This window comes from Acidiphilium sp. C61 (assembly GCF_905116885.1).
Classification (GTDB): Bacteria; Pseudomonadota; Alphaproteobacteria; order Acetobacterales; family Acetobacteraceae; genus Acidiphilium.
The window spans coordinates 115,344-173,014 of record NZ_CAJHNI010000003.1; the positions used below are offsets into that span (position 1 = coordinate 115,344).

48 protein-coding genes and 4 pseudogenes (2 of these 52 cut by a window edge) are annotated in these 57,671 nt (G+C 62.8%); 13 read left to right on the forward strand and 39 right to left on the reverse strand.

Translation table 11 applies throughout. The features are described 5' to 3' along the window. Together HUW10_RS00900 and HUW10_RS00905 are read right to left on the reverse strand one after the other, a co-directional pair. A protein-coding gene (locus tag HUW10_RS00900; protein WP_011930562.1) for an IS256 family transposase crosses the window boundary here: on the reverse strand, positions 1–8 show its 5' end (the start). It extends 1,201 nt beyond the left edge of the window; only the first 8 of its 1,209 coding nucleotides appear in the window; the start codon lies at positions 6–8; its stop codon lies beyond the left edge, outside the window. A 71-nt stretch (positions 9–79) separates the two neighbouring features. Beyond that, a complete protein-coding gene (locus tag HUW10_RS00905; RefSeq protein WP_011930561.1) occupies positions 80–427 on the reverse strand; it encodes an IS5 family transposase in 348 nt (115 codons plus the stop codon). A gap of 268 nt (positions 428–695) precedes the next feature. Here HUW10_RS00905 and tnpC point away from each other — a divergent pair, with 268 nt between their 5' ends. Continuing rightward, positions 696–2,114, forward strand: a complete 1,419-nt coding sequence (gene tnpC / locus HUW10_RS00910) for an IS66 family transposase (protein WP_174501855.1) — start codon at positions 696–698, stop codon at positions 2,112–2,114. A gap of 115 nt (positions 2,115–2,229) precedes the next feature. On the opposite strand, the gene HUW10_RS00915 is transcribed toward tnpC, so the two are convergent. The 8 genes from HUW10_RS00915 to HUW10_RS00950 all read right to left on the reverse strand — a co-directional run bounded on the left by HUW10_RS00915 (position 2,230) and on the right by HUW10_RS00950 (position 11,176). Beyond that, positions 2,230–3,045, reverse strand: coding sequence for a VOC family protein (locus tag HUW10_RS00915; protein WP_043508769.1), 816 nt, complete (start codon positions 3,043–3,045; stop codon positions 2,230–2,232). Further along, positions 3,030–3,488, reverse strand: coding sequence for a cupin (locus tag HUW10_RS00920; protein ID WP_011930559.1), 459 nt, complete (start codon positions 3,486–3,488; stop codon positions 3,030–3,032). The genes HUW10_RS00915 and HUW10_RS00920 overlap by 16 nt, the downstream gene beginning before the upstream one ends. Beyond that, positions 3,485–3,949: a DoxX family protein gene (locus tag HUW10_RS18215; RefSeq protein ID WP_011930558.1), complete on the reverse strand. Its 465-nt coding sequence runs from the start codon at positions 3,947–3,949 to the stop codon at positions 3,485–3,487. Before HUW10_RS18215 ends, HUW10_RS00920 begins: the two co-directional genes overlap by 4 nt. Positions 3,950–4,562: 613 nt before the next feature. Then, complete coding sequence (locus HUW10_RS00930; RefSeq protein WP_011930556.1) at positions 4,563–6,077, reverse strand: mercuric reductase; 1,515 nt, start codon at positions 6,075–6,077, stop codon at positions 4,563–4,565. Positions 6,078–6,079: 2 nt separating this feature from the next. Further along, positions 6,080–7,363, reverse strand: coding sequence for a glucoamylase family protein (locus tag HUW10_RS00935; protein WP_011930555.1), 1,284 nt, complete (start codon positions 7,361–7,363; stop codon positions 6,080–6,082). 5 nt (positions 7,364–7,368) lie between these two features. Next, on the reverse strand, positions 7,369–8,802 hold the full coding sequence (locus HUW10_RS00940; RefSeq protein WP_011930554.1) for a GH39 family glycosyl hydrolase: 1,434 nt from the start codon (positions 8,800–8,802) through the stop codon (positions 7,369–7,371). Continuing rightward, complete coding sequence (locus tag HUW10_RS00945; protein WP_011930553.1) at positions 8,799–10,361, reverse strand: GMC oxidoreductase; 1,563 nt, start codon at positions 10,359–10,361, stop codon at positions 8,799–8,801. The genes HUW10_RS00940 and HUW10_RS00945 overlap by 4 nt, the downstream gene beginning before the upstream one ends. 5 nt (positions 10,362–10,366) lie before the next feature. Next, entirely contained in the window at positions 10,367–11,176 is an 810-nt protein-coding gene (locus HUW10_RS00950; RefSeq protein ID WP_011930552.1) for an SDR family oxidoreductase, read from the reverse strand. A gap of 827 nt (positions 11,177–12,003) precedes the next feature. Here HUW10_RS00950 and HUW10_RS00955 point away from each other — a divergent pair. Both HUW10_RS00955 and HUW10_RS00960 read left to right on the forward strand, forming a co-directional pair. After that, positions 12,004–12,330, forward strand: coding sequence for a hypothetical protein (locus HUW10_RS00955; protein WP_155856274.1), 327 nt, complete (start codon positions 12,004–12,006; stop codon positions 12,328–12,330). Between the two features lie 87 nt (positions 12,331–12,417). Next, positions 12,418–20,946, forward strand: a complete 8,529-nt coding sequence (locus HUW10_RS00960) for a GH36-type glycosyl hydrolase domain-containing protein (protein ID WP_174501856.1) — start codon at positions 12,418–12,420, stop codon at positions 20,944–20,946. A gap of 133 nt (positions 20,947–21,079) precedes the next feature. Here the strand turns inward: HUW10_RS00960 and HUW10_RS00965 are convergent, their stop codons facing one another. From HUW10_RS00965 to HUW10_RS01015, 11 genes are all read right to left on the reverse strand, one after another. Continuing rightward, positions 21,080–21,886, reverse strand: a complete 807-nt coding sequence (locus HUW10_RS00965) for an IS5 family transposase (RefSeq protein WP_011930548.1) — start codon at positions 21,884–21,886, stop codon at positions 21,080–21,082. Positions 21,887–21,952: 66 nt separating this feature from the next. Further along, positions 21,953–22,378: a transposase gene (locus HUW10_RS00970; RefSeq protein WP_307781102.1), complete on the reverse strand. Its 426-nt coding sequence runs from the start codon at positions 22,376–22,378 to the stop codon at positions 21,953–21,955. Between the two features lie 313 nt (positions 22,379–22,691). Next, complete coding sequence (locus tag HUW10_RS00975; RefSeq protein WP_236656144.1) at positions 22,692–23,843, reverse strand: cyclopropane-fatty-acyl-phospholipid synthase family protein; 1,152 nt, start codon at positions 23,841–23,843, stop codon at positions 22,692–22,694. A gap of 176 nt (positions 23,844–24,019) precedes the next feature. Next, positions 24,020–24,394, reverse strand: coding sequence for a transposase (locus tag HUW10_RS18610; RefSeq protein WP_174501857.1), 375 nt, complete (start codon positions 24,392–24,394; stop codon positions 24,020–24,022). A 538-nt stretch (positions 24,395–24,932) separates the two neighbouring features. Continuing rightward, positions 24,933–26,915, reverse strand: a complete 1,983-nt coding sequence (locus tag HUW10_RS00985; RefSeq protein ID WP_011930506.1) for an AI-2E family transporter — start codon at positions 26,913–26,915, stop codon at positions 24,933–24,935. A 44-nt stretch (positions 26,916–26,959) separates the two neighbouring features. Then, positions 26,960–28,033 (reverse strand): PHB depolymerase family esterase, encoded by a 1,074-nt coding sequence (locus HUW10_RS00990; protein WP_050751056.1) that lies wholly within the window; start codon positions 28,031–28,033, stop codon positions 26,960–26,962. 349 nt (positions 28,034–28,382) lie between these two features. Further along, positions 28,383–28,553, reverse strand: coding sequence for a CsbD family protein (locus tag HUW10_RS00995; protein WP_011930545.1), 171 nt, complete (start codon positions 28,551–28,553; stop codon positions 28,383–28,385). Between the two features lie 434 nt (positions 28,554–28,987). After that, complete coding sequence (locus HUW10_RS01000) at positions 28,988–29,545, reverse strand: helix-turn-helix domain-containing protein (protein ID WP_011930509.1); 558 nt, start codon at positions 29,543–29,545, stop codon at positions 28,988–28,990. A 129-nt stretch (positions 29,546–29,674) separates the two neighbouring features. Beyond that, positions 29,675–29,899 carry a hypothetical protein gene (locus tag HUW10_RS01005; protein ID WP_043508772.1) on the reverse strand — a complete coding sequence of 75 codons (225 nt, stop codon included), beginning with the start codon at positions 29,897–29,899 and terminating at the stop codon, positions 29,675–29,677. Between the two features lie 13 nt (positions 29,900–29,912). Then, complete coding sequence (locus HUW10_RS01010) at positions 29,913–30,251, reverse strand: hypothetical protein (protein WP_011930511.1); 339 nt, start codon at positions 30,249–30,251, stop codon at positions 29,913–29,915. A gap of 51 nt (positions 30,252–30,302) precedes the next feature. Beyond that, positions 30,303–30,545 (reverse strand): YMGG-like glycine zipper-containing protein, encoded by a 243-nt coding sequence (locus tag HUW10_RS01015; protein ID WP_043508773.1) that lies wholly within the window; start codon positions 30,543–30,545, stop codon positions 30,303–30,305. Positions 30,546–31,030: 485 nt separating this feature from the next. On the opposite strand from HUW10_RS01015, the pseudogene HUW10_RS18225 reads away from it, so the two are divergent. After that, positions 31,031–31,279 (forward strand): annotated as a pseudogene (locus HUW10_RS18225) (transposase); the annotation flags it as partial. On the opposite strand, the gene HUW10_RS18615 reads toward HUW10_RS18225, so the two are convergent. From HUW10_RS18615 to HUW10_RS01030, 3 genes are all read right to left on the reverse strand, one after another. Continuing rightward, positions 31,256–31,885, reverse strand: a complete 630-nt coding sequence (locus HUW10_RS18615) for an ISAs1 family transposase (protein ID WP_196796256.1) — start codon at positions 31,883–31,885, stop codon at positions 31,256–31,258. The pseudogene HUW10_RS18225 and the gene HUW10_RS18615 sit on opposite strands and share 24 nt — an antisense overlap. Beyond that, on the reverse strand, positions 31,804–32,427 hold the full coding sequence (locus HUW10_RS01025) for an ISAs1 family transposase (RefSeq protein ID WP_011930514.1): 624 nt from the start codon (positions 32,425–32,427) through the stop codon (positions 31,804–31,806). Before HUW10_RS01025 ends, HUW10_RS18615 begins: the two co-directional genes overlap by 82 nt. Positions 32,428–32,871: 444 nt before the next feature. Continuing rightward, positions 32,872–33,144, reverse strand: coding sequence for a hypothetical protein (locus HUW10_RS01030; protein WP_081432806.1), 273 nt, complete (start codon positions 33,142–33,144; stop codon positions 32,872–32,874). Between the two features lie 370 nt (positions 33,145–33,514). Here HUW10_RS01030 and HUW10_RS01035 point away from each other — a divergent pair. Together HUW10_RS01035 and HUW10_RS01040 are read left to right on the forward strand one after the other, a co-directional pair. Beyond that, positions 33,515–33,832: pseudogene (locus HUW10_RS01035) on the forward strand (transposase); the annotation flags it as partial. Positions 33,833–33,949: 117 nt separating this feature from the next. Next, on the forward strand, positions 33,950–35,158 hold the full coding sequence (locus HUW10_RS01040; protein WP_011930484.1) for an IS256 family transposase: 1,209 nt from the start codon (positions 33,950–33,952) through the stop codon (positions 35,156–35,158). Between the two features lie 628 nt (positions 35,159–35,786). Here the strand turns inward: HUW10_RS01040 and HUW10_RS01045 are convergent. The 3 genes from HUW10_RS01045 to HUW10_RS01055 all read right to left on the reverse strand — a co-directional run bounded on the left by HUW10_RS01045 (position 35,787) and on the right by HUW10_RS01055 (position 37,805). After that, a complete protein-coding gene (locus HUW10_RS01045) occupies positions 35,787–36,494 on the reverse strand; it encodes an IS6 family transposase (RefSeq protein WP_371808607.1) in 708 nt (235 codons plus the stop codon). Between the two features lie 856 nt (positions 36,495–37,350). Then, entirely contained in the window at positions 37,351–37,629 is a 279-nt protein-coding gene (locus HUW10_RS01050) for a type II toxin-antitoxin system RelE/ParE family toxin (protein WP_011930526.1), read from the reverse strand. Positions 37,630–37,631: 2 nt separating this feature from the next. Further along, the gene (locus HUW10_RS01055) at positions 37,632–37,805 is read right to left on the reverse strand and encodes a hypothetical protein (RefSeq protein ID WP_155856281.1); all 174 of its coding nucleotides are present in this window, start codon (positions 37,803–37,805) and stop codon (positions 37,632–37,634) included. Positions 37,806–37,951: 146 nt separating this feature from the next. Between HUW10_RS01055 and HUW10_RS01060 the strand changes: the two genes are divergently transcribed. The 4 genes from HUW10_RS01060 (at position 37,952) to HUW10_RS01075 (ending at position 42,389) form a co-directional block, all read left to right on the forward strand. Beyond that, positions 37,952–38,197, forward strand: coding sequence for a hypothetical protein (locus HUW10_RS01060; RefSeq protein ID WP_174501825.1), 246 nt, complete (start codon positions 37,952–37,954; stop codon positions 38,195–38,197). Between the two features lie 133 nt (positions 38,198–38,330). After that, positions 38,331–39,455, forward strand: a complete 1,125-nt coding sequence (locus HUW10_RS01065) for a hypothetical protein (protein ID WP_011930523.1) — start codon at positions 38,331–38,333, stop codon at positions 39,453–39,455. 100 nt (positions 39,456–39,555) lie between these two features. Beyond that, positions 39,556–39,825 carry a WGR domain-containing protein gene (locus HUW10_RS01070; RefSeq protein WP_011930522.1) on the forward strand — a complete coding sequence of 90 codons (270 nt, stop codon included), beginning with the start codon at positions 39,556–39,558 and terminating at the stop codon, positions 39,823–39,825. 275 nt (positions 39,826–40,100) lie between these two features. Further along, entirely contained in the window at positions 40,101–42,389 is a 2,289-nt protein-coding gene (locus HUW10_RS01075; RefSeq protein ID WP_011930521.1) for a 2OG-Fe(II) oxygenase, read from the forward strand. A 336-nt stretch (positions 42,390–42,725) separates the two neighbouring features. Here HUW10_RS01075 and HUW10_RS01080 read toward each other — a convergent pair whose 3' ends face one another. From HUW10_RS01080 to HUW10_RS01100, 6 genes and pseudogenes are all read right to left on the reverse strand, one after another. After that, positions 42,726–43,148, reverse strand: a complete 423-nt coding sequence (locus tag HUW10_RS01080; protein WP_043508780.1) for a type II toxin-antitoxin system VapC family toxin — start codon at positions 43,146–43,148, stop codon at positions 42,726–42,728. Beyond that, positions 43,148–43,396, reverse strand: coding sequence for a FitA-like ribbon-helix-helix domain-containing protein (locus tag HUW10_RS01085; RefSeq protein WP_043508781.1), 249 nt, complete (start codon positions 43,394–43,396; stop codon positions 43,148–43,150). Before HUW10_RS01085 ends, HUW10_RS01080 begins: the two co-directional genes overlap by 1 nt. A gap of 90 nt (positions 43,397–43,486) precedes the next feature. Continuing rightward, on the reverse strand, positions 43,487–43,798 hold the full coding sequence (locus HUW10_RS01090) for a hypothetical protein (protein WP_155856282.1): 312 nt from the start codon (positions 43,796–43,798) through the stop codon (positions 43,487–43,489). A 379-nt stretch (positions 43,799–44,177) separates the two neighbouring features. Further along, positions 44,178–44,297: a hypothetical protein gene (locus HUW10_RS18620; protein ID WP_371808604.1), complete on the reverse strand. Its 120-nt coding sequence runs from the start codon at positions 44,295–44,297 to the stop codon at positions 44,178–44,180. A gap of 106 nt (positions 44,298–44,403) precedes the next feature. Continuing rightward, positions 44,404–44,502, reverse strand: a pseudogene (locus HUW10_RS18580) (type II toxin-antitoxin system PemK/MazF family toxin); the annotation flags it as partial. Then, positions 44,499–44,714, reverse strand: a complete 216-nt coding sequence (locus tag HUW10_RS01100) for an antitoxin MazE family protein (RefSeq protein ID WP_011930518.1) — start codon at positions 44,712–44,714, stop codon at positions 44,499–44,501. The gene HUW10_RS01100 and the pseudogene HUW10_RS18580, both read right to left, overlap by 4 nt. A gap of 142 nt (positions 44,715–44,856) precedes the next feature. Between HUW10_RS01100 and HUW10_RS01105 the strand changes: the two genes are divergently transcribed. Then, entirely contained in the window at positions 44,857–45,612 is a 756-nt protein-coding gene (locus HUW10_RS01105) for a hypothetical protein (protein WP_236656145.1), read from the forward strand. Here the strand turns inward: HUW10_RS01105 and HUW10_RS01110 are convergent. Next, on the reverse strand, positions 45,528–46,736 hold the full coding sequence (locus HUW10_RS01110; RefSeq protein ID WP_011930484.1) for an IS256 family transposase: 1,209 nt from the start codon (positions 46,734–46,736) through the stop codon (positions 45,528–45,530). The two genes, HUW10_RS01105 and HUW10_RS01110, sit on opposite strands and share 85 nt — an antisense overlap. Before the next feature lie 568 nt (positions 46,737–47,304). Here HUW10_RS01110 and HUW10_RS01115 point away from each other — a divergent pair. Beyond that, positions 47,305–48,183, forward strand: a complete 879-nt coding sequence (locus tag HUW10_RS01115; RefSeq protein WP_011930528.1) for a GntR family transcriptional regulator — start codon at positions 47,305–47,307, stop codon at positions 48,181–48,183. On the opposite strand, the gene HUW10_RS01120 is transcribed toward HUW10_RS01115, so the two are convergent. The 5 genes and pseudogenes from HUW10_RS01120 to HUW10_RS01140 form a co-directional block, all read right to left on the reverse strand. Further along, complete coding sequence (locus tag HUW10_RS01120) at positions 48,153–49,199, reverse strand: IS110 family transposase (RefSeq protein ID WP_011930529.1); 1,047 nt, start codon at positions 49,197–49,199, stop codon at positions 48,153–48,155. The genes HUW10_RS01115 and HUW10_RS01120 overlap by 31 nt on opposite strands. A 444-nt stretch (positions 49,200–49,643) precedes the next feature. Then, positions 49,644–53,981, reverse strand: a complete 4,338-nt coding sequence (locus tag HUW10_RS01125; RefSeq protein ID WP_174501858.1) for a chemotaxis protein CheB — start codon at positions 53,979–53,981, stop codon at positions 49,644–49,646. A gap of 277 nt (positions 53,982–54,258) precedes the next feature. Then, positions 54,259–54,640 (reverse strand): annotated as a pseudogene (locus HUW10_RS18625) (hypothetical protein); the annotation flags it as partial. A gap of 973 nt (positions 54,641–55,613) precedes the next feature. Then, on the reverse strand, positions 55,614–55,946 hold the full coding sequence (locus tag HUW10_RS01135; RefSeq protein ID WP_155856279.1) for a hypothetical protein: 333 nt from the start codon (positions 55,944–55,946) through the stop codon (positions 55,614–55,616). A gap of 99 nt (positions 55,947–56,045) precedes the next feature. After that, a complete protein-coding gene (locus tag HUW10_RS01140; RefSeq protein ID WP_043508777.1) occupies positions 56,046–56,237 on the reverse strand; it encodes a hypothetical protein in 192 nt (63 codons plus the stop codon). 191 nt (positions 56,238–56,428) lie between these two features. Between HUW10_RS01140 and istA the strand changes: the two genes are divergently transcribed. Then, positions 56,429–57,671: the 5' portion of an IS21 family transposase gene (gene istA, locus HUW10_RS01145; protein ID WP_011930483.1), read on the forward strand. Its footprint extends 287 nt past the window's final position; 1,243 of the gene's 1,530 nt are visible here — the first part of the coding sequence; its start codon is at positions 56,429–56,431; the stop codon falls past the right edge of the window.

Sequence of the window (57,671 nt, forward strand, 5' to 3'; positions counted from 1 at the left end):
TCGGTCATCGGGTTCTCCAGGCTTCAGGTTGAAGTCTCGCAACTCCACCATAGCCGACTGATCCGATGGCCACCTCAAACTACACCGTTACACGGCCCAAAAGTCCACCACGACCCCGGACACTACCCTGGAAATGCGTCTCGCCGCAGAATGCCTGGACATACGGACTATCGAGATAGCGCGCGCAGATCGCTTCGTCGGACAGCCCATCCATGTGCTTGAGAAGATGCAGCGCCACCATCAGGCGGGTCGGCAGTGCCGGACGTCCCGCCGCCTCGGCGTAGAGTGAGCCAAAGCGTTCCTCGAAGACCCGCCAGTCGATCAGCCGGACCAGCCGCACCAGGGGATGCCGCTGGTCGATGATGTTCTCCAGCCGCGAGCGGAACAGTTCGAGATCATCCTGCGAGGCATTCAGCTTCGGCGGCATTCTTTCCTCCACGTCAAACGCATGATGTTCGGCATCAACGGGAGAGAATCACGATCGCGACCACCGCGCAACGCTCCAACGGTTTTGCAAGGTTTTTCCCCTCAGGCCACACAGACCTTGCAAATCCCAATATTGCCCGCCGCTAAAAAGTCATGACTAGATCAGCAAAGTTCGATTTTTCACAGGTGTAGATGCTCATCCCCGCTGGGCGTCGTGTTGAATCGATTGTGAATTGACGTGACGACGTCGGATGCGATTCGACGGAGGCGTGACCGAGCTTCCTGATTTATCCCTTCTGACGCACGCTGAGAAAGATGCGCTGATCCGCGCTCTGTGGGAAGCATTGCAAGCTTCGGAGCGGCGCAACGCGGAACTGACGGTCCGGCTGGCCGCTGCCGAGCGCCGGATTGCAGAGTTGGAGGCGCGGCTGAACGAACCGGCGAAGCGGCCGGATAATTCGAGCCTGCCGCCATCGCGCGGGCAGAAGCCAAACCGGCCCGAGAAAGCTCCGCGCAAGGGACCACGCAAAGGCAGTCTCGGCCGTGAGGGTGGCGGTCGCTTGCTTGCCGAGAACCCCGACCAGACGGTGATCGCGAAGGCAGCGCATTGCCGGCACTGCCGTGCCGGGTTGACGGACGCGGATCAGCGCCTCGCGCAGCGCTACGACAAGATCGATCTGCCGCCGATCAAGCCGATTGTCACCCGCGTCGAACGCTATGCCGGCCATTGTCGGTGCTGTGGGGTGACCACGCTGGCCGCCGTCCCGGAAGGCTTGGAAGCCGGCACGCCATTCAGCCTCAACCTCGTGGCGCTCGCGATCTACCTGCGCGTCATCCATGCGGTCAGCTACCGGCGGCTGTCGCGCCTGTTCATCGAGTTGTTCGGCCTGGCGATCAGCGAAGGCGCGCTCGATGCCGCATTCCGCCGCGCCAAGCCGGGCTTCGATGCCGATATCGGCACCATCCTCGCCCGACTGCGCCGCGCGCGGGTCGTCTGTTCCGACGAAACCTCGGTGCGGATCAACGGCCGGACCCATTGGAACTGGGTCTTTCAGAACGACGACGTCGTCATCCATGTGATCCGGCCAAGCCGGGGCGCCAACGTCGTCGCGGAGGTAATGGACGGCCATCGCCCCGCGATCTGGGTCTCCGATCTCTATGGCGCCCAGCGCGGCCATGCCGATCACTGGCAGATTTGCCTCGCCCACCAACTCCGCGACTGCAAATTCGCGATCGAAGCCGGCGATGAGATCTTCGCACCCCGAATGAAGGCCCTGCTGCTCCGCGCCGTCGTGCTGGCGCGGCGCCATCGCACCCTCGCAGACGCCACAAGGCGTGCCTGGCGGCGGCGCCTCGACCATGACCTCGACGCCGTCATGGCGCTCGCCCCGATCAACCGTCACGGCAGACGATTACGCCGACGATACGGCAAGCTTCGTGATCATCTGTTCACCTTTCTCGACCACCCCGAGGTCGCTGCCGACAACAACGGATCCGAACGCGAACTTCGGCCCATCGCGACATATCGCAAGGTCACCGGTGGGTTCCGGTCCAACTGGGGTGCCGATTTCTTCGCCAACGTCCGATCCGTCGTCGGCACCGCCGCACGCCACGGTGTTGATGCCTATACCGCCATCAAAAACGCCGTCACAGGAACATCTATGCCGATCAACCACATGCAGGGTTGAGCAGATACTCACAGGTGACTACCAACACCGGCGGTCGCCTCGAACTGCACGTTTGGCGGCGCGGACGGACGGCGGCTGTTCATCACAGCAACACAATATCTGCTCGCGATCGATCTTATCGGCTGAGCTGATGAAGATGCCCGTCGGGATCGCGGATCAGTGCGTCGGCATTTGATCGCCAAACGATACGCGTGGCGGCGAGATCATTTGCGAAGAGAGGGTGAAGCGCACGGCCGACGGGATGGCGATAGCCCAGCAGTTCAACGTGCGGCGGCTTACCCGTGGGGTTCATCGGCACCACATCGACTTCGGCGCCGTCAAGCCCGTCGAGCGCATCCTGCGTCGGGCCATAATTTACCGTAGCGCCTGCCTCGCCCAGCCCGTGACGCGCATAGAAGCGTCGGCTGGCTACGACATCGCTGACCGAGATCGCGCTATGGTCGATCCCCATGATGCCGGTACCCTTCCAGCCCGAATTGGCACCCGGCGCGAATTGGAGCAATTCGAGCGGATGACCTTCAGGATCGCGGAACTTGATCGCGGTTACCCCGCCAGCGGACTTGGGAAGCGTTACTGGGCGCGCTCGGCTGATCGGCGTGGCGCCGGCGTCGCGCGCGCGACGCCATGCGGCCTCCGCATCGTCGGTGACGAGCGCGAGGTGCTGGATGACGAGATCGCAAGCAGTCGTGTCAACCGGATAGGGGCGTCCCGGATGGTCGAAACTTTCGAGCTCCACGCGGCTTGGGCCGAGCAACATTGCGATGCGCGAACCGGCGCCTGAGAGGCCGAGGCGTGTGATTTCCTCGGCGGAAATGGGCGCAGCCTCGGCGACGTCGAAACCGATCTCGCGATAAAAGACAGCCAACCGCGCTGGCTCAGCAGTAACGAGCCGAAAGCCTGCTATCCCCTCGAAAATCATGTCAGGTGACATGACCCGCGTCTCGGTTTGACATGAAGTTGGACGGTCATCAGGCAGCACGGTTGATCACCAATCGTTCCGGATCTATGGCCTTTCTTACCGTTCACCTCGGTGCAGCCCTGATCCTCTCCGAACGAGAAGTCACCCGGTCCCTGCTCGATGCGCGTACCGTCCATGCTTTCGATCCACCAACGGCCAGATAGCACGATGATCCATTGCGGCGCCGGATTCTCGTGCCAGTCGCCCACCCAGCCGACCGGTTGGACGGTGAAGACAACGGTCGCCTCGCTGCGTTCCATCTTGTCATTCCACTGCGGATCGGCCGGGCCTACGGCCTTGAGTTGATAATCGGTGAGCGCGCATTGCGATTGATGACTGGTGCCATCGCCATCGACATAAAGATGCCAATAGGGAACCGAGGGCCTTGGGCCTGCCGCGTCGGTTTGATCGCTCATGGGTGAGTTCCATAAGGATGGCTGGAGGCGAAGGGTGCATGAATGAAGGGTGCCAACCCCATCCCGTCCGTGCCGATAACGATCAGCAGGAAACCGGCGCCGAGCGATAGGTTTTTCAGAAAATCCCACAGGAGCGTACGGCCTTTGCCGTCGGGATCAGACCAGAAATCGCCCTGTGCCCAGAATTGTTTATATAGAACCGCCGTCGCCGCGCAGTAGCCGGCAATGACGAAGGCACTCGCCCGATCGGCTATGCCAGTGACGACGCCAAGGCTGCAAATCACCTCCACGAAGAGGCCGATCAGGATCATCGCCATCGCGATTGGGCGCGGCTTGAACATGCTCTGCGCCTGTTTGACCGCGTGATTGAAGCCGAAAAACTTGTCGAGTGCGCTGAACGGGAGGAATAACAGCACGAGGCCATAGCGGACCACGAGCACAACGATTGCTGCTGTCGTCATAGCTGGTCCCTGATGTTATCGACCACGCGCTCCACATCGTCGATCGCAATTGTCGAATTTACCGCTCCGATATCCGCTGCGGGTCGGATAGATGAACAGCCATTTCCAGTCGAGCCCCACCGCCAGAACTTCGAGGGCCGGCTGGTTGGACGCAATACGTCGATAGGGATCAAGCGTGTGAGTATAGTGCCAGAGCAAGAAGCCGAGACCGATGACGATGCCGATCGGCGGGACCAGATAAAGCCTTCGATAGTCCAGGAAAAATCCCGCTTCGGCCTGAACGCGCTATGCTTGTTGGACAGTCGATAATGCCAAGCGATGAGTGGAGTGAGCAGCAGCACCGGACAGCAACGAAGACCAGCACGATGCCGACGATGACGTAGAGGTGCCATTGGCTCGCAGCGATCGGACCCCGCATGATTCATCACATCGAACTTCAGCGCGTCGCATCCGGTGAGCAGGAACGGGGACAGTATCGCGAAAAGCAAAGGCTGCCCCTTCGATACCTTGATCCGGAAGCTCGTTGATTCACAAGCCGGGATCAGAACGAGCCAGCGTTTATCAGACCCAGATTGGTAAAGGCCTGAAGAATTTTTCCGGTCAACCTGCGGCCTCATTTTCCATTGTCCGCGTTTCCAGATGCAGCCCTTTTTGCCGCCTCATCGAAATTGCGCGTATAGGCTTGTGCCGCAAGCAGGATTGCCTCGGATTGCGCCGGATAGGTGTGTGCCACCTCTGCCAGCGCCTTCATGCCGATGCCGGCGCTCATTATGACGGCCATCTCGTTAATCAACTCGCTCGCCCGCGAGGAGACGATGGTCGCGCCTAAAATCCTGTCGGACCCTTCCGATATGTGGATCTTGACGAAGCCCGTGTCCCGTCCATCGGTGATCGCGCGATCGACGTCGTGCATCATCACGGTGAAACTCTTGATGGGAATCGATTGCTGGCGCGCTTCCCAGACGTGCAGACCGATATGCGCGATTTCGGGATCGCAATAGGTGCACCAGGGTATGACCAAGCTGCTTTGTCGCTGTTGTGCCTGCATCAGCGCATTCCGAACCGCCATGCGCGCTGAGGACTGTGCGGCGTTGGTGAATTTAAGCGCCAAGCAGACGTCACCTGCGGCGTACACATTTGGATTTGTGCTGCGCAGAAAATCATCAACTTTGATTCCATGGTCCTCGTCAAAAGTGACGCCGGCGGCTGCAAGATTGAGCTTTTCGACATTTGGAACCCGGCCGATGCTCAACAGGATTTCGTCGGCTTGAATGTCGCCCTTTACATCGTTATTGACGGTCTCCAGAATCTTGATGCCGTTCACGCGCCGCGCCCCGACCACCGTGGTGTTCAGACGGATATCGACTCCATCGCGCGCCATGGAGCGGGATAGGATTTCCGCGGCGTCACGTTCCTCGCGAGGCAGGAATTTCGGATCGTTCTGCACGATGGTTACGTGCGATCCCAGCCCGCAAAAGGCTTGCGCCATTTCGCAACCCAGCGGGCCTCCGCCGATGATGGCGAGACGCGTCGGCAGTGCTGCCATCTCGAAGATCGTCGCGCTCGTGCGATAACCCGTCTGATCGAGGCCCGGAATATTGGGCACCCCGGGACGCGCGCCTGTGGCGATGAGCGCCTTTTTGAAATGCACGGGCGCGTCGTCCACAAACAGCGTATCCGCGCTCTCGAACCGGGCAGAACCGAAAAAAATGTCGACACCCGGTTCGGCGAGTTCGTGAACCGAATGATATCCCGATATGCGCGTCCGAATCCGGCGCATGCGCGCCATCACCTTGTCAAAATCGAGAGACGGCGCAGACGGGATCGGCGCTCCGAACGCTTCGGCATCCCGCATCGTGCTACAAACGCGCGCGGTGCAGATGATTGCCTTGGATGGGACCGACCCTGCATTCAGCGAATTTCCGCCCAGGCGATTGCGCTCGATGAGTGCGACGGAGAACCCCAGCCGCGCGGCGTACTCTGCCGCTTCCAGTCCGGCCGGGCCCGCTCCGACAATTGCGATGTCGTAGGGGTTCCGTGGCACCGGGTTTTTCCAATCTGAAGGGCGTACCCTCCGAAGGAAGCGATCCTCGTCGCCAGGTTTCGTTATTGGGACGCCATCTTGCATTGCTAAAGCCACCCGTCTTCAAAACCGGCGCGTTGGAGCCCATCGTGCACGTAACTGCAATGCCGCATGATCTCCCAGATCATATCAGTGCGATGATTTTCAATCATCATCACGAGCAGGCCCTGGTCGAGCCCGTACCATCCTGTGGAAAGCCAGCCGCCGTCGCCATCCGACAGTGTCGGATTGAAGCCGCTTGAAAATCTGTCCTGGTGGCAGACTTTCGGATGCAACTCGAGAAGACCGCGCGTGCCGGCGAGCGCGGCATCGGCCCCAAAGGGCAGTGTTGCAAGCATGGCCCAAGGCGCGATCGTTCCGTCATCGGGACCGTACGGTACGCCGCGCGACATGTAGCCGAAGAAGCGGCAATCCTTACCGTTCTCGAGCATCTCCGGGGCGGTCGGGCCATCTCCTGCCGTTACACCCCAGAAGTCGCGACCATAGGCTTCGAACCCGTATGGATTGCGTTCGGCGTATTCGCGATGAACAGCGATGGCGCTCTTCGTATTCTCAAAATAGTCGCTCGCCTTCTCACGCATGAACTCATCGCGGATACCGCGAAAGTCGATCCACGCATGGGAGAACAGGTGCGTGAAAAGCGGACCGGAATAGAGAACATCGCGGTCCAGCAGATTTTCCCACTGATAGGTCAGCTGCCATGTAACGTATCCGGCTGGCGTGAGCGGAAAGGTCGGCGAGCCAAGACCTAGAACGTAGAGAAGCGCCGCTTCGTTGTATCCTTCCCAGCCATAATGGAGAAACCCACACTCGGGTTTCCATCCTTGCGAAAGGCCTAGTGTGCCGTTCTGGGCCCATCGCCAATCGACGCGGCGATACAACGCGTCGGCCAGTTCGCGAATTTCACGCTCGCCACTGCCGTCGAAGTAGCATGCGGCCACCAGGAAACCGGCGACCAGCAGCGCGGTATCGATCAGCGAGAGTTCGCATTGCCAGACGCGCTTGCCCGTCTGCATGTCAATAAAGTGATAATAGAAGCCCTTGTAGCCGGTTGCGTCGGGTGCATCGCTCTGAGTGCTGCATGAAAAGAATCTGAGAACCTTGAGCGTGCGGGTAGCTGCATCCGTGCGTGACAGCCAACCATTCCGGACCGCAATAGGATAGCAGGACAGCGCAAACCCGACCACGGCAATACTGCACGGCGACCCCTGGCGGGACGTGTCCGCGACAAGGCCGGTATCGGCGTTAGCGTAGTCGATCAGATAGGAAAAAGCCGCCTGCTGCAGGCGGATCGTGAGTGCCTCGTCCGAAAGCTGCGCCAGATCGCCCATCCCGGTCAATTCGAGAAATGGATCGCGGCGACCGATTGTGGCGGCATCGACACTTTAATGTTCAACTTCCCGGAGTCACCATTGACCGGAACCGGTTCGCTCTGGAACTGCGACAGATGCTTGAGTTCTTCAATGGTCGCGGCGTTCAAATATTCAGGCTTGCCCCGTTGCTCCCAATGGGGCTTCGCATTGGCGTGCTCCAGGTCGATCCGCTGAATGGACGCCATCGATTCCGGCTTCGCGGACTTGAGCTCGAAGGAAACCTGCTCTGTCTCGATCGGATGCCGCGGCAGCGCAAAGTTCGTCAATACCAGCGTGGAACGCTGATCGCCGCGCACGAACCAGGCATCGACGGTTGCGTGGCTCCCCTTGACCGGCATCATCTGCGTGCCCAGTTCATGCAGCAACTGGAAGGCTCGATAGGCGGGCTTGGCGATGCCATGAATGTTGAGCAACCCGAATCCGCCGTGGAATGGGATCGAAGGGAAATAGTTTTCCTCGAAAATGTCTGAGAACGTCCAATAGCTGTATCCCTGAACCAGCCCACTGGCTTCGAGGATCGTTTTGACGATAAACGCGGCGGCGTAGGGATCGTCATGCATCGGATCGCGCGGATTGGAGGATGTGCACCACTCCGTGTAGTAGACCGGCAAATCGCCGGCGTTCTTTCGGACGTCGCGGGCCTGTTCGCGCAGGATGCTGCGCGTTGAGGCCGCTAATTGAGCTTCGGTGTCGTCGCCCGGTTTGCCGAATGCATCCGTGGGATAATGATGTGTACTGACGAAATCGGCCGGCAGGTCATTGGCCTTGCAGAATGCCAGAAAATCATCGATCCACGCATTCGCCGCCGTGGCGGGACCGCCGACTTTCAGCATTGCGTCAACGCCCTTGATGGCCTCCACGGTGTAGCGGTACAGCTCGAAATAATCGCTCTGCTGACCGTTTCCGAATGCCGTCAGGTTCGGTTCGTTCCAGACCTCGAAGAACCACTGCCGCACTTCGCCCAATCCGTAACGGTCCACCCAATGACGTACCAGCTTTCTGATCAGCACGGCCCATTGCGCATAGTCCCTGGGACGGCCGACATTGGCTCGGTAGTGAAAAACCGTCTGATCACCGGAGGACAGAGCAGACGGCATGAAACTCAATTCGACAAAAGGCTTCATGCCGATCGACAGCAGGAAATCGAAGATCTGGTCGGTATTGAAAAACGAATAGAAGAACGTGTCGCCCTCACTCACCAGCGTTCCCATGTCATCGCTCAGAATGCCGTGAAACCGGACATGCCGCATGCCAAGTTCGTCATGCGCCTGCTTGAGTTGCGCCTGCCAATCAGCCCGCAAAGCAAGTGTCGCATGGCCGCTGCCGACCGTATGCTCCCAGAAATGCGGAAAGTCTGTGGTGCGTCCGCTCAGGTCGCTTGAGAACATGGCCGTCATTTCAGTCTTTCCTTGATTCGGTCGGCGACACGAAGCGCGTTGGCGATGATTGTCAGCGTCGGATTGACCGCCCCGATCGATGGAAAGAAGCTGGCATCCGCAATGTACAGGTTATCGAGTTGATGGGCCTTGCAGTCGAGGTCCAGCACCGAGTTCGCGGGATCGGTCCCGAAGCGCGCCGTCCCTGCTTGATGCGCCGTGCCGCCGATCGGAATGTCATTGCCCAGATAAAGGCTGCGCTCCAGGAGTACTGGATGAGCGCCCGCGCTGCTCAATATCTGCTCGAGCTTTTTCTTGAGCCGATGATGAGCTTCCATATCACCTTCGGTGATGTCCAGAACGACACGCTCGCCATCGTAGCGAATGCGGTTTTCCGGCCGCGGAATATCCTCGCTCGACAACCAGAAATCCATCGAGTGGCGCGCCATCTCATCGAACGGCATCTTTGGCATCCATTCCAGCCAGCTCGGCAGCGCTTCGCCCCTGATTTGCGCGCCATGCGACGTGGCGCACATCTGTATTAACCCGAGCGGATATTCCCAGTCATCCGATCCGAAGTAGAAATCGGAGATCGCGAGGGTTTTCTGGAATACCGTGTCGTTGGGTTCGCGCATCAGCGCCATCAGAATGGACTGATTGTGACGCATGTAGTTGCGCCCGACCTGGCCGGAACCGTTGGCGAGGCCATCGGGATGATCGTCGTTCGCGGAGCGCAGCAGAAGCAGCGCCGAGGACAGCGCGCCGCACGCGACGACTACGATATCGGCCGAGTAGTGCTCTTCACTGCCATGGCGCGTCACCGCGACGTCTTTCACTTTGCTGCCCTTGGCGTCCGTTCCGAGCCTGGAGACATACCCGTTGGTCAGCAACGTCAGGTTGGGGTGCAACTTAAGTGCCGGATCGACGCACATGACCTGCGCGTCCGCCTTGCCGTTCAGAAGACAGGGAAATCCATCAAACGCGTCGCAGCGGATGCAGATGCTGGTCGGCGTGACTTTTCCATGCTCCTCATCAAGAAGAATACCAAGAGGGAGATGAAACGGGTGCAAGCCGCCTCTCGCCAGGCTGTCCTGTAGCGTTTGGATGCGCGGCTCGTGGGAAACCGGCGGATAGGGAAAGGGACCGCTTGAAGGGGGCTCGTTCGGATCTTCGCCGCGTTGGCCGTGAACGTGAAACAGCCGCTCGGCCTCGCCGTAATAGGGCTCGAACACCTCGTACTTTAGAGGCCATGCAGGAGAGACGCCGTCCTTGTGCTGGACTTCGCCGAAATCTCGCTCTCGCAGTCTGAAAAGCGCCGCGCCATAGACCTTTGAGTTGCCGCCGACATAATAATGCAGGCCGGGATGAAAAGTCTCGCCATTCTTGCCATACCACGTCTCATCAGCTTGATAGGCGCCATCGACGAACACCGTCTGCGAGTCCCAGTTCGCACGCGAACGCGGCAGATAATCGCCACGCTCAATCAGCAAGATGCGTTTGCCGGTTGGCGCGAGGCGATACGCGACAGATGCGCCACCAGGGCCGCTTCCGATGATGATGACGTCGTAATGCTGCGTCATCGTCTTCAACCGTTGGTCGAGAAGCCGGGGTAAAGCGTCATGCCCCCGTCAACGAAGAGTGTGGTGCCTACGACGTAGTCGGAATCGTCAGACGCCAGCCAAACGGCGGCGCGTGCGATATCTTCGGGCAGTCCGATCCTTCCATAGGGAATTAGCGTCAGCAGACTCTTGAGGGCCTCCGGCGTGTCCCAGGCGGAGGTATTGATTGGCGTCTGTATCGCGCCTGGTGCGATGCCGTTGACGCGGATGCGCTTGGGGGCAAGCTCCTGCGCCATGCTCTCCATCATCAATTTGATGCCGCCCTTCGAGGTGGCGTAATTCGCGTGACCTGCCCACGGGATCACTTGGTGCACCGAACTCATGCAAATGATCTTACCGGCTGCGCGCGACACGGATGGGACCACGCCGCGGCGCAGGAACTCGCGTATGGCCGCCCGCGCGCAGAGAAACTGGCCGGTCAAATTGACGCCAAGGACTTTGTTCCACTTTTCCAGGGTCATGTCAGAAAATGCAGAGTCGCGTTGCATACCGGCATTGTTGACGAGGATGTCGATCGTGCCAAATTCGCGTACGGCTCGGTCGAACATGTCGCCGACCTCATCTTCATGCGAAACATCGGCCTTGTGTGTGATAGCGTTGCCGCCGAACTGCTTGATCTTGTCAACCACAGCGTTCGCGGCGGCGTCGCCCTCGACATAATTCACCACTACATCGGCGCCCGCCTGGCCGAGAGCAATTGCGACGCCCTCGCCGATGCCGGAGTTGGCCCCGGTAACGAGCGCCTTCTGTTTGGCCAAGAGCTTGCGATCGGACATGGGGGTTCTTTCACAAATACCGCAAAAGGTCGGGCAACCCTTGCGAGAGGGTGGCGACCTCTTGAAGAGACAAGTTTGACGGTCCGGTGCTTGCCGGACTGGCCGCAACCTTTATCGGCGAAGCCGGCGGCAAACCCCAGGCCTTTCTTCAGTGGATCGGCCGCTCGTCTGAGGATGCCGGCGTTTGGGCGATCGCGGCAGGCTCGGAATCTACCTAGTCGGCCCAAATGCCGCTGGTCGCACTCGTTGGCTCACCGCCGATTTCCGGAATACGCGTTCCTCTTGATCAAGGAGGGCAAAATCGGGGTCATGTGAACCCAGTATTCGTACTGCTCGATGAGGGCCGTCCGCCTCCAGCTTCACGGCCTAGCCCAATACTTGGCCAATTTCGTCCGCATCCCGGCGCTATCAGGTGAAATCACTCAGCGATCACCCGCGACGCTTGGGCAAACCGGCCAGAATCGAGCGAAGGTCATCGATCACGCCGGCGACGCTACGCTGTCTTTCAGATGGCGGTTGCGGCGCCGCGCGACTTCGGCGGTATTCTGGTGTTGACTGGCGGCCTTCGACCAAAAGCCGGTGGCGCGGTGCTGAGACAGATGGTTGTCCCGTCGTCACCGCCACCGACGTCGGGCGCACCGTGCCCGCCTTCAAACCCGCGCCGGGTTCAGACAATTCTGACCAGGATCGAAGCCGGTGGCGCCGAGCGTATGGGGGTGCTGATTAATTGAGTATTTTCCGAGTCTTGTCTTACTCTTACGATCCCGCCGTAATCAGCTTATCGCAACTCACTCTAATCCGATTGCTGTGACGAGCGAGAAACGACCATGGAACGGGAATTGCTGATGGGGTTCGGGACGCTATTGACGCCATTGCCACGGACCACGTCAGGTCACCTTCCAAGTTTGCAAATTGTACATGATCCGTATGATATTTTCGTGTCCGTTGTGAGTAAGAAACGGCATGTCGTAATCATCGGCGCGGGCTTCGCGGGGCGGCTGCGCACTGTCGAGGGTCGGCTGTTGCAGCTGCGCTTCTCCGAGAAGTCCCTGGCGCCAAGCTGCGACGGCGCTGCACATGTCGATGTCGCCGGCGATCTGCCCGCCGCCGCTGAATGGCGTGCCGACCGGGACGCCGCCCGTCCCGCGCCGTAATCCGGCTTCTGCCCCGCCTGAGCAAAGGTCCTCCGCCCGGACCGTCCGGCCCATGCCTCTCGCGCCACTCTGCACCGGAAGGCATAAATGAATCCGATCGTCGACCTTCGCCGCTACTCCTTCAAACGGGGCAACCGCGCCCGGCAGGGCTCCGTCTGGAACGACGCCTCGCCGATCCGCGAGGAATTGTTCGGTGCCGAGCGGCTGGAACAGCACGCACGAAGCCTCGCTGCCGCCCAGCCCATCACCGCCCGGCCGCCTTCCGCCCCTTCGCTGCATACCCGCCTGAAGAGGAATGCCGGTGTGCTACTCGCCGCCTACCGGGCAACGGCTGCCGATGTCGAGGCAGGCCGCACCGTGGTGCCGGCCGCCGAGTGGCTGCTAGACAATTATCATCTCGTTGAGGAACAGGTCCGGGAGATCCGTGACGACCTCCCGCCTAGCTATTACCGGTTGCTGCCGAAGCTCGCCGAGGGGCCGTTCGCCGGCTACCCTCGCGTGCTCGGCCTCGCCTGGGCCTATGTCGCCCATACCGACAGCCATTTCGATCCCGAGATGTTGCGCTGCTTCATCGCGGCCTATCAGCAGGTCGAGCCGCTGACCATCGGCGAGCTGTGGGCTGTGGCCATCACACTGCGCATCGTGCTCATCGAGAACCTGCGCCGGCTGGCCGACCAGATCACCGCCGGGCGTCGGGCGCGCCGAGAGGCCGACCTGCTCGCCGACCGGCTTCTCGTCTCGGGCGAAGCCCGGGCCGCGCTCGACGCCGACATCCTGATCCGCTCGCCGGAACCGCTGGACGAGGTCTTCGCCGCCCAGCTCGTCAAGCGGCTCAGGGACCGGGACCCGCGGATCACGCCGGCACTGGGATGGCTGGAGACACGACTGGGAGCCCAAGGCGCATCGGTCGAAGGTGTGGTGCAGCATGCTCAGCAGCGGCTTGGCGCCTCCAACGTCAGCGTGCGCAACGTCATCACCAGCATGCGGCTGATCTCCGACATCGACTGGGCCGAGATGTTCGAGAGCGTCAGCCTGGTCGATGATCGGCTGCGGGCGGGGAGTGCCTTCGCCGCGATGGATTTTTCCACGCGCAACCTCTACCGGAGCGCGATCGAGCAACTCGCCCGCGGCTCCGTGGCATCCGAGCTCGACATCGCCGGGCGGGCGCTGCAGGCCGTTGCGTCGGTGAACGCCACAACGCAGGATGCGTCGACCGGGCCGGCCAGCGATCCCGGCTTTTATCTCATCGGCGATGGGCGGAGCGCATTCGAACGGACGATCCGTTTCCGCCCGCCCGCCCGGCTTCGCCTTAGCCGCCTCAGCATCCGGCTCGGCATAGGTGGATATATCGGCACGATCATCGCCGTTACGCTGGGCCTCATCGCGCTGTCACTCTGGGCACTCTCATCCGCCGGCCTTTCCAGCGGCTGGCTCGTTTTGTTCGCGGTCATTGGCTTCGTCTCGGCAAGCGAACTGGCGACCGCACTGGTCAACCGGGGCGTGGCATGGATGTTCAATGCCACCAGCCTGCCGGGCCTCGAACTCGCGGGCGGCGTCCCGACCTCCTTGCGCACTCTCGTCGCCGTGCCGACGCTGCTCACCAGCGAAGCCGACCTTCAGGAACAAGTCGAAAGGCTGGAAGTTCATTTCCTCTCCGGTGCCGGCGGCGATATCACTTTTGCCCTTCTGTCGGATGGCATGGACGCCGACTGCGAGGTCCTGCCGGACGATGCGCCATTATTGGAGCTCGCCGTGCAAGGGATCGAGCAACTTAATCTGCGTCACGGCGCCGGCCCGGCCGGCAACCGCTTCCTCCTGCTGCACCGCCATCGCCTGTTTAATCCGGGCGAAGGAAAATGGATGGGATGGGAGCGCAAGCGCGGCAAGCTGCATGAGCTCAACCGCCTGCTGCGCGGCGCGGACGACACCTCCTTCATGGCCGTTGGTGGCCGGCCTCCGGAGGTCCCGGTGGATGTGCGCTACGTGATTACGCTCGATGCCGACACCCGCCTACCGCGCGACGCCGCGCTCCGGCTCATCGGCAAGATGGCGCATCCGCTGAACCGGCCGAAATTCAACGCTGCCGAGCGGCGGGTGGTAAGCGGCTACGGGATCCTCCAACCGCGGGTGACGCCCTCGTTGCCAATCGGCCGCGAGGGCTCGTTCTATCAGCGGGTCATCTCCGGCGGCGGCGGCATGGACCCCTATGCGGCGGCTGTTTCCGACGTCTATCAGGACCTCTTCGGCGAAGGTTCCTACACCGGAAAAGGCATCTATGAGATCGATGCCTTCGAGGCATCGCTTGCCGGACGCATCCCCGACAACACGCTGCTCAGCCACGATCTCTTCGAGGGCGTGTTTGCACGCGCTGGCCTTGCGTCGGATGTCGAGGTCGTCGAGGAATTCCCTTCGCGCTACGATGTCGTCGCCAAGCGGCAGCATCGCTGGATGCGCGGCGACTGGCAGTTGCTGCCGTGGATCGTGGGTGACGGTGCAGGATGGCGCGGCCTGACCACGGTCGGGCGCGGTAAGATGCTCGACAATCTGCGTCGCTCCGTGGCGGGGCCGCTTACATTGCTGGCACTGGGCTTATGCTGGCTGTTTCCCGTGCCGGCGGCACGGATCGGCACGCTTCTGGTCATCTCCACTGTCGCGGTTCCCTCCTTCCTGCCGATCCTCTTCAGCCTGCTTCCGGGCCGCCCCGACATACGCGTACGCAGCCACTTGGCCCGGCTGCGGTCCGATCTGTGGCTCGCCGCAGCCCAGACATTGCTGTCGCTCGTCTTTCTCGCCGATCAGGCATGGCGTGCGGGCGATGCCGCGATCCGCACGCTGCTGCGGCTGCTCGTGACGCGCCGCCATCTGCTCGAATGGACGACGGCCGCCAAATCCTCGGCAGCGCCGCGACTGGATCTCATCGGCTTCTATCGGCAGATGTCGAGCGGCACGGTGCTCGGCCTGGTAATTACAGGGGGCGCGCTCACCCTCTCGCCATCCATCTGGCCGCTCATCCTGCCTTTCGCCTTGCTCTGGCTCGGCGCGCCCGCGATAGCGCAATGGGCGAGCCGTTCGCCAAAGGTGCCGCTGCGCCTCGCCGTCGGTGAACGGGAAGCACGCGACCTGCGGCTGATTGCCCGGCGCACCTGGCGCTTCTTCGAGACCTTCGTCACCCCGGCCGACAACATGCTGCCGCCGGACAATTTCCAGGAAGTGCCGAAGCCGGTGGTCGCGCGCCGCACCTCGCCGACCAATATCGGCCTCTATCTGCTCTCGGCCGTCGCCGCCCGCGACTTCGGCTGGGCCGGCACGATCGAGACCATCACGCGGCTGGAGGCGACCTTCGCCACGCTGAAGAGGCTGCGCCGCTTCCACGGGCACTTCCTCAACTGGTACGGCACGCAGGACCTCGCGGCATTGCCGCCCGCCTACGTCTCGTCCGTCGACAGCGGCAATCTCGCCGGTCATCTCATCACGCTGGCCAATGCCTGCGAGGAGTGGCGGGATGTCCCCGTCGGCGCGAGTGCGCGCGCGGGCATCGCTGATGCTTTGGCCTTGGCCCGCGAGGCGATGGCCGGCCAGTCCGGTGCGGGCGGTTCGCAGGGGCAGGCGCTGACTGCGGCGCTGGACGAGATCGACGTCCAACTGAACGGCGTGCAGACGCTGGAAGCGACGGCTCCGATTCTGAAACGGCTTACCGACAAGGCCACGAGGATCGTGCTGGAGACTATTCCGGCGACGGGCGACGACGGAGTCACCGACATCGTCTATTGGACAAACGCGCTCGGTAAGGCGGTGAGCGAACATGAGCGCGACCGCCTCGAGCTTCTGGCAGTGCCTGCCGCTACACGGGATCGCCTGACCGCGCTGGCGGATATGGCACGGGCCATGGCCATGGAGATGGACTTCGCCTTCCTGCTCGATCCCGAGCGGAAGCTGCTCTCCATCGGCTATTCGCTCGCCGAGAACGGCCGCGATCCAAGCTGCTACGACCTTCTGGCGTCCGAAGCGCGCCTCGCCAGCCTGTTCGCCGTCGCCAAGGGCGATGCGCCAACCCGCCATTGGTTCCGACTCGGGCGGCTTGCGACGCCACTCGGCAACGCCTCGGCACTCATCTCCTGGTCGGGATCGATGTTCGAATACCTCATGCCGTCGCTGGTGATGCGAGCGCCGGCCAGCAGCGTGCTCGAACAGACCAACCGCCTGGTGGTCGAGCGCCAGCAATCCTACGCGCGGTCTCTCGGCGTTCCGTGGGGCATGTCGGAATCCGCCTACAATGCGCGCGACATCGAATTCACCTATCAATACGCCAATTTCGGCGTGCCTGGCCTCGGCCTCAAGCGCGGCCTCTCGGAGAGCGTCGTCGTGGCGCCCTATGCGACCGGCCTTGCCAGCATGGTGAATCCCGAGCGCGCGCGACAGAACTATGCCCGTCTCGTCGAGCTGGGCGCGCAGGGCCGCTACGGCTTCTATGAAGCGCTCGACTTCACCCGTTCGCGGCTTCCGGAAGACGAGGACGTCGCCATCGTCCGCAGCTTCATGGCCCATCACCAGGGCATGACCATCGTCGCCATCGCCAACACGCTGCTGGGCGGCGAGATGCGCGCCCGATTCCATCGCGAGCCGATGATCCGGGCGAGCGAGCTGCTGTTGCAGGAACGCTCGCCGCGCGACGTCGTCGTGGCCCGTCCCCGCGCCGAGGAAGTTCGGGCCGCCGCCGTCGATGCCCGCAGCGAGGGGGCGATGGTGCGCCGCCTGACCGCGCCCGCTCCCGGGGCGCCGATTACGCATCTGCTCTCCAATGGCAGCTACGCCGTCATGATGACCGCCGCCGGCAGCGGCTACAGCCGCTGGGGCGACATCGCGGTGACGCGCTGGCGCGAAGACGCCACGCGCGACGACTGGGGTTCCTTCATCTTCCTGCGCGACATGCGGGGCGGCAGCATCTGGTCCGCCACCACGCAGCCGATGGCGGACGCTGCGGGTGAAAGCGACGTGGTGTTCGGCGAGGACCACGCCGAGTTCATCCGTCACGATGTCGGCCTGACCACGACGATGGATGTCATCGTCTCCGGCGAGCACAACGGCGAGGTTCGGCGCGTCTCGCTGACCAATAGCGGCCGGCGGACCCGCGAGATCGAGCTGACCTCCTATGCCGAGCTCGTCCTGACCACGCCGGCCGCCGACAATGCCCACCCGGCCTTCGCCAAGATGTTCGTCGAGACCGAGCATCTGCCTGAGTTTGGTGCTCTCATCGCCACGCGGCGACGTCGGGCGCCGGGCGAACCGCAGATATGGGCCGCGCATTTCGCGGTGGTGGAAGGCGAGGTCGCCGCAAATCCGCAATACGAGACCGACCGCGCGCGTTTCATCGGACGTGGGCGCAGCATCGGCACGGCCGAGGCTATGTCGGGCGGCCGGCCGCTCTCGAACAGCGTGGGAACGGTGCTGGACCCAATCTTCTCGCTGCGTCAGAGCGTTCGAATCGAGCCGGGCAAGGTCGCGCGTGTGGCATTCTGGACCGTCGTCGCGTCGTCGCGGCCGGAACTGCTCGATCTGATCGATGCCCATCATGATCGCAACGCGTTCGACCGTGCTAAGACCCTGGCGTGGACACAGGCGCAGGTCCAGCTTCGACACCTCGACGTGGACGCAGAAGAAGCCGCCGACTTTCAGAGAATCGCCGCGCCGCTGCTCTATACCGACCGGCGCTTCAGGTCGCCGTCCGAGACGATCACGCGCGGTGCCGGCCCGCAGTCTGGTCTGTGGCCGCACTCGATCTCTGGCGACCTGCCGATCGTGCTGCTTCGGATCGACGATGTCGAAGACATGGCGCAGGTGCGCCAATTGCTGCACGCCCATGAATATTGGCGCATGAAGCGCCTCGCCGTGGACCTCGTTATTGTGAACGAGCGGGCTTCCTCCTATGTGCAGGACCTGCAGATCGCCATCGAGGCCGCGGTACGGACCAATCAGTCGCGTCCGCTGCTGGGCAAGGAACCGGCGCAGGGGTCCGTCTTTATGCTGCGCGCCGATCTCATGAGCGTGGAGGCGCATGCGCTTCTGCGCTCGGTCGCCCGGATCGTCCTTGGGGCCCGCGGCGGCACTATCGCTGACCATTTCGCTCGCCTGGGTCCGCCGTCGAATCCGCCTCCGGTCCAGCGCCGGGCGCGGGCTTTGACCCCGATGCGTGAACCCGCGTCGTCGCGCGAGCCGCCGAAGCTCGAATTCTTCAATGGCCTGGGCGGATTCGACAAGGACGGGCGGGAATATGTGACCATCCTCGAACGCGGCCACACCACTCCGGCACCGTGGATCAACGTCGTCGCCAATGCCTGCTTTGGTTTCCAGGTTTCGGCTGAGGGCAGCGGCTACAGCTGGGCGCAGAACAGCCGAGAGAACCAGCTCACCCAATGGTCGAACGACGCGGTCGCCGACCCGGCGGGCGAGGCGATCTATGTGCGGGACGAGGAGAGCAGCCATCTGTGGAGCCCGACCGCGCAACCGATCCGAGGTGACGGCACCTATGTCGCGCGGCACGGCTTCGGCTATAGCAGGTTCGAGCATGAAGCGAACGGCGTCGCCCTGGACCTGCTGCACTACGTGCCGCTCGACGATCCGATTAAAATCTCGCGCTTAAGACTTACCAATCGGTCCGGCCGGCCGCGCCGGCTTTCCGTCACCGCCTATGCGGAATGGGTACTCGGCACTTCGCGCGGGGCGTCGGCTCCGTTCATCACCACGGAGATGGACGCGCAGTCCGGAGCGATGCTGGCACGCAATCGGTGGAGCGTCACCTTCGGCTCTCGCGTCGCCTTCGCCGATCTCGCGGGGCGGCAGACCACCTGGACCGCCGACCGCACCGAATTCCTCGGCCGCGATGGCGGACCTGCGTCTCCTCTCTGCCTTGCAAGCAAGGTGCCTCTGTCCGGGACGACCGGCGCCGGCCTCGATCCGTGCGCTGCGCTGCAGACTGTAGTCGAGCTCGGCATCGGCGAGACGGTCGATGTCGTCTCCTTCCTCGGCCAGTGCAGCTCAGTAGACGAGGTGCGGGCACTCGTCGATCGCTATCGCCACGCCGATCTCGATGCTGCGCTCGCCGCCGTGACGCAGCACTGGCATGACGTGCTCGGCGCGGTCCAGGTGAAGACGCCGGACCGGGCGATGGACATCATGCTGAATGGCTGGTTGCTCTACCAGACGCTCGCCTGCCGCATAACCGCACGCTCGGCCTTCTATCAGGCGAGCGGCGCCTATGGCTTCCGCGACCAGTTGCAGGACGGCATGGCGCTGACGCTGGCTCTGCCCGCGGAGACGCGGGACCATATATTGCGCGCCGCCGGGCGGCAGTTCGTCGAGGGCGACGTCCAGCATTGGTGGCTGCCGCAATCGGGCCAGGGAGTTCGCACCCGCATCTCCGACGATCATGTATGGCTCGCCTTCGCCACCGCGACCTACATCGACGGAACCGGAGACGCCGCAATCCTCCACGAGCCCGTGCCTTATCTCGACGGCCCGGTCCTGCGGACCGAAGAGCATGAGCATTTCTTTCAGCCGATGCCCTCGGATATCGTGGAGCCGCTCTACGAGCATTGCGCCCGCGGCCTAGATCATGCCGTTGCTCTCATCGGCGAGCTCGGCCTGCCTTTGATCGGCACCGGCGATTGGAACGACGGCATGAATCGCGTCGGCGAGGCCGGCAGGGGCGAAAGCGTTTGGCTCGGCTGGCTCCTCGTCCGGACCATCGAGATGTTTGCGCCCTTCGCCGGCGAACGAGATCCCGAGCGCGCCCGCCGCTGGCGGATTCATGCTGCCTCGGTAAGGCGGGCCCTGGAGCGCTCGGCCTGGGACGGCGAATGGTATCGGCGGGCGACGTTCGACGACGGCACTTGGCTCGGCTCGAAGGACAGCGGCGAGTGCCGCATCGATTCCATAGCACAGTCCTGGGCTGTGCTGTCGGGCGCCGCTGATAGACTGCGCGCCACCACCGCCATGGCCTCGCTGGAGCGTCGTCTGCTCCGCACCGACGCCAAGCTTGCCTTGTTGTTCACACCACCCTTCGACCATACGCCACTAGATCCCGGCTACATCAAGGGCTATCCGCCGGGCCTGCGCGAGAATGGCGGGCAATACAGCCACGCCGCGATGTGGGCGATCCTCGCCTTTGCAAAGCTCGGCGCCGGCGACAAGGCGCATGATCTGTTCGCGCTTCTCAATCCGATCAACCATGCCTTCACCGCGGAAGAGGCCGAGCGCTACAAGGTCGAGCCCTATGTCGTGGCCGCCGACGTCTATTCCGTCGCTCCGCATGTGGGGCGCGGCGGCTGGAGCTGGTACACCGGCTCGGCCGGGTGGATGTATCGGGCCGGCGTCGAGGGCATTCTCGGCATCCGCCGGGAGGGGGATTTCCTCGTCGTCGCTCCCTCGATTCCGGAGGCATGGCCGGGATTCAAAGCGACGGTGAGGCTGGGTGAGGGGGTCTGCCGAATCGAAGTTCGCGCTATCGCCGGGGGCGAGGAGCCTTATTCGGTGCTCGACGGCGTTCGCAGCCCGTCACCGGACAGATCGGCTCGTATTTCCCTCAACTGCCAGAGTCATGATCTGCTCATGTCCATCTAGGGCTTGTGGGGATTCATCGTGAGTTGATGACGGCTGCGGCGAGGTGGATCATTGCCTGGAAGCTCTGGTCTGTTTTGCAGGCGCGCAGGGCGATGCGTTTGAACTCCTTTAGAGTCCATTTCGAATCGGATTATTAACGAGCCAATCTGCGTAGCAGGAGAATGCTGGACGCGGCGTAGAGGAAGGCCTCGACACTCTCGATAGTGGCTTCGAAATCCTTTGCCAGCCGCCTGTTGCGATTGATCCAGGCGAAGAACCGTTCGACGACCCAGCGTCGAGCGATGACGGCGAAGCCGACCTGGTTGTTGGCCTTGCGCACCACCTCGATGCGGATCGGGCTGGCGTCGGCGACACGGGGCCCGGCATAGCCGCCATCTGCGTAGCCCAGCGCCACAAACGGCCAACTCGCACGCGACGCACGGAGCAGCGGTCCAGCCCCGTCACGATCCTGGATGGCCGCCGAATGGGCCTGCAGCTTGAGCGCCCGGCCGTCGGTATCGACCATGGCGTGCCGCTTGCGCCCCTTGATCTTCTTTCCAGCATCGTACCCCCGCGTGCCGCCACTCTCTGTCGTCTTGACGCTTTGACTGTCGATCACGGCCGCCGTCGGACTGGCCTCGCGACCCACCCTCTCGCGGTCGCGCATCACCAGATGGTGGTTGATCCGCTCCCAGGTGCCGTCGTCGCGGAACCGGGCAAACCAGCGATACGCCGTGGGCCACGGCGGAAAGTCCTTCGGCAGCAGGCTCCAGGCAATCCCACCACGCAAGACGTAGAAGATCGCGTTGACAATCTCGCGCATCTCCCACTTCCGATGCCGGCCGCATCGGCTCGGCGCGGGCAGGAACGGCGACAGGAGCAACCACTCCGCGTCGGTCACGTCACTTCCATAGCGCAGTCCGGTGCGGCTATGCTGCGCACGGGTGGTTGGCGTCCACATGGTGTCTCCGGCAAGGCTTCGAACACCTGCCCGGAATCACATTTGGCCCAACCATCCAACCCCTCATCAAAAACGTTCCGACCCCATTCCGAAATGGCCTCTTAGCATGCAGAAGAAATTCTCGATCAGATGACGCCATTTGTAGGTTTCGTGGTCGATTTTCAGCTTCAGTGCCCGGGCCGGGTGCTGGGAAATGCCGATCCTGGCGCCTCTTTCGTTGAGTTCTGCGACCAGAGCGTTGCTGTCGAATGCCTTGTCTGCGATCAATCCACCGAATTCGACGTTGTCGATCAGTGGCGGGACCTCGATGCTGTCATAGCGATTGCCCGGCATGAGACGAAAGCGCACAAGGTTGCCCAAGGCATCCGTCAGCGCCAGAATTTTGGTTGTCATGCCACCTTTGGAACGGCCTATGGCCTGGCTTTGAGTCCCCCTTTTGCGCCCTGGCCGTGACGGTGGACTTTGACGATCGTGGCGTCGACCATGGCGTATTCCATGTCGGGTTCATCAGATACCGCGTCGAAAATCCGATGGCCATCTCGGAAGAAACTTCCTGCTCGGCGTCGACGGTGATGCCATCAACGCCGTCCTCGCCGGCGTCGGACACAACCCCCGCCTCCTCCGCAGATGGTTGATCAGGCTTCTTTGTGCCCTCCTCGCATGGCTCTATGCCGCAAACCGCTCACCAAGCCTCGGCTTCGCCCACCGCCAGATCACATAGTTCACAGGTGACCACCTAAATTCAACTTGAGACGTCGTGCTATCCGTCCGGCAGCACGAAGCTGGTCGCCAGTCGAACTGGAAGCTAATCGACCATGTAATCACGGCGAATTGGCAACGCGTCCAGCCGCTTTGTCAACTGGATCTGGAACACTACGTTCGTCCGCATCCGGAAGCCGATCTCGCACAGGACGAGATAGAATTCCCACATCCGGTAGAACCGCTCGTCATAGAGGCGCACCACATCCGCCCGCCGCGCGACGAAACGCTCGCGCCAGTGCCGCAGCGTCTCGGCATAATGCAGCCGCAGTACCTCAACATCGGTTATGATCAGGCCGCTCCACTCCACAGCGGCGGCAATCTCCGACAGGGATGGCAGGTCGGCCCCGGGAAAGATGTATTTCCGCAGAAACGGATTGATCGGCGCGGGATGATCCGAATACCCGATCGTGTGGATCAACGCGACGCCGTCATCCGTCAGCAGGTCGCGCAGCTTCGCAAAGAACTCTGCATAGTTCCGCTTTCCCACATGCTCGAACATCCCGACCGAAACGATGCGGTCATAAGGACCCGCTTCGTCGCGGTAATCCTCCAGATGAAACCCCACGCGCTCGGCAACCCCGGCTGCCGCGGCCCGCTCGACGCTCAGTCTGTACTGCTCGGTGCTGAGTGTCACGCCCGTAACCTCGGCATCGCAGTGCGTCGCGATATCGAGGCACATGCCGCCCCAGCCTGAGCCGATGTCGAGAACCCGGAGTCCGCGCCGGTCGAGCAGCAGCTTCGCCATGATGTGCCGCTTCTTGTTCGCCTGCGCCGTCTCCAGATCATCGTCCGGCGAGTGGAAATAGGCGCAGGAATACTGCATGTCCCGGTCGAGAAACATCGCATAGAATTCGTTCGACAAATCGTAATGATGGGCGACGTTGCGCCGCGCCCGCGACATCGGGTTCGACTGCCGCACGTGGCGCCGGGCCCGGTTGAGCAGCGCAAGCCATGGCAGCGACCGCGCCTGACTTGCATTGCGCCCGATCACGGCAGCGAAGTCATAGAGCGTGCCCTCTTCAATCCGCAGTGCGCCGTTCATGTATGCCTCGCCCACCGTGAGCGCCGGATTGACGGCAAGCCGATACTCCATGGCCTTCGACATCAACCTGATTGTCGCGCTGGGCGCGGAGCCGTCGCCGACCTTGTGCAAGCGGCCTCCGGCATCGATCACGCCGAGGCTGCCGTCGTGCACGAGCGATTTCAATATCGAAATAAACATTGCGCCCGTTCGGTTCGCGTCTTTCCATATGCCAACGGGAGATTGGCTCGTCCGACACAATGATATCGCCAATGAGCCACGGTTCGCAACCGTTCATGGTCCGTTGGCCGGATCAGCCGCTTCTCGTTCTACTCGATCCGCGTGAGGCCTTAGGGCCTGATAACGGGCGCGAAGACGCCGGCACCGAGCAGCACTGAACGTCCGCTTCCGGGATCACTCGAACGGCCGTTCAACGGCAGCCGTGGGTCAGGGTGAACTTTGGCTGCGCGACGGCAAGGCTGAAGCGGCCCTCGATCCATGGCCCGGGCTGGGCGGGGCAGTGCAGCACTGCGCCATTCCGCTGTCCCACCCTCGGGTTTTGGTGTCCGCCCCCGTGGTACCGTGATCTCGAGCGGGCCGAACGAGCCGAGGATTTGCCGATGACGGGTACCATGGCGATATCCGACGGCCGCTTCGCCACCCCGGCGGTATTGCCCCCGCCCGAGCGCCATCGTCAGCTCTTCCTCAAGCATGATCCTTGCCATGCTCCAGCACCATCCGGACCGCTCGCTCCCGCACCTCAGGCGAATACCGTACCGATGTCTGCCACTTTTCCATTGCTCCATCCTCAATAGTTGGAGCCTCAGGGATTCCCGGCGCGGTTCATTTCAATGAAACCGCCGATCCGATCCCGGACGCCTGTCTCGATCGGGTCGAACCACGCCGTCGCGTCAAACAAGCTGGTTCTCGTTGACCCCGTGCTATTCTTCTCCATGGCGTGATCTCCATCGGCGCTCGAACGTCGAATCTGGTGGTTGAACTCACCTTGGCATTACGCCACCCAGAATTTCCACACACTTCAAAACGCCACCAAAACCAGCGCTACCACCGTCAGCCAGGACCGCTACCGCGCTGCCCTTGCCGGACTCGAACACATTTTCACCCTCATTACTATCCCAAAGCGTTGAACAGCCCTCACTGCGGCAGTAGCTGGGCGTCTCTGTCACGGTGAGTCGAATACTATGACGCGGTGAATGTGACGGTGGCGGGCCCTGCTGCCATCGGGCGCACGCCGTCGTCCGGCTACGGCTCGGGGACAGGTGCCAACTGACGCACTCTGTCGCTTGCCGGGCCAAGCGCCTCCGCGAGGCAGGCGACGACCATGTCGTGCAGCGAACCTGCATAGATATCGGCGGCCACGGCAGCACGCAGCCTGTCGTCACTCACCATGTTGGAGGGCCAAAATCCGACAAGAATGCAAACCGACGGGCTGCGTGCCCGCAGCCGACGCACGGTGTAGCGCAGATCGGAGGATGTGCCGGCAATGCCGGAATAGGTCAGGCAGACCATCTGCACGCCCACGATGTCGAGCGTGTCGGCCGCACGCAGGCTAACGGCTTCATGCGTCACGACGCTGGCGCCGATCCCGCGCTTGCCGAGCAGCTGAGCGAGCATCGCCGACGCCAGATCATCGAGCGGGCCGCGGCCGGCCACGCACAGCACCGCGGAAGGGGCCTGCCAGTCCGGCGACAGGCCGACCGGCTCGCCCAGCCCGGCAGGCGGCCCGGGCTCGCGCGATTCCGGCGTTGCCTGCCGATCTGACGGCAGCCTCGCCGGTCCCGCGGCAGTCAGAAGCGTATCGCTGTCGTCATGGTCGCCGATTTCCTCCAGCAGTCCCTGCACCCCGGCGATGATCCGAATGGTCTGCGCCTCGGTCAGCACCCCGCGCTCGATGTCGATTGTGGCCAGTCGCAAGCCGGGGATCGCGACCTCATCGTAGTATGCCGACAGCGTACACGACTTCAGCAGCTGCTCGGCGTCGTCTTGCACTTCGTCCAGTCGGCCTGCCAGCATCCGGTTGTAGAAGCTCTCTACCGGCGTCAACGCTGAACGGTCGCCGAGCAGCACGTCGAGGAACTTCAATCGATCCACATGGCGGCCCAGAATGACCAGACAGAGTGTGAGCGGCATCGACAGGATCAGCCCGACCGGCCCCCACAGCCAGCTCCAGAAGATCGCCGCGACCACGACGGACAGCGGCGACAATCCGGTGCTGTGCCCATATGCCATCGGCTCGATCACCTGGCCCATCACGCCCTCGCTAACCACGAACAGGGTCCCCGTCCACAGCAGCATCGACCAACCCGGATCGACTGCCGCGGCAAGCGCAAGCGGTAGCGCGGCCGCGAGCCACGGGCCGATATACGGAATGAAGCGCATGAGGATCGCCATGATGCCCCACAGCACCGCGCTCGGCACGCCGATGACGAACAGACCGAGGCCGATCATGCTGCCGAATGCAGTGTTCAATGCCAGCAGGGTCAGGAAGTACCGGCTCAGGCGGTGCCCGGCCTCATCCATCGCGGTCATCGTCCGGTGCAGATCGCCGGTGCCGAGCATGCGGATGAGTCGGTCGCGCAGATCCTCGGGCCGCAGCAGAATGAAGATCGCCACAACCACGACGATGGCCGTAGTCATCAACGGCGATAGGATCGGCGTGAGGACGCGCCTCGCCAGCTTCATCAGCGACGGTTCCGGCTGATGGACCTCCACCGGTATCGGCTTCGCGGCCGCGTTGGTGGGTGCCGCGGCGGACGCTGCACTGACGGTCGTGCCGGCGCTCGCCGGCGCGCCGGCCGACGCGTGGCTGTCGCGATTGATTTGGCTGCCCATGCTCCCGACGAAAGCGGAGAGGCGGCCAAACGTCGCGCTCTGAACGGCATCGACCTTCTGCTGGATGGTGTCCGTATAACGCGGGATGTCGTCGGCAAGATCGGCGACCTGGGTGCCGATCAGGCCGGCGGTGCCGAGGATGACGCCGAGCGCCAACAGCACTGCGAGTACTACCCCCGGCACCCGCCCCAGCCCGGTGCGGCGGAGCAGATTTACCAGCGGGGCGAGCAGGAACGACAGCAGCACCGCCAGCGTGATCGGGATCAGCACGTCGCGGGCGATCGACAGCGTGGCGACCGCCACCACCACGCTGATCAGCGTCATCAGCCCCGAGGTGTCATTGATCGCGGCTGGCGTGCCCGGTCGCGCCCGTGGCGGCGACAGATCTATCATCAACGTAGCCGTGGTACTGGTGTTACGAGCATCGGCGAACCCATTCAGCGGTGCAAGGCCGCGCGTTTGGCGTGGTCATTGTTCAGAAGCCAGAACGTCGCGATCTGGCGCGCGGCGGACAGATCCGCGCGCGCCAGATACGGGCTGGTGCGGCCGCTCCCGGGCAGGCTGGCATCGACGGGAAAGCCATGCCCGATCGCGGGCAGCGTCCAGATCTCGACGGCGGGCGGTCGATCGGGCCGGCCCCAGGTCCGATGCCGATGCCCCGATGCCACGTTGTCGGTCCTCGGCGCCGTATCCTGGCCATGCAACTCGCCCCATTGCGCCGCGAGTATTTCGGCGTTCGCCGGATCAACCGTGCGATCTCGGCCGCCTTGCCAGATCGAGACGCGTGGCCACGACCGTCGTGAACGGGCCTGCGTCACTGCACGGACGTCGCCAGCGAGCGCCTGCCGCGACCGCGACATGTTTGCCCGTCGCATGTGAAGCATCGCTGCGACCTGGGTTTGCGCGCAGCCGACCGGCATGCCCGCGACAATGCCCCCCGCAGCGAACACCGCAGGGTATGCGGCGAGCATCGCAGCGGCCATGCCGCCGCCGGCAGAAAATCCGACAATGTAGATTCGTCTTGGGTCGGACCCATAGCGTGCGACCGCGACTCTCAGCATCTGGCGAATCGACATCGCCTCGCCGCCGCTCCGGCGGACGTCATCAGGGCGGAACCAGTTGAAGCAGCGGCCACGGTTGTTCGCGTGAACCTGTTCGGGCACCAGCAGCGCGAACCCCAACTCGTCCGCCAGCGCGAGCCAGCCGGACGCGTTGGCAAAGGCTGCGGCATCCTGGCCGCAGCCGTGCAGGACGACGACCAGCGGCCGGCCCGCGGGCAGCCGGGCGCGGGCATGAACCAGCATCCTCAATGCGCCGGGATTGGAGCCGAACCCGACGACTTCCGACACGCAACCTGCCGACATGCGAGCCGCCGACACCGGCCGATCCACCAACGCCCGCTTCCAGACGCGGGCGGCATCCTTTACCAGCGCCGCGGCCTGCCGCCGCGCGACTTTGGTGGCGCGGGAGTGGCGTGCGATAGCGTTCGCCCCACCCAGCCACATGCGCATGAATGGGGTCTTTCCAGTCAACCTTTTCGACAAGACACTCACCTCACGTCTGCAACACCTTCTTGTCCGCACCAACGGCCGGCTTGGTGCACTGTCTGTCTCACCGCGTGAGCTGTCTGATAGCGTGACTATCATCCGATCATATGCTTCCATCCGATCGGCTGTTGCTCTTGAAGCGAATGTATCTGTGATGTTCTCAGACATGGGCACGCTTGGGCAGGTTGCGATCAACCACCGCCGAGCGCCGATGGATCTGCCTTGGCGTCGAGCCAGACATCGGGTGGGGCACTCAAGCGCGCGCTGCGGATGTGAACGCAGCCGTCCCACATAGTAGCGCGCGTGCGGAATGCTATTTCCGGACGGAATCCTTCAGACCGCCGACCGTATTCTGCACCCTGCCCTCGGTCTTGCCGGCACGTCCTTCGGCTTGCAGCTTGGCATCGCCGACGAGTTTACCGACGGCCTCTTTCACGGCGCCCTTGATCTCTTTCGCCAATCCAGCTACGCGATCCTTGTCCATCAGCCGGCTCCCGTTACGATCTCTGCTAAGGCTTTGCACGAAACCCGGTGCGGCTCGTTCGCTGTCGATCGCTATACTGGATCGTGTGATCCGGCCTGCCGAGGCCTCAATAATTAGCAGGGCCTCACTTCCCATAGAAGGCTCGGAAACTACGCATCTCCGGCTCTGCGTACTCGCCCCGTGGAGGCCGCGCCAGGGCGGGCGTCTCGAGGAGGCTTATCACACTTCATCAAAGCGTTCGACGATGCGGTCGCGGCATACCCCGGCGCGGCGACCAGCTCAGCCGCCACCTGCGGCTCCAATGTAGGGCACACATATACGCTCCGACGCCCGCGAGAGGCCCGCCAGGCCACGGCCCGAGCGTTCCGCGAAGGGCGCGTGGCGGGCGTCCGGTTCGGCATGCCTTCACGCGCACGCGCGCCGGCGCGACGCGCTCATCCGCGCGATGCCGAGGGCGGCGCATATGCCAACTCGGCGAGCTCTTCGAACGCGGAGATCAGTGGCTCGGTCCGGACATCTCCGACCGTGACACTCGATACCTCATGCTCGGCAAGGCTGTCCAGCATCCGGGTAACGCATCGCCGAATTGCCGGATTCCGAATCCGACTGAATCTATCGGCGATCTGGTCGATATCGTCATATTGGCGCATGTCCACGGCGGCCTGCCCGACGCCGCCCGCGGCGCGACCGCCGACCGGACACCCGGTTTCGGCCTTTGGCGCCTGCGGCGAGGACGCCGAATCCGTGTAGAAATAGGCGAGGTCCACGCCGAGCGCCTGCGCTAACCGGAACAGGTCCGCTGGTGCGACATGCTGTATGCCGCGCTCGTAGGCGGCGATCCCTCTCACTGGCACGCGCAGTGTCATCGCCAGTTGCCGGCGAGAGAGTCCAATTTCCGCGCGCCGTGCCGTGATCTGACCGCCGATATGGGCGTCGAGAGATGCGACCTGCAATGACACTATGTTGCGCGGACGGCCTGTTCTGTCATCCATGTTCCATACCCCACCTATTGACGGCACGCGCGAAGCGAGCGGTCGAGCCTACAATCTGGCAGACCCGACCGCTCGCCGGACAGCCTCGGAAATTACTCATGCAGCGCGGTGGCGGCGCACGCCATCGCGCTACTCCATCGTCGTCGAGCGCGTGGTCTGCGTGGTCGTGGTCACGGGCGCGCCCAGCATTGGCGGCGCCGCCGCGGTCGCTGTGGTCGAGGTGCTCGTATGTTGCGTCGTCGTCGTCGTCGCGGTGTCCGGCGAACCGCCACCGCAGCCGGCGAGGACCAGGACGGCCCCGCTCATCCACGTGGCAAGCAGAATGCGTGCCGCGGTGGTCTTGTTCGATCGCATGATGTCCTCCGGTTCATTTCGTGGTCGAGTATGGAGACGTTGTGTCGGTCGTGGTGCTAGTGTGTGGCACAGGTGTAATCGTGGTGGTGCTGGTGGACTGGCTGACCGCACCGTCTTCGCTGCCATAGGTCGTCTTCCGCGATTGCGACGTATTCCCGGCCGCATCGACGCTGCGGCTGGTTTCGGTCGTGCTCAGCGTGCCGCTCGGCGACGGCATGACCGGCGTCCACGTCATCGCGGTAGGCTGTAGCGTATGGGCGGTGGATGTTGTGGTCGTCGTCTGCGCGTTCGCGCCAGCCGTCGCCAGAGCGAGGCCGGCGCCGAGCGGCGTGATAACCTGAATGCGGTTCATGGATTCTTTCCTGCTTTCAGGGTGTTTAAACGTCACCTGGGCGGGTTCCGGTTAACGGGGCGAGAGGTTGATCGTGCTCGGACTGGTGAGACCGCCGACGGCTGCACCCACGCCACCGCCGATCAGCGCGCCACCACCCGGCCCGATGCCGGTCACCGAACCGACAACCGCGCCCGTCCCTGCGCCGATCGCAGCACCGGACAGGGCACGGCCTCCCGGCGAATAGCCGCAGCCGCCGAGTAGCAACCCGGCTCCGGCGGCAACGGTGAACCAAGCCAGTCTATACGATCTCATGCTAAAGCTCCTGATGGACGCGCCATGGTCGCGCGTCGGGTCCGCAGCACCTCTGTGTTGGCCGGTAGGCGGGTGTTTGACGCGCATGCCGAGATAGTCGCACTGCTCAACATGGCGACCCGCGAAACGATCATGCAGGACCGGAATCTACGTAGTTCCCAGTGGAAGAAATCCGATCTCGCCAATGTGGCCGAGGCTTCCGAGCGCGCGCGATACCGAGCCTTGCAAAGCCGGGGCGCGGCATTGTGGGCTATTTGGCCGGAGTCTTGTCCACCTCGACGGTCTTGGAGTGGGCCCTTCTCAGCGTGCGCCGTGGGCGCAGTCGAAAATTCCTCCCACTATGTCCAAGACGTCACCTTCGCCGAGAACGTTGGCGTCTTGGATTGTGTGGAAATTGCCTGTGGCGGCGTCTCTGGTTTGGGGAGCCTGACGAGGTCAGGCGACGAGATTAAGATGCATTGAGGCAGGAGGTTCTCCGAGGCTCTGCCCACAAGACGCGCCTGGTCAAGGACTACGTGGCCTCGACCGCGGGGCGTCTGACGCTGCATTTCCTTCCAGGCTGCGCGCCGGAACTGAACCCGGACAAGTTGGTCTGGAGCCATGTGAAGCGCACCGGCGTGGCCAGGAATCCGCTGCGCAAGGGTGAGAAGCTGCGTGATAAGATCGACGCCCAACTCGCCGCCATCAAGCGAGTACCTGCACTCGTGCGCTCATTCTTCCTCGCCCCCAGTGTCATGGCTGTTCAACGCTTTGGGATAGTGATTGAGAGCGAGGATGTGGTAGAGGTCGGCAAGCGCGGCGCGGTAGCGGTCCTGGCTGAGGGTGCTGGCGCTGGGTTTGCTGTTCATCAGGATGTTGAAGGCGAAGCTGCGCAATCGGGCGATGACGCCAGGGTTGGTTCGGATCCGGGATCGATCCTCTGCGAAGGTGACGTCTCGGACATAGTGGGAGGAATTTTCGATGCCCCAATGTGCGCGGATGGCCTTGGCGGCGATGGCGGCGGTGAGGGATGTGTTGGCGACGTAGAAGGCGGTGTCGTGTGTCAGCTTGAGCAGGCCGGTTTCGGGATTGCGGGTGGCGATTGCGCGCTCGACCTGAATGATGGCGGTGACATGGGGATGCCAGTCGGTGCCGGCGAGCGCGCAGGCGGGATTGAAGGCGGAGACGGTGCGGGTTTCGTCACGATTGCGGCCGCGGTCGCGGGTCCGGAAGACGTCGTATGGGGCGCTCGATGTGGCGATATGGTGGATCGCCTGCTTCAGCGTCGGTTGATTGTCCTTGACCTGGACGATGAGGCTGATGTTGCCCGCCTGGGCGACGTTGAAGGCTTTTTTTGGCAGTGCAGGGCATCCAGGGTGACGAGTGTGTCCTTGGCGATGCCCAGTTCGGCGAGCAGCGCCTGGGCGGCGGGGATCTCGCTGGATTTCTCGCCGATCTCGACATGAGCGAGCACCAGCTTGGTGTCGGTGGCGAAGGCGCTGAGCACATGAGCCGCGGTGCGGTCATGGAACCTGTCGAAACTGCCGCGCAGGGTCTTGCCGTCGAGCGCAATGCTGGCCGTGCCGGGCTTGGTCCTGGCCGCCTGCAGCAGTGCCGCGTGGCGTCGGAACGCGGCCTCCACCGCGCCCGGATCGAGCCCCTGGAGGATGTAGCGGATCGCCGTGTGCGAGGGCGCCCGGCGCCATTTCAGGCCGAAGCTGCGGTTCAACCGGCGGCGATGGACGTCGATGAAGGTGACGATGCCGCGATACGAGTTGCTGCCGCTGATGATCGCCAGGATCGAGAACAGCAGGACATGCGGCAGCTTGTAGAGCTTGCCTTCCGCGCGCCGCGGATCGGGAACCTCTGCCAGGATATCGAGCAACGAGCTGAACGCGGCCATGACAACCTCCGTATCGGTTGCCTTCCCAAGAATCCCAAATCCCGCCGGTCGGGAATCCCCATATTCCCCAGAAAGTCAGTTCGCCCCCACAGTGTTGCGCATCCGACCCACCCCAACTCAGAAACCAGCGTTGAACAGCCCTACCGCCAGTGTAGCCTATTACAGACTGTTAAGTAAGAGTCCGGTTGAGGCTGCCTACCCAGTTGATCGTCACGTTGCATCCGCAGCCGCATATTCACGACCTGTGTGAATATGCGATATGCATGTGTTAGACAGACACCCTCTATGCAATCCCAAGTTCCTGTGCCGATCGTTCCTGTTATTGTCCGCATCGACTGTCCCAGCACCGCAAGCCCGCTCCGAAAAACATGATACCGAGAATTGCCAGATCAGGTAATTCAGGAAAGACCGGCCACTCGGAAAAGTCTTAAGCTATACCAAGACCTATCTGGCAGGTGGTTTGGCCGCTTCAACCGTCTTGGAATGGGCCTTCTCGGAATGCGCCATGGCCGCGGCAGCATGCAGCCTGGCGGGTTCGTGCTCACCCATGTTGAGATGGTGTGCGGCCTCGAGGTGATGGTGTTCTGCTACGGCGTGATGCGATGCCGCAGCGATATGCACGGCGGCCGCCGGATGATTGGGGGCCGATTGGTGGGTGCCGGGGCTGACCGCGGCGGGATTCGCTATTGTCATGTGATTTCTCCAGAAATGGTCCAAGGTTACCGTTCATGGGAGGCATATGATAGCTTGCCCAAGAACAAACTCAAGATATCAGACCATCGCATTGCCCGGTAGGATCGGGAAATACTTACATCGCCAACTATCCGACGTCACACTTAGATTCGGTCCAAGATGATATTCTATTCTTACAGTGCCTTCGTAGCATCAGCCGAATTGAGGCCCAGAGGATGAATGCCAGGGCGTTGGTTCGGTTGAGGCCCTCCCAATCCATGCTCAGGCCCGGCATCGGTTCGACCAGGCAATGATGCGTTCCCCATGCGGTGATCGCGATCCAGCGGTTTGATCTGTCAAACCGGGGGCGCGAAGCGAGCGGGTGGTCCGCTTGTTGGAGCCGAGGGAGGCAATCATGGCGCACTACGCAGGACTGGACATTTCGGACAAAGACACCGCCATTCACGTTGTGGACGACAACGGGAAGCTGGTCTGGCGGGGCAAGAGGGCCAGCGAGCCGGAGGTGCTCGCCGCGGCCCTGCGCCGGCATGCGCCCGAACTCGTTCGGGTCGGGCTCGAGACCGGACAGTTGGCGCCGTGGCTCTACCATTCGCTCAAGGACCTCGGTTTTCCGGTGATCTGCCTCGATGCGCGCCATGCACGCGTGGCGACAGCGTTGCAGCGGAACAAGACTGACGCACACGAAGCCGAAACTTTGGCGCAGTTCGTCCGGTAGTGTCCGGGGTCGTGGTGGACTTTTGGGCCCTGTAACGGTGTAGTTTGAGGTGGCCATCGGATCAGTCGGCTATGGTGGAGTTGCGAGACTTCAACCTGAAGCCTGGAGAACCCGATGACCGAAGATAGATTACCACTGGCTGAGCTACTGGCCAAAGCCGGGGACGGCGATTTTCTGCGCAGCGTTGCGGAGGCGGTGGTTCAACTGCTGATGGAGACGGATGTGGATGGGCTGATCGGCGCCAGCCGCTACGAGCGCAGCGGCGAGCGCGCGACCTATCGCAACGGCTACCGGGAACGCGCATTGGACACGCGGCTTGGCAGCTTGCAGCTTCGGATCCCGAAGCTGCGGCAGGGGAGCTACTTCCCGCCGTTCCTGGAAGCTCGCCGGACCTCGGAGAAGGCGCTGGCCGCGGTCATCCAGGAAGCCTGGATTGGCGGCGTCTCGACCCGGCGGGTAGACGAGCTGGTGCAGGCCATGGGGCTGACGGGGATCAGCAAGAGCACGGTCTCGAAACTGTGCAAGGACATCGATGAGAGGGTGAACGCCTTCCTCGACCGGCCACTCGCCGGCGAGTGGCCGTATCTGTGGTTGGATGCGACCTATCTCAAGCAGCGCGAAGGTGGGCGGATCGTCTCAGTTGCAGCGATAATCGCAGTGGCGGTGAACACCGACGGTCGGCGCGAGATCGTCGGCCTGCACATCGGCCCGTCCGAGGCGGAGACCTTCTGGTCGACCTTTCTCAAGAGCTTGGTCCGCCGTGGGTTGCGTGAGGTGAAACTGGTGATCTCCGATGCTCATGAAGGGTTGAAGGCGGCGATCCGCCGGGTGATGGGGGCATCCTGGCAAAGATGCCGCGTTCACTGGATGCGCAACGCCTTGTCCTATGTGCCGAAGGGGCAGCAGAGCATGGTGTCTGCAGCGTTGCGTCAGGCGTTTATCCAGCCGGATCGCGTCAGTGCCAGCCAGACCCTGCGCCATGTGGCCGACCAGCTCCGGGGCAAATGGCCAAAACTTGGCGCGTTCATCGACGACAGTGAAACCGACGTGCTGGCGCACATGGACTTTCCCGCCCAGCACCGAACCAAAATTCACTCGACGAACCCGCTCGAACGCCTGAACAAGGAGGTCAAGCGCCGCGCCGATGTCGTCGGCATCTTTCCCAATGAAGGTTCGATCATCCGCCTGATCGGGGCCGTGCTGCTCGAGGCCAACGACGAATGGCAGACACAGAACCGCTATATGCAGATCGAGGGAATGGTCGAACTCATGGCACCCGCCATCGATGCCGATACACCACGAATTTCCACCGTCGCCGCGTGACCATTGGCCGCTTCAGCTACACCAGAATTTCCACCACATTGACGGACGCTATCTGGTATCGGGACCGCCGGTCGGTAACCCCTATATCCCCAAATAATCAGTTCGCACCGCGGTGTTTCGCATCGGACTCACCCCGGCTCAGAAAATAGCGTTGAACAGCCCCGGGGAATCTCCCGCGAGTCAGTATCATTGCGCAAGATTATTATATGACACGCAATACGAGAACGATAATCACAACCAGCACTACCAGTCCCAGAAGTCCACCGCCGATATACATGGCTTCAATCCCTTTCTGATATCCCATAGTGATTTTTCGACAATGCAACACGGGTGCCGGGTGTGCCCCGCATTTGCTGGATCGTGGCCGCCCCTTCCACAGGCCGTTGGCCACAATTATTTTGAAACGCAGAGAATAGAGTGGAACATTTATCGGGCATGTATGGCGGCGCGGGGAGAGTCGGAAACTACTCAATGGCGGCGGTACTCGGGATGATGCGCAAGCTTGAGCTTCCCCGCCTGCTGGGCCGGAGGGCGTCGCGCGAGCGCAATCTCGCCCTGGCGCTGATTGCGGGCCGTGGGGATTGTCAGGTTGATCGAACGAGGTGTGATTTGACCGAGACGCGATCGATCAGGCGGCGAGATTGGCGGCGTAGTCGGTCCAGAGCAAAAATGCATCGGCTCTTGCGTGGCGGTAGGATCTGGCGGAGAGGCGATGGCGTTTTGGGCGGAACAGGGTGGTGATCTGGTCGTGGGTGGCGAGAAATCTCTGGGCATGACCTGGGGATTTGAACCGACCCATGATCTTTTCTCGTCGCCTGGTGTGACGATGGGATGCTTCGATCCGGTTGTTCAGCCGCTTGTGCGATCGGTGATCGGCGCTGCGGCAATCCGTGCGAAGGGCAACGTCGTAGCTCCGTAGCTTATCGGTCACCACGACGCGCGGCTGACCCCATCGGCGCATCAGCTTGCGGAGAAAACGCCGGGCGGCTCGGGCATCTCGCCGCTTCTGGACCAGGATTTCCAGCACGTCACCGCGATGATCAACTGCCCGCCAAAGCCAATGCTTCTCGCCGCCAATGGTGATCACCATTTCATCGAGGTGCCATTTGTCGCCGGCCGGCAGCCGATCGCGACGGATTTGCGCGGCGATCTGCGGGCCAAACCGATCGACCCAGACGCGGATCGTCTCGTAGCATACTATCACGCCGCGAGCGGCCAGAAGATCCTCAACGTCCCGCAGGCTGAGATTGAACCGGTAATAGCTCCAGACCGCATACGCGATCACCGATCGAGGGAAGCGATATCCCTTCAAACGTGCAGGCAGAGTCAAAGCCATCATCCGAAATCGCTACGGGCACACGATCACCACGTCAACCTGACAATGCTCGCCAAGCCATCCTTGACCGTCTTGCTGCAACAATGGCGACCCGTTGGCGGAGCCCAATCCTTGTCCATGTCAACATCGACTATGCCCTATCGTAAAGATGCTTTTGACGCCTGCGCTTACGTCAGGGATGAACTTGTCTATCATCTTTATATGAAGATATTCATAATATCTAAAATCTTGTCACGAAATCGAAAATCTACGGCTGATGGTCCTGCGATCTACCTGAAGCGTGTCCCTAAGGAATGATTGGCTCCCAGAACCGGCATTACGGCCCGTCCCGGAAGTAGCAGGGGGTGGCGTCAGATAGTCACCGCACAGGCCGCCGGCGAACCCCAGAGCCCGCCCCATAGACTGTCAAAACACCCCGCCACAAGCTCGCCAGGATGGCAGGCACGAATCCTTTCTCACGGCTCTTTCGCCGGCCGCGTGATTGATGGCCCCTGATCGCCTTTCGCCGCGGGGAGTGTCGCGTCTGGTGTGGTGCAGACAAGAAAAAGGGGACCCCATGGCCGGGGTCGCCGAGTGGCAGATCGCTAAACGCTGAGACGATTGGAAAGGCAACCCAAAAGCCTTGTCCAAGCTTGGAGGTGCGTTTTCCAGCCTTGGTTTCAAGGCGAGATTACGCTCTCGTGTCATGGCGGCAGACTGACCGGCGTGCCACATCACATCTTAAAACACGCATATTGCGGCCCCGCCAAACCGGGCCATATCTGACCGTGAAGCGGAAAGCGATCTCCGCTGAGGTTCCCTCCCAATCTCTTAACTTGGCGGCCTCTAAGGCCGCCATTTTCCTTTTTGGCATTCGTCACGGTCGGTCCTGGGCTTCGTGCCAGATACGGAGAATCCGCACCGTATCGGATGACGTATCGACCTCATACACGATCAGATACGGCCACACCGCCACCAGTTCCCGGGTGCCGGCGGCCAAGCCCACGCGGCCCCGGGTGGGAAACAGCGCCAGGCTGTCGCCGGCGAGAACCAGTCCACGCAGAACGCTTGAGGCTGCGTTCGGGTTGAGCAGTTCGAGATAAGCAACAATGACATCACGATCTTCCAGGGCAAGCTGATGCCATTCGACCTGCATGCTCAGTGACCGGCGATCGCCAGGTTCAGCCGCTTGATCTCGCGCAGGAGATCGGCGCGCACCTGCTCATGCGGCACAGCCGGGCGGAGATCGGTCCGGGCTTCAGCGACGGCAGCTTCGAGGAGCCGCCGCTCGGCCTCGAGTTCAAGATCGATCTGGGGAACGGTCCGGTTCATAACGATAGTGTGATAACCTATCCTGGAACTTCAGGGGCAACTCCTTTGTTCGTTTTATGTTCTGATCTTGTCTGTGTCGATACTTTCCTAATGGAGAGGGAAGGTTACACCAAAGGATAGTGAAGGCGGCCCGAAGTATACAGGTGGTGGCGCATATACCACCGGCGGCGGAGGAGGAGGCGGTGGCGGCGGCACATATACGACTGGCGGGGGAGCATAATACACAACAGGCGGTGGAGGGGGCGGTGGTGGCCCTGGAGACCACCATCCCCAAGGCCTGTGCGGGCCGTGCGCCCAGGGTGGTGGTCCGGGTGGGTGGCCCCAGCCTGGAGGTGGAGGACCATGAGGACCGCCGGCCCATGGTGGCGGTCCTGCTATCGCGATGCATGTAGAACCAGCGATGGCTAGGGTGAAGAGGCCGACAATGAGTCCAAGGTGCTTGGCTTTCATGATTTTCATCCCCTGCTGGAGGCAGCTTGCACATGAATTATGGCGTGTTTTTGGTGGGCATAAACGCCCGATCCGATGGTGCTGGCGTCGGCGCTCGCGGACGCCGCCGCCGCCATCGCCCGGCTCGACCAGGCCCTCGCCAGTCATTCCCTGGCCCAGGCTTTTCTCCACCGTGCCCGCCTCGAGGCGGTCCGCCGGCAGGCCGCGGTCGACGGCCAACTCATCAACCCCTGGCATCTTGCCGCGACGATAGAAGACCTGCGCCTGCGCATGGATCCTTACTTGCGCATCATCGACCGCGGCGACATCCTCGACAAAGCAAAGTTCGCCCTCACCCTGTACCAGTGGCTCGTCGCGCCTGATTTCGATCAAGAGGGCGAGGTCCAACGCGCTGAGGCGATGCTGGCAATGCAGCCGACTGCCCTGCCGCCGCTGATCGCCGCGGCGCGGGGTTTGCGGGACTGGATCGAGACGGGCGAAACCCGTCCGGCTATGCGCGCGGCGATGATCCGCTTCTGGCGCCAGCGCGGCCTACTACGCCTGCCCGTCCCACTCACCGGCGCCGCAGCGCTCAGGGCCGAACAAAGCTGGGACCGCGACGTTTGGTTGCCGGCTTTCCTGAAGGCGATCGCGCGTGAAGTGGCGGATGGTCTCGACTTGCTCTACACCATGGAGCGTGCCTGGTTCGATGCCCGGCGCAGCATCGCCGGTCGCCGCAAGGACTCTTACATCGCTCCCGCCGTTGATCTGCTGGCGGCGGCGGCGCCGGTGCTCTCCGCGACCACGCTCGCCCGCGCCCTCGGCATCGCAGTGAGGAACGCCATACGCATCCTCACCGAACTGATTGCGGCCGAAATCGCGGTCGAGGACACGCACCGCACCAAGCGGCGCCTGTTCGGGCTCAAGGGCCTGGCGCCGCTGCGCGAGGTGGTGCGCCCACCCTATCGGTCGGATCCGACCCGTAGCCGCGGCCGTCCCCGCCAACCCATCGAGGAGGAGGAGGCCGAGGTTGCGCCGCCTCCATTATCGCCCCTCACGCCAATCGAGCGCCACGAATTCGATTACACCGCGCTCGAGGAAGCGATGGCTGAACTCGATACCGCGATCCGCCATGCCCGCCTGGCGCTTCAGGCCCGGCCGGAGCCAAACCCGCCGGCGCCGTCCCGCCCCGTTTTACCCGAGGGTGGGGCTGCTCAATAATGCACCGCGGTTTGGCAAACGCCGGTCGGACCTTCTGGCGGCAGGGTCGCCGAGCTGATAGATTCGCTTGATTGTTTGCCGATACCACGGGAGCGCGCCGATGCCCGAGCCAGTTCAGCTTTCGCTTTTCCCCGAACGGGCGAGCCTGGTGCGCATCCGCCCCGAGCGCAATGAATGGCGCTTCTACCGCCTCGAAATCCTCCCCGATCTCTTTGGCTACACCCTGCTCGCCCGGCACTGGGGCAGGATCGGCACCAAGGGCCGCATCCGCCTCGACCCGCATCTGGATTTTGGCGCCGCCCTCAACGCCCTCGCCGCTTTGACCCGCCGCAAGCGCCGCCGCGGCTATCACGAGCGGGCAGGGTGGTAACTTCCGCCTGAAAGAAAGCATGGAGAGTGACTTCACCCGGCGAAACGCCAGGGCGGTTCACTTCATGCCGGACAGGCGAACGGAATTTCCCCGACCCGGTCGCCGGGAGTTTCGGCTGGCCGTCACCTGCCAAGCGTGGGAGAGTGTCGGCGAGATATCGCGGAGGTGCCCGTCATTGCCGGAATTGAGAGCATGAACAGCCGACCTGTGATGGCGCGTGACAGGGCTGGCGCCGCAGCCCGCGCTTGTCAGGCCGCGTGCCACTGGTGCGCGCCATGACGGTAATCGCAACCGATCTTGCCGCCCTGCTCGGCACGGTGCGGCGCCCCGGCGATTTCTACGTGGCCGGCGAGATCGCGTTTTCGCCCCCGTCGCTGGATGTCGCGAGTGTCGGCCCGGTTGCCCTGCCGCTGCTGCCCATCCAGGCCCGGCAACTGATCGACGCCGCGGAACCGGCGCCCTTTGGCCGCGGCGAACAGACCATCATCGACCCGACGGTGCGGCGCTGTGGCCAGATCGGCCCGGATCGCGTGCGGCTCGGCGGCCGACATTGGGCCAGGACGCTGGAAGATATACTGGCCCGGGTCAGCGACGGCCTCGGCGTGGACGAGCCGATCGACGCCGAATTCTACAAGCTGCTGATCTACGACCAAGGCGGCTTCTTCGTCAGCCACCGCGATACCGAGAAGGTGGCCGGCATGTTCGCCACCCTCACGGTGGTATTGCCGTCGCATTTCAGCGGCGGCGACCTGATCATCCGACACAAGGGGCGGGAAGCGTGCCTTGCTCTGCACACCGGCGACCCAGGAGATGTGGCATTCGCTGCCTTCTATGCCGACTGCGTACACGAGATTCTGCCGGTCAGCGAAGGCTGCCGCCTGGCCCTGATCTACAACCTCCTGCGCCGGAGTCGCTCTGGCCGCGGTCGCGCGCTGCACCCCCCGGACTACACGGCGGAACAGGCCCGCATCGCGGCCCTGCTGCGGCGCTGGACGGACACCGCCGGCCCCGACGCTGCCCTGCCGGCCAAGCTGGTCTATCCGCTGGAACATGCCTACACGCCGGCCGAACTCGGTTTCGCGTCGCTGAAAGGTGCTGATGCGGCGGTTGGCGGTGTGCTGACGGGCGCGGCGCGGGACGCCGGGTGCGATCTGCACCTGGCGTTGCTGACCATCGAGGAAAGCGGTGCGGCGGAGTATGCTGATACCTATGGATCGCGACGCGGCCGGTGGGACACGGCGGATGCCTTCGAGGCCGGCGAGGTTTTCGAGCGCAGCGTGGCGCTGTCCGACTGGCGACGGCCTGACGGCACGAGGTCCGATCTGGGCGAAATTCCCGTTGAGGAGGACGAGATTGCGCCACCCGGCGCCTGCGACGATCTAGCGCCGGACGAGGAGCAGTTCCACGAGGCGACCGGCAACGAAGGTGCTTCCTTCGAGCGCAGCTACCGCCGTGCCGCCCTGGTGCTCTGGCCGCGGGCTCGTCTGTTCGCCGTGTTGAGCCAGGCTGGACTGGGTGCGACACTGCCATATCTCGGCGATCTCGTCCGGCGCTGGGCCGCTGCCGATCCCGATTGTCGCGCCGCGCTCTGGCGCGATGCGCAAGACCTCGCCGAACACATGGTCGGACGCTGGCCAAAGCATGATTGGCGGGACACCGAGCGCAAGGAACCGAGCGAAGCCGGACAAATACTCGGCCTGCTCGCCGAGCTCGGCGACACGGCCACGATCGAAACCGTTCTGACCGGGATCATCGCCGGGGGCTTCGGCAAGGCGGACACGGACGCGATCATGGCGGCGCTCGGCCAACTCGCGCCGCTCCGGCGCGTGGCGCTGATCGAGTTGATCGTCGCGGAGTCGGCAGCCGGCTCCCTCGGCGCCTGCGCCAATCTGCTGGCCCGCGCGGCAGTCGCCTGGGCCACATCGGGTAATTGCGATCTGACCGGCGCCGCAACGCGCCTGCTGACGGCACTGCCGTCAGGTGCGGCGCGCGCGACGCCATCGTCGGGATGGCAACAGAGCGGTCGCGCCGTGGTTGCCGGCGTCGTCGCCGACCTGGTGCTTGGCTTCGGCGCGATCGATCCGGTTCTGGCCGAGCGGGCGATCGACCATGTCCTGGCTTGGCCGAAGGTCTACGGAATGGACGCCGTGCTGGTCCCCGCAGCCCGGTGCTTGTGCCAGCGGCAGTTGGTGCGGGGGACGGCGGCGCTGGCGCGGCTGCGAACCGCCTGCCTCGCCCATCTGCGACGCCGGATGGCCGAAAAGCTGGCCGCCCCGACGGACTGGCGCCGTGACAGCAAGATCCCGTGCCGCTGCCCACGCTGTGCCGATCTCGCGAGATTTCTGGCGAATCCGGACGCCAGTACCTGGGTTCTGAAGGCCGCCGAAGCCGAGCGCGCGCATGTCCAGCACAGCATACGACAGGCGGGCAGCGACGTGGACACGACGATCGACCGCTCCGGCCGCCCCTATCGGCTGGTCTGCACCAAGAACCAGGCCAGCCATGAGCGCCGCCTGCGTCAGCGCCAGCGCGATCTGGAGGCCGTGGCCGAGCTTACGTTATGAAGACGCGTGCAGCCCCGACATACGCCATGTAGCGGAAGCTGGCCCACGAGGTCCGGCTGGTTTTTACACCGCCACCCCGGCCTGGTTTTGATCCGCCGTTGACAAGCCGCCTATCCGGCGGGGAGGGCCTATCAGGCGGGCGCGGGTTGTTCGTCGCAGCCAGCCGGCTTGCTCGCCCTCATTGGCGATCAGAGCTGGCACCAAATGGATTTCGTCGAGAGAGGGACCAGAGCACCTGAGGGGATGATCGCGGGAAGCTGCGCGGACATGTCAAGCACCTTTGCTCGGCGTGCGCGCGCCCCTGAAGGTGATTGTCACAGGATTGCGCGACATGCCTCATGAAACAGCCCAAGGGTTGATGAGAGTGAGGCCGCAATCCTCAAAGCCGCCTGTGTCGCGCGTCACCACGCTCGCGCCATGGGAGCGTGCGACCGCAGCAATCATTAGATCGAGTGCCGCTGTCGGTCGGCCTCCGCGCCTTCGGGCCGCGAAGATATCGGCGTAAGCAGCGGCGGCCTCCATGTCGAAGGGCAGGACACGTCCTTCGAAGTCCTCCGAAAACATTGCCGCTGCTGCCGCTTCAAGATCATGACGACGGCGGCCGTCTGGCATGATCGCGAGGCCCGACAAAATTTCGGCCTGAGTGATCGATGTCGTGAAAAGAAGCTCTTCTGGCTGGCCCTCTATCCAAGCCGTCACCTCTGGCGACGGCCGAAGGCTCATCATGGCGGACAGGATGTTGGTATCGAGGACGAACATCACTCGAAGCTCGGCGGCTCGCGTGCGTTGTCTCGCGGCGGCAACTCAAGATCAACGCCGCCAAGCGCGGCGAAGCGCGCGTGGATCCGCTCGGCCAGACTACGTCCCGAGCGCGACGCGTCCTTGGTGAGCGCCGTCTGAAGGATGCGCCTGGCTTCAGCCTCCATGGAGTGCCCGTGTTCCGCTGCGCGAACGCGAAGACGCTCCTTCACCGCCGCATCAATGTTGCGGATGGTCAGGGTAGCCATTGGTGTCAATGTCCCAGTGCGCTGCATGCCTGCATCGTAATCGATGCGTTCATTGAATGCAACGCATAATGCCCACCCCGTTCTCTGATATCAAACATGATAAAGGACGTTATCATGCGCGACCGTCAACTCGCAGCGTTCCGTAATTGAAGATTTCCGGCTGGTTTTTACACCGCCACCCTGGCCTGGGGTTACGCATGAAAGATGCTGATCGCAGCTTGAGTATGGAAAACGGTAGTCGGTCGAATATTTCCAATTCTGTCCGTTTGCTTGAATGGGAGTGGTTTTGGCCCGGGCCGCCGGCTCATCAACGTCCTCAATCCGCTCTTCAAAAATGCCGCTATCGAGCATATCATTGAAAAATATAGATAAAATTTCATGCGTAGCCCCTGCGCGGTTCAAGGAGGCGTTCGAGCCTTCGAATGTTTCAGAACCACGATGCCAAGCGGCGAAGAAAGCCTCGCGCGCCGCTTATGATGACTGGCGTCTTGCCGTCCGTCACCGGCTTGCCTAGCGCTGCATCTTCCTGGATACGCCGCCACTCGGCTGGGCATTGACGATCACAGGGGGTCCGGAAACGCGATTGAGTCCGGCTTGCAGGTCGTGTGGCACGGGACCCGCCGCCTGCAGGAGCGCTTTCGGCCCGGGCGTCATGCGTGGATCCTGGCTGTCGAGAACGGATTGTGGATCGAGCAAGGCTTCCGCTGCTTGAGCACTCTCGGTCCGCTGGGTTGGGGGGGCACCCCAGGGCTGTTCAACGCTGATTTCCGAGCTGGTGTCATCAGGCAATACCGAGGAAAACGGCCAAGCTGCGGGTCACTGACATCATGGTTTCGTCATCCAGATGACCGAACGTGGAGCCGATCTTGTCCCGCTGGGTTGTGCTGGCCTTGTCGATCATGATCTGAGACCGTTTCCGCAAGCCATTGGTCTCGGAGGGGGCCACCGGCAACCTCAGTAGGGGGGGCCTCCGCGAGGGCACCTGTGATGGGTAAAATCGTCACTGTGGCGGTTTCATCAAAGCGGTCTGCATGTATGACCAGGGCTGGGCGCGGTTTGCCGAAATCGCCTTGCAGGGCGACGGTCACGAGATCTCCGCGCTTCACTCCCAGCCATCCAGATCCGCGATGGCGGCATCGAGGAAGGCGGCAAGCTTGGCATCCTGCCGGTCAGCTTCAGCAACAAGGCGCGCCTGGCGGCGGCATTCTTCGTCAAATCCCCTGGCGCGGGTATCCGGTACCCAGATTTGAACGGGCCGTAAGCCAGCTCGTCGCAGGGCATCGCGGCGCTTTTGAACACGCACGGCAACAGGTGTCATGATCTGTCTCCTTTGTGTTACATGTGACATGTAGGAGCCAAAAAGTCCTGTAGAATGGGGGCGTCAATTCGGGAGGCCGCTGGCTTTGGCCAGCGCCGGAAGATATGCAACCTTTCGGTGGCGATATGTGCCATGATTAGCTATGGCCAAGAACAGCAGGGACGGGAATCGATTGTGTGCTGCCCGGCGCCGGGCGGCGCTCGCCGAGCGCGGTATCAAGCAAGTTCTGCTTATGGCCCCGGAGCAGGCGCACCCGTTGCTGAAGCAGGCGGCGACTCTGATGACCCGCGACGATGACCCCCTGGAGCCACTGGCGGCGCTGCGTCGGGCTGGTGGGGCGAATGAGCCGGAGCCCGTCGGGGCATCACCCGACCTGGGTGCGGAACTGGAAGCCACCAAAGCCAGGATCGCGGAAATCGAGCGTCAGGCAGAGGCGCGACTGGCGATGGTGATTGAGGCAGCGGAGCGCCGGAGGCGAGCGCTGGAGGCTGAGCAGGAGAAAGCGCGGGCGAACGCCGTGGAGGCACAGAAGGCCGCCAAGTCCGCCCAGGTAGCCGAAGGACGGGCGGAAGAGGCGCTACGGCGCGCGGAGAAGGCGGAGGCCACGGATCCAGCAGGCCAAGGCGATGCCGGGCCTCAAAGGCCGGCTGGTGCGCTTTCTGGCCGGCGATGTGCTGAAATAGCAGGAGGCCGCTGCGCCGGACTTCTGCAATGGAAAGCCCCGTTTGCGCCCTGTGAGGCGAGTATGGCGCGAAAATTCGATAGCGTCCGTCAATGTGGTGGAAATTCTGGTGTAGCTGAAGCGGCCAATGGTCACGCGGCGACGGTGGAAATTCGTGGTGTATCGGCATCGATGGCGGGTGCCATGAGTTCGACCATTCCCTCGATCTGCATATAGCGGTTCTGTGTCTGCCATTCGTCGTTGGCCTCGAGCAGCACGGCCCCGATCAGGCGGATGATCGAACCTTCATTGGGAAAGATGCCGACGACATCGGCGCGGCGCTTGACCTCCTTGTTCAGGCGTTCGAGCGGGTTCGTCGAGTGAATTTTGGTTCGGTGCTGGGCGGGAAAGTCCATGTGCGCCAGCACGTCGGTTTCACTGTCGTCGATGAACGCGCCAAGTTTTGGCCATTTGCCCCGGAGCTGGTCGGCCACATGGCGCAGGGTCTGGCTGGCACTGACGCGATCCGGCTGGATAAACGCCTGACGCAACGCTGCAGACACCATGCTCTGCTGCCCCTTCGGCACATAGGACAAGGCGTTGCGCATCCAGTGAACGCGGCATCTTTGCCAGGATGCCCCCATCACCCGGCGGATCGCCGCCTTCAATCCTTCATGAGCATCGGAGATCACCAGTTTCACCTCACGCAACCCACGGCGGACCAAGCTCTTGAGAAAGGTCGACCAGAAGGTCTCCGCCTCGGACGGGCCGATGTGCAGGCCGACGATCTCGCGCCGACCGTCGGTGTTCACCGCCACTGCGATTATCGCTGCAACTGAGACGATCCGCCCACCTTCGCGCTGCTTGAGATAGGTCGCATCCAACCACAGATACGGCCACTCGCCGGCGAGTGGCCGGTCGAGGAAGGCGTTCACCCTCTCATCGATGTCCTTGCACAGTTTCGAGACCGTGCTCTTGCTGATCCCCGTCAGCCCCATGGCCTGCACCAGCTCGTCTACCCGCCGGGTCGAGACGCCGCCAATCCAGGCTTCCTGGATGACCGCGGCCAGCGCCTTCTCCGAGGTCCGGCGAGCTTCCAGGAACGGCGGGAAGTAGCTCCCCTGCCGCAGCTTCGGGATCCGAAGCTGCAAGCTGCCAAGCCGCGTGTCCAATGCGCGTTCCCGGTAGCCGTTGCGATAGGTCGCGCGCTCGCCGCTGCGCTCGTAGCGGCTGGCGCCGATCAGCCCATCCACATCCGTCTCCATCAGCAGTTGAACCACCGCCTCCGCAACGCTGCGCAGAAAATCGCCGTCCCCGGCTTTGGCCAGTAGCTCAGCCAGTGGTAATCTATCTTCGGTCATCGGGTTCTCCAGGCTTCAGGTTGAAGTCTCGCAACTCCACCATAGCCGACTGATCCGATGGCCACCTCAAACTACACCGTTACAGGGCCCAAAAGTCCACCACGACCCCGGACACTACCGAAAATTCGGAAAAGGACATGGGGAGATCCCGCTCCCTCCCGCAACCTCCCCCCAGCACAACACAAAACATCGATCCCGCTTGAAGACCCGACGGGGCGGTCACAATGTGACCCTCTTGGACGAAGGCGTCATGGGATCTGCCTTATCCATTCTTGCGCAATAGAACCTGATAAGGCGGATCGGACCCGGGTCGCCTTTTTCTCGTCCCCCTCCTGCCCCTCAGGTCTGCCCCAGACGAGCGTGCCGGGGCACGATCCAGAGGTATTGTGGACGAGGTAGCTCTTTGGCCCTTGAAGGCGCGGCGAGTCAGGCGCAATGTCGATATTGGGAGAAGGGGCCTTGGTTACGCTTTTCTGTCATACACCCGTGAAAAACATTTCCCTTTCCTGGCGGTTCTCGACATGTGGCCGCCTTTTTCTTGTCCCCTGAACCGCGCCGAGCAGAAGGAATGGCAAAGCCGAACACGTTGCTGAAGCGAACGAATAACGCCCTGCTCGACTACATCAGGGGCCTTTCGGCAGAGCCAGGCGCATTCGGGTCGGAGAGCGTGCTTGCCCGTCAGTTCGGGGTGAGCCGCACTACGGTGCGCGCCGCCATCGAAACCATGATCGCGAGCGGGATTCTCGAGCGCGGGCCGGCCCGCCCCCGCGTCATGCGCCGCCCCAAACGCACGGATTATTACACCGAGTCGGAAACCGACGGGCCGCAAGAGCATATCGAACGCGTCTTCATGCAGCGCGTCCTCCTTGGCGACTGGCGGCCCGGGCACACCTTCTCCGAAGCCGAACTGGCGCGCGACAGCAATGCCAGCACCGTTTCCGTCCGCGAATTCCTGATCGGCTTCTCCCGCTTCGGGCTCATCGCCAAGCAGCCGCGCGGCGGCTGGATCCTGCGGGAATTCCATGACGGTTTCGCCGCCGAGGTGGCCGACATGCGCGAACTGATCGAAATGGCCGCCCTCGCGCGCATGCCCCGCGCCGGCAGCGCCGCCCTCACCGAGGCGGCGGATGCGATGATCGCCCGCCACCGCGACATCGAGGCGGCATCTGTGGACGCCCCGCGGAAAGCAAGCGCAAATTTGAGGGTGCACAGGTGTCGGATGCTGCCATCTGTCCGGCCTCTGGGTGCAGAGATGTTCTGCGGGCCTGTATGGGAGTTCGCGGATCGGATCCAAAACACTACAGCGTGCTCGCGCACATTGGTAACAACTGGTTTTCCGACCCCGTCTCGCCGACGGTTGTGTCATACTCTCCTTCGATCGCCTACCTTCTCCGCCAGCCTCAGTAGCTTGGCAGTTTATACTGCTGCAGCTACCGAAGCTCGATAATCCTCTTTCTTTGTGAGCACGGCCCACACAATGCGTGCGGTCTTGTTGGCCTGTGCAACCGTGACCAACATTCGCGGCTTGCGTGTCAGCATCGAAGCAAGCCAGCCTCCTTCGGTCGGGCCTTTCTTGCTAGCGTGTCGGATCAAGGTACTCGCGCCGATAATCAGCAAACGCCGCAAGGTTCGCTCGCCCATCTTCGTTGTCCGCCGCTGCCTGGGCTTGCCGCCAGTCGATTTTTGCAATGGTGTGAGCCCTACCCAGGCGGCAAAGTCCCGCCCTCGCGCGAAAGTCTCCGCGGGTGGCGCCAGAGCGCAAATAGCCGTCGCCGCGATCGGGCCGATGCCCGGGATCGTCATTAGGCGCCGCACATCCTCGTCCTCGCGAGCTCGCCGGGCGATTTCCTTGTCGAGATCAGCGATCTGAAAATCGAGCCCATCGAGCCCATCGAGCCCATCGAGCATGACCAGCATGACCCGGAGCATGTCGCGGGCTGCTACCGGCAGCGAGTTGTCGCTATCGATCACCTCGCGCAGCGACGCCATCCACATCCGGCCCTTCGGAGCAACCCAGCCGTATTCGGCCATGTGACCGCGGATCGCGTTGATCAGTTGCGTGCGCTGCCGCACCAGAAGATCTCGGGTACGGAAAACCAGCGCCGAGGCCTGCTGCTCCTCGCTCTTGACCGCGACAAAACGCATGTTCGGCCGCTGCGCGGCTTCGCTGATTGCTTCGGCATCATTTGCGTCGTTCTTCTGGTTGCGCTTGACAAACGGCTTGACGTAAGCTGGCGGGATTAAACGGACATCATGCCCCAGTTTCGCAAGTTCGCGAACCCAGTGGTGTGCGCCGCCGCAGGCCTCCAGCGCCACCAGGCTGCGAGGCTGCGCAGAGAAGAACTCCAGCACTTTTGCCCGCGTGAGCCGCCGGCTGAAGACCTTGTGGCCATCGGCATCAACGCCATGCGCCTGGAAAACGTGCTTTGCGATATCGAGTCCAATTGTAGTAACCTCGGCCACGGACGCCTCCTCCTGCAGGTGTGTTGACACCTACCTTGGCACATAGGTGCCGTCGGGGGGCGTCCACCCCATCAATAAATTTTTGGAGTGTTGGGTCGGCGGTGCGTGGCCGCGGCTTCAGTCTGCGGGGTGTTCGCTAATGTTGTGGGGCAGCGCGATACCGGCGGCCTTGAAGACATTTCCTGTCCGTCGTCAGAATATTTGGCGCACATCGCGCATCGCAATCCGCTCCACTGGCATTCGTCCGCTCCCTCGATCAGCCAAAGGGAGGGAACCTGAACCAGCCAGCAGAGACCTCAATCCGATCCGGCCAACCCCGCCCGCCTGGGCGAATAAAAGTCGGAACAGGTGGGCGAATAATTCCCGAAATCCCGGGCGAGTTAATCTCGGAATCCCGGGCGAATTGAGCCCGGAATCAGCAAGCGTTTTCCGATCAGGATCGATCTATGCCTGTTTATCATGGAACATGTCCGTCAACAGCACCAGCCGTGTCAGGGCAGGGAGTGACCTTACACCAGTCCTCTTCATGATCGCGGCGCGATGCGCCTCGACGGTCCGCTGGCTGATGCCAAGATCGGAAGCGATGTTCTTGCTCGGGTGGCCGGCAAGCACACGCATCATGATTTCGCGTTGCCGGTCTGTCAGCATGCCCAGGCGCTGCCGCGCATCGTCGCGCGCCTGGGCCCGGCGGACCTGGTTCGAGTTCAGTTCGATCGCGGCGTCTATACCCGCCAGTAGATCTGCAACCGCAATGGGCTTTTCGATGAAATCCGCAGCGCCCGCATGAAGCGCCATGACTGCCTGCTGGACATTACCCTGGCCGGTCATGATAATGACCGGCGTCTCGTTCGCTTCCTTGCGCAACAGTTTCAGAAGGTCGATGCCCGACATGCCGGGCAGGCGCGCGTCGAGTAGCAGACAGGCATGGGAAAGCTGGCAGCCGTCGCGCAGGAAATCCTCAGCGCTGACGTAAGCGGCAACCTGCCATCCGTGTTTGCCGAGCAGGGCGGACAGGCTGTCACGAATAGGCTTGTCGTCATCGATGATGCCGACGCACGCCTCGCCGTGCATGGGATTCGTCGGCGACCGCTCGCCGGTTTCTATCTTCCTGATCGCCGCGGCCAATTCGCCGGGCAGGATCGGCTTATTGAGCCGGACGGCCCCGTGTTGCTCGATCTCGGCCAACGTCTCACTGGAAATTTCGCCGGTCAGGATCAGGCTGGCGACCGGCGCGTCCAGCCGCTTGCGCAACGCCGTCACCGCCTCGGTGCCCGACATGCCACTCGGCAAATTGTAGTCAGTAAGAATGAGGTCGGGTCGGAAGTCGCTGGTAGCGACCCGCGCCATTGCTGCTGGTCCGTCTGGCACTGCCTCAATCCGGTGCCCCATGCCTTCGAGAAACTGCACGAGGAGTCGGCGCAGATCGGGATCGTCTTCGATCAAGAGAATTGCCTTGGGACGCCACGCCAGTGCGACGGCTCGGGAGGTCTGGGCTTCCGCCTGTGCCGCGGCCGACACAGCTGGGGCCAACGGCACCTGGACCGCGAACATCGACCCCCTGCCCATGCGCGAACGCAGTTCGATCGGGTGTCCGAGCAACTCACCAACGCGCCGGACGATCGCAAGCCCGAGCCCGAGGCCGCGGCCACGTTCGCGGGCCGGATTGTCGATCTGATAATGTTCGTCGAAAATAGCAGTCCATTCGGGTTCGGGAATGCCGACGCCGGTGTCCCAGACCTCTATGCTGAGTCCGCCGTGCCGACGCCGACAGCCGAGCAGGATCCTGCCGGATTGCGTGTACTTGATGGCGTTCGACAGCAGGTTGCGCAGCATCTGCTTGAGCAGCGCACGGTCGCTCGCGATCACCACGGTGCTGTCTACGACGCGCAGTTGGACGTTCCGCTCCTCCGCCTGAAAATGAAATTCATCGTGAAGATCGCGCAGGATCTCGTCGACTGCGAACGTCGAAACCGTAACCTTCACGGTGCCGGCCTCGATCTGATTGATGTCGAGCAGGGTGTTCAACATGCCGGCCATCACTGAGGTGGTCTGCTTGATCTGCTGGATCAGCCCCAGCGCGGCTTTGCCACTTGTCGTTTCCGTCAGTAGTTCCTGCAGGAGCGCTATCGTTTGCAGAGGCTGGCGCAGATCGTGGCTTACCGCAGCGAGGAATCGCGATTTCGCGAGCGTCGCCTGCTCAGCCTGCTGTCGGGCGGCCTCCAGGGCGCTTGCCGCAAGCTTCTGTTCGGTGACGTCGGCGAAGGTGACAACGATGCCGTCAACCCCGCCGTCATGGTTGCGATACGGCAGGATTCGACGTGTCAGCCAGCGGCCTGCTGGCGCCTCGATCTCGCGCGCCGCCGGAATTGCAGTCTGCAAGACCGCAGCAGCATCGTCAGCCAGGGTTTCGATGCCTGCAACCCCGGTCAGATCGGCGAGCGGCCGACCAATATCGCCGCGAAGGATATTGAACAGTTCCCGCGTGGCCGGTGTGAACAGCCTTATATTGAGCGCCGGGTCGAGGAACAGCGTTGCCACGTTGGTGCTGTAAAGCACGTTCTCAAGGTCATTGGAGGCGTTTCGCTCGCGTTCGAGGGTTTCCTGCAGCTGGCCGTTCAGTGCGATCAGTTCCTCGTTCAGCGATTGCAGATCCTCCTTGGAGATAAGCAACTCCTCATTGGTAGACTGGAACTCCTCGTTGATCGACAGCGCTTCCTCGTTGACCGCGCGCTGATCTTCGCCGGCTCTCTCCAGTTCGCGAATCACCCCGAGCAGCTCGGTCTTGGTGGCGGCAAGTTCGCCCTCCAGTTCGACAACCCGCGGGGCATTCTCCTCGCCGGTCTTGCCTTGCGCGCGCGGTTTGTCCGGCTGGCGTTCGATGAAACAGACCAGCAGCGCCGCTTCCCCGGTCTCCGGAACCGGCCAGACCTCGATGTCGAACGCCATGCTGCTACTCAGGGTCTCCACGGTGCCGCCCGCGACCACGACGTGCCCACCGCCCTCTGTGGCGCGCTGGATCGCCCCGCGCAGCCTGGCACGGACCCCGGGGTCGACCATAGCCAACAGGTCATGGGATGGAGGACCTGGCGGCACCTTGAGAAAGCGCTCGGTCGGCCCCAGTGAGAACAGGGTTTCGCGACGCGCATTGATCAGCACAGCGGCCGGCGCATAAAGGTGGAGCACGAGTCTGCCGCAAAGTTCGGCGAGGCTCGCCGGGCGTGGCGGACCGTCAGGAGGGCGGCGCAGCGGCGGTAGCCGTAGCGTATCGCCGATCCCGATCGAGAACCCCAGATCGCCCGGCATGAGCGGGCCGTCGCGCTGATAGATTCGCTCCTTCTTGGAGATGACCGAGAAACCGTGGTCGGCGCGGCCGGTCGTCTCCGAAGTGCCTAGCAGGAGGATGCCGCCATTACGCAGTGCGAAGCGGCACAGGGACATGACCTTCGCCTGTGCCTCCGGCCGCAGATAGATCAGCAGGTTGCGGCACGAAACAAAATCCAGCCGGGAGAACGGCGGGTCGGTCAGCAGGTCCTGGACGGTGAACACCACGAGCGAACGCAACTCGGGCACGATGCGATAGCTGTCGCCTTCGCGGATGAAGAAGCGGCCGAGCCGATCTGCCGTGACCTCGGCTTCGATCCTCGGCGGATAAAGACCCTCGCGCGCAGCAGCAACGGCTTCGGCATCGATGTCGGAGGCGAAGACCTGAATCTGGCTTTGCGATTTCGCGCGGTCCAGCGCCTCACGAAACAGCATTGCCAGGGAATAGGCTTCCTCGCCCGTGCTGCACCCGGCGACCCAGATGCGGATCGGCAGGTCTTGGGGGTGGCGGGCGATCAGATCCGGGATCACCTGCTCCTCCAGGGTCTTGAAGATCTCCGGATCGCGGAAAAAACTGGTGACGTTGATCAGCAAGTCCTTTGCCAGCAGGTCGAGTTCGGCCGCATTGCCGCGCAGCATGTCGAGATAGGCCTGCAAGTTGCCGGGATCTATGGCGGCGAGCGCCATCCGCCGCTCGATCCGTCGCTGCAGGGTGCCCCTCTTGTAGGGCGTGAAATCATGCCCGGTGCTGCCAAGCACCATCGCGATGATGGCCTCGAACGGCGGCTGATCGGGGGTGGGTTCACGTTCGGACGATCTATCGAGGGAACGAGCGTAGCTGATCAGGCGGGCGGGGATTTCGGCAAGCGACAATACGGCGTCGACCATGCCGGTCGCGATCGCATTGGACGGCATGCCATCATACGCGGCCTCGCCCGGATGCTGGGCGATGACGAGCCCGGCATGTTCGCGGATCGAACGGATGCCGATGCTGCCATCCGCGCCGGTGCCCGAGAGCACGACCGCCGCCGCCTGCGTCCCATAGCAGGTGGCCAGCGAGGGCAACAGGAAATCAAACGGCAGGCGTGCCCCGTGGTGGGCCAGAGGTTGCGACAGGCGCAGCACACCGCTGTCAACCGCCAAATACGTGCCGGGTGGTATGAGATAGACGGTTTCAGACTCGACCGGCAATCCGTCCGCCGCCTCGCGCACCATCATGCCGGTATGCCCCGACAGCAGATCGGCCATCATGCTCGGATGGTTGGGATCGAGATGCTGGACGACGATCAGCGCCATCCCGGACCCATCGGGCATCGCGTCGAGCAACTTGCGGCATGCATCGAGTCCGCCTGCGGACGCGCCAATGCCCACGACAAGGAATCGCCCCGGCGTTGTCATGGCTGCTATATCTGTTACCGCCTGATGGCGCGTTTGCCGGGCGGCAGGCTGCGGCGGTTTCATGGCGCCGATACTCCTGTCCCGGATCAATTACTCAACCAATACGCTGTCTCAACCAAAATAACAACGAATTGATCCGAAGCTGCCAAGTATACCTTTGGCCCATAATAGACTCCATGGCTGTTCAACGCTTTGGGATAGTGATTGAGAGCGAGGATGTGGTAGAGGTCGGCAAGCGCGGCGCGGTAGCGGTCCTGGCTGAGGGTGCTGGCGCTGGGTTTGCTGTTCATCAGGATGTTGAAGGCGAAGCTGCGCAATCGGGCGATGACGCCAGGGTTGGTTCGGATCCGGGATCGATCCTCTGCGAAGGTGACGTCTCGGACATAGTGGGAGGAATTTTCGATGCCCCAATGTGCGCGGATGGCCTTGGCGGCGATGGCGGCGGTGAGGGATGTGTTGGCGACGTAGAAGGCGGTGTCGTGTGTCAGCTTGAGCAGGCCGGTTTCGGGATTGCGGGTGGCGATTGCGCGCTCGACCTGAATGATGGCGGCGACATGGGGATGCCAGTCGGTGCCGGCGACCGCGCAGGCACAATGATATTTTACACGATCGTGGTGGGCCTCCTGATTCTGGCGATCGATCGCGTCGAAGCGATCGCCGATACGCGGGCACTTATACTGCTCGGAGTTGGCGTCGCCGCGATGTTCGTCCTTTGGCCAAATGCAATCTACTGGGTAGCGCCCACATTAATCGTCTTGCCACTTGCCTCTCGTGAAATGAACAGCATTTCCGCTGCAGTCGCACTATTCACAATTGTACTTCTACCAGGCTTCATTGTTGTATCATCGATGATATTAAGCGGTGCGATGTTTGGGCGCCCGCCCGCCGAAGCGATCGCTGTATGGAACGCGATCCTGCACGGGGCGGCTCCACAGGAAGTCCTTCACAGCGCCTGGCTGGCCTCGTTTGGCGGCCAGTTCGCGGCAGCGTTTGTTGCGCTGGCGCTGATGTGCGCAACTATCGCGCCAAGAAGCTGGCTGATCATCTGGCGCCTCGGGCTCAACCAGCGGGAACAAACCCAACCGGCCACGGCGCTTGCGGCCCTGTTGCTGCCACCGATTTCGGGCGCCTTGGCGACATATTTCTGGCACCTCAACGCACCAATGGTCGTCGTTGCATGCAGCCTGGCTGCGGTCGCCAGTTGGACCGCCACAGCGAGCCTGCGACACGGCGAACGAGCAGCCTGGGTATTGCTCTCGCTGGCCGGAACATCCTTCGGATGGGCGGCACCATTTTTGTGGCAGGACTCCGGACTTGCTCAATTGCGCCATATACTGCTGACATAAGGGGACATTGATCGCGTGTTGATGATCGTCTTCTGATTGCCACTGAAAAGTATTGAGGTGGGACGGCCCACGGCATCGGATGTGAATTGCCTTGACTTTGCCCGTAACTGAAATTTAGGTGGCTTTGGTGCAAATAGCCTGACGAGCCAAAGGTTGTTGTGGCCGCGAGGCTGCGATGTTGTCGCTTTATTGGGCTGTGAGGACGGCCTCCAAGACGGCAGGCGCCGGTCGACCCCGAAGACGTAGCCGAGCGAGGTGGGATTGCTCCTTCCGGATCCGTCGCAGCAATTCGATCCCGGCTGAGGACGCTCGGTCGGCTCCAACCCCGAGACCCTGATCATCGCCGTCCTCACGCATCGCCCTCACCCCGAAGCCAGTCGTGCAGTGCGTCACCACTCATCGGCGTCGCGAACAAGCCGCCCTGTCCCTCCTCGAAGCCCAGTTCGATCAGGCTGACGCGGTGATTATCGGCTTCTACGCCCTCGTGCCGCAGAAGTGTTTGGACGTCATTCGCGGAACCCATCTGGGCCAGCGGCCATGATGCCGCGCCAACAGGCCGGACACATGACCGCATTCGTGCCGCCGCCAAATTCTCGCACCGTCGATCTTGAATCCAGGGCCGTTCCACACATGACCCCGGGAAGCGGTACCCTTTGAGCGGCGGGGCTTCGATGTCGATCATCAAGACCCGGGGTAGGTGCCACACCAAGACTCGGCAACCTGACGGAGCCCGGCGCACTCCTCACATTTTCCAGTATCGTCGCCTATCCGCGCACAAGTCTCATGGCAGCCGGCGCACCGTTTGGGCATATTTTCCTACCTGCACTAGGCTCATATCCACCACGTAAAACTGCCACTGCCCGTGCTTTACCTGCCCGCACACGAAGCCGAGGTCATTATAGTCGCGCTGATAAATCGCCGCATGAACGATCCGCACCGGCACTGGCAGCCGCATGTTCACGTTGTCGGTCATCGCCGCTTTCACGGCGGGGTTATGCACCCCGGTGTCGCGCGACGATCAACGTGAGAATCCGGCGTCAATCAGGATGAGAAGACGGCTGGGGAGGCACCGGCGAAGGGCGTAGCCCGGAGCCGGTGCCTCCCCAGCCGGGCGGCGTCCTTGCCAGGGCGCCGCCGTGGTCGCGGCCGGCCGGGTCGCGGAGGATGCCTCCTCGCAACGGGGAGACCTTCGTGCCCGGCCGCCACATCAACGACCACCAGAAGAGGCTTTTCATGAGATATCGACAGACAGACGGCGTTGCCCTGGCGGCCGCCAGGGCCGGCTTCAGCACGGCCGCGGGCTACCGGCTGGAGCAGAAGCGGCACCTGCCATCATCGGCGAAGCCGCCACGCGGCCGGCGCCGCCCGGATCCGCTGGCGGCGATCTTCGACGCTGAGGTGGTGCCGCTGCTGGAAGCCGCGCCCGGCCTCAGGGCCGTGGCGATCTTCGAGGAGATGTGCCGGCGGCATCCCGATCTCGCCCCGGGTGTCCGGCGGACGCTCGAGCGGCGTATCCGCACCTGGCGCGCGCTGCACGGGCCGGAGCAGGAGGTCATCTTTCGCCAGACCCATGAGCCGGGCGCGATGGGCCTGTCCGACTTCACCGACATGAACGAGCTCGGCATCATCGTCGCCGGCGCCCCGCTCGACCACCGGCTCTATCACTTCCGCCTGGTCTGGTCCGGCTTCGAGCACGCCCATGTCATCCTGGGCGGCGAGAGCTACGTCGCCCTCGCCGAGGGGCTGCAGAACGCCCTCTGGCTTCTGGGCGGCGCCCCGCGCGAACATCGCAGCGACAGCCTCTCCGCCGCCTTCCGCAACCTGGCCGCCGAGAACGTCGCCGACCTGACCCGCCGATATGACGCGCTCTGCGCCCATTACGGCATGACCCCGTCGCGCAACAATCGCGGTGTCGCTCATGAGAACGGCGCCATCGAAAGCCCCCACGGCCATCTCAAGCGCGTGGTCCGCGACGCCCTTCTCCTGCGTGGCAGCACAGTCTTCGTCGATCTCGAAGCCTATCGCCGCTTCATCGCCGAGATCGTCGGCCGCCAGAACCGGCGCCACGCCGAGCGCATCGACGCCGAGCGCGCCGCCCTGCAGAAACTCCCCGAGCAGCGCACCGCCGATTACGAGGAGACCGTCGTCACCATCACCTCCTCCGGCGGCTTCACCCTCAGGAAGGTCTTCTACACCGTCCCCTCCCGCCTGATCGGCCAGCGGCTCCGCGTCCGCCTCTATGACAACCGGCTCGAGCTGTTCCTCGCCGCCACCCCGCTGATGACACTCCCCCGCGGCCGGCCACAACCGGATGGCAGACACGGCCACGTCGTCGACTACCGCCACGTCATCCACAGCCTGCGCCGCAAACCGATGGCGCTGCTCAATCTCGTCTATCGCCACCAGC

Coding starts and splice junctions, on each gene's coding strand:
- HUW10_RS01005 (WP_043508772.1), bottom strand. CDS start 29,899: ATGCGATCGAACAAGACCACCGCGGCACGCATTCTGCTTGCCACGTGG.
- HUW10_RS00905 (WP_011930561.1), bottom strand. CDS start 427: ATGCCGCCGAAGCTGAATGCCTCGCAGGATGATCTCGAACTGTTCCGC.
- HUW10_RS00920 (WP_011930559.1), bottom strand. CDS start 3,488: ATGAGCGATCAAACCGACGCGGCAGGCCCAAGGCCCTCGGTTCCCTAT.
- HUW10_RS01110 (WP_011930484.1), bottom strand. CDS start 46,736: ATGACCGAAGATAGATTACCACTGGCTGAGCTACTGGCCAAAGCCGGG.
- HUW10_RS01140 (WP_043508777.1), bottom strand. CDS start 56,237: ATGACCGACAACGTGAACATGCGGCTGCCAGTGCCGGTGCGGATCGTT.
- HUW10_RS01135 (WP_155856279.1), bottom strand. CDS start 55,946: ATGATCGACATCGAAGCCCCGCCGCTCAAAGGGTACCGCTTCCCGGGG.
- HUW10_RS01125 (WP_174501858.1), bottom strand. CDS start 53,981: ATGAAACCGCCGCAGCCTGCCGCCCGGCAAACGCGCCATCAGGCGGTA.
- HUW10_RS01010 (WP_011930511.1), bottom strand. CDS start 30,251: ATGAACCGCATTCAGGTTATCACGCCGCTCGGCGCCGGCCTCGCTCTG.
- HUW10_RS00990 (WP_050751056.1), bottom strand. CDS start 28,033: ATGCGCATGTGGCTGGGTGGGGCGAACGCTATCGCACGCCACTCCCGC.
- HUW10_RS01045 (WP_371808607.1), bottom strand. CDS start 36,494: ATGGCTTTGACTCTGCCTGCACGTTTGAAGGGATATCGCTTCCCTCGA.
- HUW10_RS00915 (WP_043508769.1), bottom strand. CDS start 3,045: ATGTCACCTGACATGATTTTCGAGGGGATAGCAGGCTTTCGGCTCGTT.
- HUW10_RS00935 (WP_011930555.1), bottom strand. CDS start 7,363: ATGGGCGATCTGGCGCAGCTTTCGGACGAGGCACTCACGATCCGCCTG.
- HUW10_RS18620 (WP_371808604.1), bottom strand. CDS start 44,297: ATGATCGACAAGGCCAGCACAACCCAGCGGGACAAGATCGGCTCCACG.
- HUW10_RS18215 (WP_011930558.1), bottom strand. CDS start 3,949: ATGACGACAGCAGCAATCGTTGTGCTCGTGGTCCGCTATGGCCTCGTG.
- HUW10_RS00930 (WP_011930556.1), bottom strand. CDS start 6,077: ATGCAAGATGGCGTCCCAATAACGAAACCTGGCGACGAGGATCGCTTC.
- HUW10_RS01065 (WP_011930523.1), top strand. CDS start 38,331: ATGGTGCTGGCGTCGGCGCTCGCGGACGCCGCCGCCGCCATCGCCCGG.
- HUW10_RS18610 (WP_174501857.1), bottom strand. CDS start 24,394: ATGGCAAGGATCATGCTTGAGGAAGAGCTGACGATGGCGCTCGGGCGG.
- HUW10_RS00940 (WP_011930554.1), bottom strand. CDS start 8,802: ATGACGGCCATGTTCTCAAGCGACCTGAGCGGACGCACCACAGACTTT.
- HUW10_RS00955 (WP_155856274.1), top strand. CDS start 12,004: ATGGAACGGGAATTGCTGATGGGGTTCGGGACGCTATTGACGCCATTG.
- HUW10_RS01115 (WP_011930528.1), top strand. CDS start 47,305: ATGGCAAAGCCGAACACGTTGCTGAAGCGAACGAATAACGCCCTGCTC.
- HUW10_RS01105 (WP_236656145.1), top strand. CDS start 44,857: ATGGCCAAGAACAGCAGGGACGGGAATCGATTGTGTGCTGCCCGGCGC.
- HUW10_RS01000 (WP_011930509.1), bottom strand. CDS start 29,545: ATGGATGACAGAACAGGCCGTCCGCGCAACATAGTGTCATTGCAGGTC.
- HUW10_RS00960 (WP_174501856.1), top strand. CDS start 12,418: ATGAATCCGATCGTCGACCTTCGCCGCTACTCCTTCAAACGGGGCAAC.
- HUW10_RS01070 (WP_011930522.1), top strand. CDS start 39,556: ATGCCCGAGCCAGTTCAGCTTTCGCTTTTCCCCGAACGGGCGAGCCTG.
- HUW10_RS01015 (WP_043508773.1), bottom strand. CDS start 30,545: ATGAGATCGTATAGACTGGCTTGGTTCACCGTTGCCGCCGGAGCCGGG.
- HUW10_RS00965 (WP_011930548.1), bottom strand. CDS start 21,886: ATGTGGACGCCAACCACCCGTGCGCAGCATAGCCGCACCGGACTGCGC.
- HUW10_RS01055 (WP_155856281.1), bottom strand. CDS start 37,805: ATGAACCGGACCGTTCCCCAGATCGATCTTGAACTCGAGGCCGAGCGG.
- HUW10_RS01085 (WP_043508781.1), bottom strand. CDS start 43,396: ATGGCTACCCTGACCATCCGCAACATTGATGCGGCGGTGAAGGAGCGT.
- HUW10_RS01100 (WP_011930518.1), bottom strand. CDS start 44,714: ATGACACCTGTTGCCGTGCGTGTTCAAAAGCGCCGCGATGCCCTGCGA.
- HUW10_RS01080 (WP_043508780.1), bottom strand. CDS start 43,148: ATGTTCGTCCTCGATACCAACATCCTGTCCGCCATGATGAGCCTTCGG.
- HUW10_RS00950 (WP_011930552.1), bottom strand. CDS start 11,176: ATGTCCGATCGCAAGCTCTTGGCCAAACAGAAGGCGCTCGTTACCGGG.
- HUW10_RS00985 (WP_011930506.1), bottom strand. CDS start 26,915: ATGATAGATCTGTCGCCGCCACGGGCGCGACCGGGCACGCCAGCCGCG.
- HUW10_RS01050 (WP_011930526.1), bottom strand. CDS start 37,629: ATGCAGGTCGAATGGCATCAGCTTGCCCTGGAAGATCGTGATGTCATT.
- HUW10_RS01075 (WP_011930521.1), top strand. CDS start 40,101: ATGACGGTAATCGCAACCGATCTTGCCGCCCTGCTCGGCACGGTGCGG.
- HUW10_RS01025 (WP_011930514.1), bottom strand. CDS start 32,427: ATGGCCGCGTTCAGCTCGTTGCTCGATATCCTGGCAGAGGTTCCCGAT.
- HUW10_RS01040 (WP_011930484.1), top strand. CDS start 33,950: ATGACCGAAGATAGATTACCACTGGCTGAGCTACTGGCCAAAGCCGGG.
- HUW10_RS00945 (WP_011930553.1), bottom strand. CDS start 10,361: ATGACGCAGCATTACGACGTCATCATCATCGGAAGCGGCCCTGGTGGC.
- HUW10_RS00995 (WP_011930545.1), bottom strand. CDS start 28,553: ATGGACAAGGATCGCGTAGCTGGATTGGCGAAAGAGATCAAGGGCGCC.